This window comes from Duganella sp. GW821-FHT07F09 (assembly GCF_059418705.1).
On record NZ_JBWKQJ010000007.1, the window covers coordinates 113,315 to 169,028 of the forward strand.

At 63.3% G+C, this 55,714-nt stretch carries 56 protein-coding genes (2 of these 56 cut by a window edge); 36 read left to right on the forward strand and 20 right to left on the reverse strand.

The window, feature by feature from the left end; translation table 11 throughout:
• The 3 genes in view from AC07P1_RS19380 to AC07P1_RS19390 are tightly spaced (at most 2 nt apart) and all read left to right on the forward strand, a layout consistent with a single transcriptional unit that may run on beyond the window.
• Positions 1-194 carry the final stretch of a Dps family protein gene (locus AC07P1_RS19380; RefSeq protein ID WP_363503156.1) on the forward strand. It extends 352 nt beyond the left edge of the window, so 194 of the gene's 546 nt are visible here — the last part of the coding sequence; its start codon lies beyond the left edge, outside the window; it ends in the stop codon at positions 192-194.
• 2 nt (positions 195-196) lie between these two features.
• The gene (locus tag AC07P1_RS19385) at positions 197-1,045 is read left to right on the forward strand and encodes a sensor histidine kinase (protein WP_494697346.1); all 849 of its coding nucleotides are present in this window, start codon (positions 197-199) and stop codon (positions 1,043-1,045) included.
• Positions 1,024-1,647, forward strand: a complete 624-nt coding sequence (locus AC07P1_RS19390; RefSeq protein ID WP_494697347.1) for a response regulator — start codon at positions 1,024-1,026, stop codon at positions 1,645-1,647. Before AC07P1_RS19385 ends, AC07P1_RS19390 begins: the two co-directional genes overlap by 22 nt.
• Positions 1,648-1,729: 82 nt before the next feature.
• On the opposite strand, the gene AC07P1_RS19395 is transcribed toward AC07P1_RS19390, so the two are convergent.
• The gene (locus AC07P1_RS19395) at positions 1,730-4,327 is read right to left on the reverse strand and encodes a TonB-dependent receptor (RefSeq protein ID WP_494697348.1); all 2,598 of its coding nucleotides are present in this window, start codon (positions 4,325-4,327) and stop codon (positions 1,730-1,732) included.
• Positions 4,328-4,859: 532 nt separating this feature from the next.
• The gene (locus AC07P1_RS19400) at positions 4,860-5,546 is read right to left on the reverse strand and encodes an isochorismatase family protein (protein ID WP_315217472.1); all 687 of its coding nucleotides are present in this window, start codon (positions 5,544-5,546) and stop codon (positions 4,860-4,862) included.
• Between the two features lie 136 nt (positions 5,547-5,682).
• On the opposite strand from AC07P1_RS19400, the gene AC07P1_RS19405 reads away from it, so the two are divergent.
• On the forward strand, positions 5,683-6,096 hold the full coding sequence (locus tag AC07P1_RS19405; protein WP_494697349.1) for a hypothetical protein: 414 nt from the start codon (positions 5,683-5,685) through the stop codon (positions 6,094-6,096).
• Between the two features lie 34 nt (positions 6,097-6,130).
• Here the strand turns inward: AC07P1_RS19405 and AC07P1_RS19410 are convergent, their stop codons facing one another.
• Positions 6,131-9,133 (reverse strand): sensor histidine kinase, encoded by a 3,003-nt coding sequence (locus AC07P1_RS19410; protein ID WP_494697350.1) that lies wholly within the window; start codon positions 9,131-9,133, stop codon positions 6,131-6,133.
• Between the two features lie 210 nt (positions 9,134-9,343).
• Here AC07P1_RS19410 and AC07P1_RS19415 point away from each other — a divergent pair, with 210 nt between their 5' ends.
• Together AC07P1_RS19415 and AC07P1_RS19420 are read left to right on the forward strand one after the other, a co-directional pair.
• On the forward strand, positions 9,344-9,727 hold the full coding sequence (locus tag AC07P1_RS19415; protein WP_494697351.1) for a hypothetical protein: 384 nt from the start codon (positions 9,344-9,346) through the stop codon (positions 9,725-9,727).
• Positions 9,728-10,059: 332 nt separating this feature from the next.
• Positions 10,060-10,953: a PAS domain-containing protein gene (locus AC07P1_RS19420; RefSeq protein WP_494697352.1), complete on the forward strand. Its 894-nt coding sequence runs from the start codon at positions 10,060-10,062 to the stop codon at positions 10,951-10,953.
• 251 nt (positions 10,954-11,204) lie between these two features.
• Here AC07P1_RS19420 and AC07P1_RS19425 read toward each other — a convergent pair whose 3' ends face one another.
• Complete coding sequence (locus tag AC07P1_RS19425; protein WP_494697353.1) at positions 11,205-11,432, reverse strand: hypothetical protein; 228 nt, start codon at positions 11,430-11,432, stop codon at positions 11,205-11,207.
• Between the two features lie 172 nt (positions 11,433-11,604).
• Between AC07P1_RS19425 and AC07P1_RS19430 the strand changes: the two genes are divergently transcribed.
• The gene (locus tag AC07P1_RS19430) at positions 11,605-12,183 is read left to right on the forward strand and encodes a chromate transporter (protein WP_494697354.1); all 579 of its coding nucleotides are present in this window, start codon (positions 11,605-11,607) and stop codon (positions 12,181-12,183) included.
• On the forward strand, positions 12,180-12,767 hold the full coding sequence (locus tag AC07P1_RS19435; protein WP_494697355.1) for a chromate transporter: 588 nt from the start codon (positions 12,180-12,182) through the stop codon (positions 12,765-12,767). Before AC07P1_RS19430 ends, AC07P1_RS19435 begins: the two co-directional genes overlap by 4 nt.
• 209 nt (positions 12,768-12,976) lie before the next feature.
• Here AC07P1_RS19435 and AC07P1_RS19440 read toward each other — a convergent pair whose 3' ends face one another.
• The 7 genes from AC07P1_RS19440 to ssuE form a co-directional block, all read right to left on the reverse strand.
• Positions 12,977-14,731 carry an amidohydrolase gene (locus AC07P1_RS19440; protein WP_494697356.1) on the reverse strand — a complete coding sequence of 585 codons (1,755 nt, stop codon included), beginning with the start codon at positions 14,729-14,731 and terminating at the stop codon, positions 12,977-12,979.
• Positions 14,732-14,843: 112 nt separating this feature from the next.
• Positions 14,844-15,410 (reverse strand): YceI family protein, encoded by a 567-nt coding sequence (locus AC07P1_RS19445; protein ID WP_494697357.1) that lies wholly within the window; start codon positions 15,408-15,410, stop codon positions 14,844-14,846.
• 332 nt (positions 15,411-15,742) lie between these two features.
• Positions 15,743-16,555, reverse strand: a complete 813-nt coding sequence (locus AC07P1_RS19450; RefSeq protein WP_494697358.1) for an ATP-binding cassette domain-containing protein — start codon at positions 16,553-16,555, stop codon at positions 15,743-15,745.
• 18 nt (positions 16,556-16,573) lie between these two features.
• Positions 16,574-17,410: an aliphatic sulfonate ABC transporter permease SsuC gene (ssuC, locus tag AC07P1_RS19455; protein ID WP_494697359.1), complete on the reverse strand. Its 837-nt coding sequence runs from the start codon at positions 17,408-17,410 to the stop codon at positions 16,574-16,576.
• Position 17,411: 1 nt separating this feature from the next.
• The gene (gene ssuD / locus AC07P1_RS19460; protein ID WP_471708907.1) at positions 17,412-18,554 is read right to left on the reverse strand and encodes an FMNH2-dependent alkanesulfonate monooxygenase; all 1,143 of its coding nucleotides are present in this window, start codon (positions 18,552-18,554) and stop codon (positions 17,412-17,414) included.
• A gap of 15 nt (positions 18,555-18,569) precedes the next feature.
• Complete coding sequence (locus tag AC07P1_RS19465) at positions 18,570-19,562, reverse strand: sulfonate ABC transporter substrate-binding protein (RefSeq protein WP_494697360.1); 993 nt, start codon at positions 19,560-19,562, stop codon at positions 18,570-18,572.
• Positions 19,563-19,582: 20 nt separating this feature from the next.
• Positions 19,583-20,170 carry an NADPH-dependent FMN reductase gene (gene ssuE, locus AC07P1_RS19470; protein ID WP_494697361.1) on the reverse strand — a complete coding sequence of 196 codons (588 nt, stop codon included), beginning with the start codon at positions 20,168-20,170 and terminating at the stop codon, positions 19,583-19,585.
• A 233-nt stretch (positions 20,171-20,403) separates the two neighbouring features.
• Here ssuE and AC07P1_RS19475 point away from each other — a divergent pair, with 233 nt between their 5' ends.
• The 6 genes from AC07P1_RS19475 to AC07P1_RS19500 all read left to right on the forward strand — a co-directional run bounded on the left by AC07P1_RS19475 (position 20,404) and on the right by AC07P1_RS19500 (position 26,027).
• Positions 20,404-20,835 (forward strand): prolyl-tRNA synthetase associated domain-containing protein, encoded by a 432-nt coding sequence (locus AC07P1_RS19475; protein ID WP_494697362.1) that lies wholly within the window; start codon positions 20,404-20,406, stop codon positions 20,833-20,835.
• 108 nt (positions 20,836-20,943) lie between these two features.
• A complete protein-coding gene (locus AC07P1_RS19480) occupies positions 20,944-22,152 on the forward strand; it encodes an acyl-CoA dehydrogenase family protein (protein ID WP_494697363.1) in 1,209 nt (402 codons plus the stop codon).
• A gap of 111 nt (positions 22,153-22,263) precedes the next feature.
• Positions 22,264-23,094, forward strand: coding sequence for a methionine ABC transporter ATP-binding protein (locus tag AC07P1_RS19485; protein ID WP_494697364.1), 831 nt, complete (start codon positions 22,264-22,266; stop codon positions 23,092-23,094).
• The gene (locus tag AC07P1_RS19490; protein ID WP_494697365.1) at positions 23,087-23,779 is read left to right on the forward strand and encodes a methionine ABC transporter permease; all 693 of its coding nucleotides are present in this window, start codon (positions 23,087-23,089) and stop codon (positions 23,777-23,779) included. Before AC07P1_RS19485 ends, AC07P1_RS19490 begins: the two co-directional genes overlap by 8 nt.
• 11 nt (positions 23,780-23,790) lie before the next feature.
• Positions 23,791-24,639: a MetQ/NlpA family ABC transporter substrate-binding protein gene (locus AC07P1_RS19495; RefSeq protein WP_494697366.1), complete on the forward strand. Its 849-nt coding sequence runs from the start codon at positions 23,791-23,793 to the stop codon at positions 24,637-24,639.
• On the forward strand, positions 24,639-26,027 hold the full coding sequence (locus AC07P1_RS19500) for an LLM class flavin-dependent oxidoreductase (protein WP_494697367.1): 1,389 nt from the start codon (positions 24,639-24,641) through the stop codon (positions 26,025-26,027). The genes AC07P1_RS19495 and AC07P1_RS19500 overlap by 1 nt, the downstream gene beginning before the upstream one ends.
• Here AC07P1_RS19500 and epsC read toward each other — a convergent pair.
• Positions 26,024-26,947, reverse strand: coding sequence for a serine O-acetyltransferase EpsC (gene epsC / locus AC07P1_RS19505; RefSeq protein ID WP_494697368.1), 924 nt, complete (start codon positions 26,945-26,947; stop codon positions 26,024-26,026). The two genes, AC07P1_RS19500 and epsC, sit on opposite strands and share 4 nt — an antisense overlap.
• Before the next feature lie 155 nt (positions 26,948-27,102).
• Here epsC and AC07P1_RS19510 point away from each other — a divergent pair, with 155 nt between their 5' ends.
• On the forward strand, positions 27,103-28,284 hold the full coding sequence (locus tag AC07P1_RS19510; protein ID WP_494697369.1) for a multidrug effflux MFS transporter: 1,182 nt from the start codon (positions 27,103-27,105) through the stop codon (positions 28,282-28,284).
• 102 nt (positions 28,285-28,386) lie between these two features.
• On the opposite strand, the gene AC07P1_RS19515 is transcribed toward AC07P1_RS19510, so the two are convergent.
• On the reverse strand, positions 28,387-28,638 hold the full coding sequence (locus AC07P1_RS19515) for a hypothetical protein (RefSeq protein ID WP_363500593.1): 252 nt from the start codon (positions 28,636-28,638) through the stop codon (positions 28,387-28,389).
• A 117-nt stretch (positions 28,639-28,755) separates the two neighbouring features.
• Between AC07P1_RS19515 and AC07P1_RS19520 the strand changes: the two genes are divergently transcribed.
• A complete protein-coding gene (locus AC07P1_RS19520; protein ID WP_363500590.1) occupies positions 28,756-29,217 on the forward strand; it encodes an RrF2 family transcriptional regulator in 462 nt (153 codons plus the stop codon).
• A gap of 16 nt (positions 29,218-29,233) precedes the next feature.
• Here AC07P1_RS19520 and AC07P1_RS19525 read toward each other — a convergent pair whose 3' ends face one another.
• Positions 29,234-29,896, reverse strand: coding sequence for a GntR family transcriptional regulator (locus AC07P1_RS19525; protein WP_494697370.1), 663 nt, complete (start codon positions 29,894-29,896; stop codon positions 29,234-29,236).
• 159 nt (positions 29,897-30,055) lie between these two features.
• Between AC07P1_RS19525 and AC07P1_RS19530 the strand changes: the two genes are divergently transcribed.
• Genes AC07P1_RS19530 through AC07P1_RS19575 form a run of 10 tightly spaced genes read left to right on the forward strand, consistent with a single transcriptional unit; the run spans position 30,056 to position 39,158 of the window.
• The gene (locus tag AC07P1_RS19530; protein WP_494697371.1) at positions 30,056-31,072 is read left to right on the forward strand and encodes a TRAP transporter substrate-binding protein; all 1,017 of its coding nucleotides are present in this window, start codon (positions 30,056-30,058) and stop codon (positions 31,070-31,072) included.
• Positions 31,069-31,632 (forward strand): TRAP transporter small permease, encoded by a 564-nt coding sequence (locus AC07P1_RS19535; RefSeq protein ID WP_494697372.1) that lies wholly within the window; start codon positions 31,069-31,071, stop codon positions 31,630-31,632. Before AC07P1_RS19530 ends, AC07P1_RS19535 begins: the two co-directional genes overlap by 4 nt.
• Positions 31,629-32,978: a TRAP transporter large permease gene (locus tag AC07P1_RS19540; RefSeq protein WP_494697373.1), complete on the forward strand. Its 1,350-nt coding sequence runs from the start codon at positions 31,629-31,631 to the stop codon at positions 32,976-32,978. The genes AC07P1_RS19535 and AC07P1_RS19540 overlap by 4 nt, the downstream gene beginning before the upstream one ends.
• Positions 32,979-34,640 (forward strand): malonate decarboxylase subunit alpha, encoded by a 1,662-nt coding sequence (mdcA, locus tag AC07P1_RS19545; protein WP_494697374.1) that lies wholly within the window; start codon positions 32,979-32,981, stop codon positions 34,638-34,640. It abuts the gene before it with no gap.
• Between the two features lie 10 nt (positions 34,641-34,650).
• Positions 34,651-34,965 carry a malonate decarboxylase acyl carrier protein gene (mdcC, locus tag AC07P1_RS19550; protein WP_494697375.1) on the forward strand — a complete coding sequence of 105 codons (315 nt, stop codon included), beginning with the start codon at positions 34,651-34,653 and terminating at the stop codon, positions 34,963-34,965.
• Positions 34,966-34,985: 20 nt separating this feature from the next.
• Complete coding sequence (locus tag AC07P1_RS19555; protein WP_494697628.1) at positions 34,986-35,894, forward strand: biotin-independent malonate decarboxylase subunit beta; 909 nt, start codon at positions 34,986-34,988, stop codon at positions 35,892-35,894.
• Between the two features lies 1 nt (position 35,895).
• Complete coding sequence (gene mdcE, locus AC07P1_RS19560; protein ID WP_494697376.1) at positions 35,896-36,612, forward strand: biotin-independent malonate decarboxylase subunit gamma; 717 nt, start codon at positions 35,896-35,898, stop codon at positions 36,610-36,612.
• A gap of 10 nt (positions 36,613-36,622) precedes the next feature.
• Complete coding sequence (mdcG, locus tag AC07P1_RS19565; RefSeq protein WP_494697377.1) at positions 36,623-37,300, forward strand: malonate decarboxylase holo-[acyl-carrier-protein] synthase; 678 nt, start codon at positions 36,623-36,625, stop codon at positions 37,298-37,300.
• Positions 37,300-38,232, forward strand: a complete 933-nt coding sequence (gene mdcB, locus AC07P1_RS19570; protein WP_494697378.1) for a triphosphoribosyl-dephospho-CoA synthase MdcB — start codon at positions 37,300-37,302, stop codon at positions 38,230-38,232. The genes mdcG and mdcB overlap by 1 nt, the downstream gene beginning before the upstream one ends.
• Before the next feature lie 2 nt (positions 38,233-38,234).
• The gene (locus AC07P1_RS19575; RefSeq protein WP_494697379.1) at positions 38,235-39,158 is read left to right on the forward strand and encodes an ACP S-malonyltransferase; all 924 of its coding nucleotides are present in this window, start codon (positions 38,235-38,237) and stop codon (positions 39,156-39,158) included.
• Positions 39,159-39,284: 126 nt separating this feature from the next.
• On the opposite strand, the gene trxC is transcribed toward AC07P1_RS19575, so the two are convergent.
• The 3 genes from trxC to AC07P1_RS19590 form a co-directional block, all read right to left on the reverse strand.
• A complete protein-coding gene (gene trxC / locus AC07P1_RS19580; RefSeq protein ID WP_494697380.1) occupies positions 39,285-39,746 on the reverse strand; it encodes a thioredoxin TrxC in 462 nt (153 codons plus the stop codon).
• 117 nt (positions 39,747-39,863) lie between these two features.
• The gene (locus tag AC07P1_RS19585; RefSeq protein WP_494697381.1) at positions 39,864-40,505 is read right to left on the reverse strand and encodes a phasin family protein; all 642 of its coding nucleotides are present in this window, start codon (positions 40,503-40,505) and stop codon (positions 39,864-39,866) included.
• 295 nt (positions 40,506-40,800) lie between these two features.
• Positions 40,801-42,432, reverse strand: coding sequence for an OFA family MFS transporter (locus tag AC07P1_RS19590; RefSeq protein WP_494697382.1), 1,632 nt, complete (start codon positions 42,430-42,432; stop codon positions 40,801-40,803).
• A 173-nt stretch (positions 42,433-42,605) separates the two neighbouring features.
• Between AC07P1_RS19590 and AC07P1_RS19595 the strand changes: the two genes are divergently transcribed.
• The 7 genes from AC07P1_RS19595 to AC07P1_RS19625 all read left to right on the forward strand — a co-directional run bounded on the left by AC07P1_RS19595 (position 42,606) and on the right by AC07P1_RS19625 (position 49,090).
• Positions 42,606-42,929: a flagellar basal body rod C-terminal domain-containing protein gene (locus AC07P1_RS19595; protein WP_494697383.1), complete on the forward strand. Its 324-nt coding sequence runs from the start codon at positions 42,606-42,608 to the stop codon at positions 42,927-42,929.
• Positions 42,930-43,011: 82 nt separating this feature from the next.
• The gene (locus AC07P1_RS19600) at positions 43,012-44,607 is read left to right on the forward strand and encodes a class I adenylate-forming enzyme family protein (protein ID WP_494697384.1); all 1,596 of its coding nucleotides are present in this window, start codon (positions 43,012-43,014) and stop codon (positions 44,605-44,607) included.
• 20 nt (positions 44,608-44,627) lie between these two features.
• The gene (locus AC07P1_RS19605) at positions 44,628-45,785 is read left to right on the forward strand and encodes an ABC transporter substrate-binding protein (RefSeq protein WP_494697385.1); all 1,158 of its coding nucleotides are present in this window, start codon (positions 44,628-44,630) and stop codon (positions 45,783-45,785) included.
• A 22-nt stretch (positions 45,786-45,807) separates the two neighbouring features.
• Positions 45,808-46,680 carry a branched-chain amino acid ABC transporter permease gene (locus AC07P1_RS19610; RefSeq protein ID WP_494697386.1) on the forward strand — a complete coding sequence of 291 codons (873 nt, stop codon included), beginning with the start codon at positions 45,808-45,810 and terminating at the stop codon, positions 46,678-46,680.
• Positions 46,677-47,678: a branched-chain amino acid ABC transporter permease gene (locus AC07P1_RS19615; RefSeq protein ID WP_494697387.1), complete on the forward strand. Its 1,002-nt coding sequence runs from the start codon at positions 46,677-46,679 to the stop codon at positions 47,676-47,678. Before AC07P1_RS19610 ends, AC07P1_RS19615 begins: the two co-directional genes overlap by 4 nt.
• Entirely contained in the window at positions 47,671-48,396 is a 726-nt protein-coding gene (locus tag AC07P1_RS19620) for an ABC transporter ATP-binding protein (protein ID WP_494697388.1), read from the forward strand. The genes AC07P1_RS19615 and AC07P1_RS19620 overlap by 8 nt, the downstream gene beginning before the upstream one ends.
• Complete coding sequence (locus AC07P1_RS19625) at positions 48,389-49,090, forward strand: ABC transporter ATP-binding protein (RefSeq protein WP_494697389.1); 702 nt, start codon at positions 48,389-48,391, stop codon at positions 49,088-49,090. Before AC07P1_RS19620 ends, AC07P1_RS19625 begins: the two co-directional genes overlap by 8 nt.
• A 155-nt stretch (positions 49,091-49,245) precedes the next feature.
• Here the strand turns inward: AC07P1_RS19625 and AC07P1_RS19630 are convergent, their stop codons facing one another.
• Positions 49,246-50,232, reverse strand: coding sequence for an Lnb N-terminal periplasmic domain-containing protein (locus AC07P1_RS19630; protein WP_494697390.1), 987 nt, complete (start codon positions 50,230-50,232; stop codon positions 49,246-49,248).
• A 230-nt stretch (positions 50,233-50,462) separates the two neighbouring features.
• Between AC07P1_RS19630 and AC07P1_RS19635 the strand changes: the two genes are divergently transcribed.
• Both AC07P1_RS19635 and AC07P1_RS19640 read left to right on the forward strand, forming a co-directional pair.
• Positions 50,463-51,374 (forward strand): LysR family transcriptional regulator, encoded by a 912-nt coding sequence (locus tag AC07P1_RS19635; protein ID WP_494697391.1) that lies wholly within the window; start codon positions 50,463-50,465, stop codon positions 51,372-51,374.
• Between the two features lie 66 nt (positions 51,375-51,440).
• Entirely contained in the window at positions 51,441-52,445 is a 1,005-nt protein-coding gene (locus AC07P1_RS19640; RefSeq protein ID WP_494697392.1) for a gamma-glutamyl-gamma-aminobutyrate hydrolase family protein, read from the forward strand.
• Positions 52,446-52,612: 167 nt separating this feature from the next.
• On the opposite strand, the gene AC07P1_RS19645 is transcribed toward AC07P1_RS19640, so the two are convergent.
• On the reverse strand, positions 52,613-53,731 hold the full coding sequence (locus AC07P1_RS19645; RefSeq protein WP_494697393.1) for a YbdK family carboxylate-amine ligase: 1,119 nt from the start codon (positions 53,729-53,731) through the stop codon (positions 52,613-52,615).
• The gene (locus tag AC07P1_RS19650) at positions 53,732-54,919 is read right to left on the reverse strand and encodes a cation:proton antiporter (protein ID WP_494697394.1); all 1,188 of its coding nucleotides are present in this window, start codon (positions 54,917-54,919) and stop codon (positions 53,732-53,734) included. It lies immediately after the preceding gene.
• Positions 54,920-55,005: 86 nt separating this feature from the next.
• Here AC07P1_RS19650 and fghA point away from each other — a divergent pair, with 86 nt between their 5' ends.
• Positions 55,006-55,714, forward strand: partial view of an S-formylglutathione hydrolase gene (fghA, locus tag AC07P1_RS19655; RefSeq protein ID WP_494697395.1) — the 5' portion only. It continues 161 nt past the right edge of the window; 709 of the gene's 870 nt are visible here — the first part of the coding sequence; its start codon is at positions 55,006-55,008; its stop codon lies beyond the right edge, outside the window.

The following is a 55,714-nucleotide window of genomic DNA, read 5'->3' on the forward strand; positions in this document are numbered from 1 at the left end:
AGGCCCAACTGAGCCGCCTGCTGGACTCGCACGAAACCATCCTGGTCGAAGCGCGTCCGCTGGCGCGCGCGGCCGCCGAGGCCGGCGACGACGGCACCAACGACCTGATCGTCAGCCAGGTGGTCCGCAGCAACGAGTTGCAAAGCTGGTTCATCGGCGAGCACCTGGCGGCGCAGACGCAGTCCGCCAAGTAGCGATGCCCAAGCCCATGGATAACGCGGCGGTATCGACGCTCGATAACGAGCAACTGTACCGCCGCCTGCAGCAAGAGAAGGCGCGCCGGCTGCAAGCGGAGGAAGCGCTGCAGCATGCCACGGAAGAACTGGCACGGCTGGCCCGCATCACCTCCATGGGCGAGTTCGCAGCATCGATCGCGCACGAGGTCAACCAGCCGCTGGCGGCGATGGTGTTGCACGCGGAAGTCGGCCTCAACGCCTTGGCGCAAGACCCGCCGCAGCCCGAACAGGCGCGCGACGCCCTGAAACTGATCAAGCACGTCGGCGCGACCGCCGGCGACGTCATCCGCAGCATCCGCGGCATGTCGAGCAAGACCAGCCCGGTGCCCGCCTTGTTCGCCGTCGACGACGCGCTGCGCGAAGTGCTGCGCCTGTTGCGCGCGGAGTTGTACAAGCACAGTATCGAAGTCTGCGACGGCCTGGCGCTGGGCGAGCATCAGTTGTATGCGGACCGAGTGCAGCTTCAGCAAGTGATGATGAATCTGGTGCTCAACGCCATCGAGGCGATGAAGGACGTGCACGACCGCCCCCGCAAGCTGGAGCTGCGCTCTGCGCTGGCCGACATTTCCGGCACCCTGCGCATCAGCGTGGAAGACAACGGCGTCGGCGTCTCCGCCAAACTGGCCGAGCGGCTGTTCGATCCGCTGTTCTCCACCAAGCCGGGCGGCACCGGCCTTGGGCTGTCGATCTGCCGCACGATCATCCAAGCGCACGGCGGGCGTATCTGGAGCACCTCGCGCCAGCCGCACGGCGCCGCTTTTCACATCAGCCTGAAGGGAAATCCGACATGGACACCATCTCCATCCTGATCGCCGACGATCATCCGCTCATCCTCGCCGGGCTTAGCGCCCTGATCAATTCGATGCCGGAGTTCCGGCTGGTGGCGCAGGCGGCCAACGGCTTACAAGCGGTGAACTTGTACCGGCAGCACCGGCCGGACGTCGTGATCATGGATTTGAGCATGCCCGAGATGCATGGTGTCGACGCCATCGGGCATATCCGCGCGTTCGATGCGGAGGCGCGGATTGTTATCCTGACGACGTATCAAGGGGATGAGGATGTGTATCGCGGCTTGCGCGCGGGCGCGATGGCTTATCTGTTGAAGGATAGCGGTTCGGAGCAGCTGGCCACGTGCATCAAGGCGGTGGCCGCGGGACAGAAGTTCCTGCCGGCGGAGGTGGCGGGCAAGCTGGCAGAGCGGGCCGAGACGACCAGGTTGTCGCGCAGGGAGCTGGAGATACTGGCGCATCTGGCCACCGGCAAGAGCAACAAGATGATCGCGCGCAGCGCGGCGATCGAGGTGGGGACGGTCAAATTCCACGTCAATAATATTCTGGCCAAGCTGAATGTTGCCAGCCGAACGGAGGCAGCGACCGTGGCGGCACGCCGTGGTCTGTTAAGCGTGTTCTGACCACAGCTTGCGCAGCGCCAGCCATGGAATTCGAGGGGGGGCACCCGCAAAGCCCCCCCGAATCAGATCAATTGCAATGAAGTTAGAAGGTGTACTTCAATTTCACTTGGCCGCTACGGCCAGGGATGGAACGCGCACGGACATAGACATTATTAAACGAGCCCGTGCCGCCGTTGACGGAACTGTCTTCGCCTTCGGTGATGCCCATTTTGTTGAACAGGTTGTTGAAGTCGACCGACACGCTCATGCGTTCAGAAATCCTGTATTCGGCGAACGCGTTGACGGTTTGATAGGAGGGCATCACGAGGATGTTCTCGTTGCGGAAGTAAGACTTCGTGGTTCCTACGATGCTGGCTCCGATCATATAGTTCTCGCCCGAATAAGTCGGCATGATCGAATATACCCAGTCCGCCTGGCGTTGCGGAACCTTGCCCACGTACACGGGATTCAAATCATATTTGAGTATCCTGGCCCGGGTGTAGGTCGCGTTCCCCGAGACGCTGAAACCGCCCCGGCGATAGCTGCCTTCGAATTCCACACCCTTGGCCTCATACTCGGCACTGGACAGGATGCCGGTGCCGCGGTCTTCACTCAGCAGCTCGGACGACCTGGCGCGGAAGAGCGTCACGTAGGCGGCCAGCGGCCCTTTCTTGTATTTGAAACCCGCCTCGCTCATGCGCACTTCGTTGACGATATCGGCATCGTTGGCATCGCCGACCCGTTGTCCATTGGCCGAGGTGGAAAAGATACGGGTCTCGATCAATCGCTCGGAATTGGCGCGCGCGCCTTTGGAGTCGCGCGCGAAAACGGCCATATCGCTGTTAATGATGTAGTTGACCGCTGCCGTGTATGACGTGGAGCCGGCCTCGAAGTTGACCGGGATCGTCTGGCTTGGATCGTTGACCGGAACGCGCGCTTCGGTCGGCTCGATAATGCCGTTTCCGTTCAGATCCCTGGCGATGAAACTCTGGCCGAAATTCCGTTGCCCGGTGGTGCGGGCATTGTCGCGACGAACCCCCAGATCATAGGTGAACTGACCGGTTTTATACGACGTGTCGAGATAAAAAGCCTCGGTCTTTGTCCTGATGTCGTAGTAGCGCCCCGAGCAGCAATTACCCCACTCCAGTGCGGCATAGGACAACAAACCACCGTTGCTAATCTTTGCGCCGTTGCTGTAGACGTCGACGTAAGCGGTGTCCTTGCCTTCGACCGAGGTCAGGTAGGTCGGCCAGCTTTGGTACTGCGCCATGCTTTGTTCGGAGTGGTACCAGCCGCCGTGCACGTCCAGCGTACCGTTGGCGATCTCGAATTTTTTCGAGAGGTCCATATTGTTGACCAGATAGTCCGCGTTGTTGATGTCCTCGTTGAAGGTGTGCGCGACCGCCAGGGAGGTACCGGCATCGAGCGCATTGCCCGCGCGGGGACCGGTCGCATATCTGTAGGTCAGCGCGCCGCTGGTGCCAAAATAGGAATTGAAATTATCCACGCCCCAGCCGCCGACATTGGCCTGGGTTCCGGCCGATGCGGGGAACGGAACACGGAAGGCGCCCGTCGTGCTGGCGACCTTGAAGCGGTTGCCCAGTGTCCAACCACCGCCGACAGCGAACTCCGTTTCCAGACCGACCTGCGCGACCTTGGCATGCTGACCGTCCGATAGATGGCGCTGGACGATATTGCCGTTGGCATCAGTAGTGCTGATTGTGTCGGTGTAGCGGCTTTGGAGGCTGTCACGGAAGGGGTTATAGCCCGGTATGGCCGAGAAGCTTGGATTGGAATTGGTCCCGCTGACAAACATCGGGGTGGGCATATAGCCGATGACATGGTCGTCCAGATACTTGAAGTTCACCCGGACGAAGCCGCCATCGAATTCATGCGTCAAATTGCCTTTGACCTGGCCGCCTTTTTCGGCGTCATAACCGGCCTTGCGCACGCCTTCGCCAACGCGGTAGAAGCCGCCGATATGTCCATACCATCCATTGCCGAAGTTGTGGCCAACTTCCGCGTCGACGCGCGTGTTATCGTAAGTCAGCCCCTTGCTCACGGCCATCGAGCCGCCGCCCTCCTTGCCAGTCTTGGAGATGAAGTTGATGACGCCACCAGGCGAGTTCGATGCCAGGATCGCGGAAGAACCGCCGCGGATCGATTGCACGTGGTCGATATTGCTGTCGGCGCGCATATAAATATCCGCGGTTGCGAACGCGAAGTCGCCGGCCTCGAACACGGGTAAGCCGTCTTCCCACAGTTGCAGATACTTGGCGCCGCCGGAAGTGATCGGCAAGCCGCGAATGGAGATGTTGGCGTTGCCGTCGCCGCCCGAACTTTCCGAGTGCAAGCCGGGGATGAATTTGATGATTTCCGCTACAGAGCGCGAAGTGGCGAGTATGGGACTGTCGCTCCCTATGTCCGAGGTCGAGACCGAGGCAGCCATCTTGGTCTTTTTACCGGAGTTGCCGGTGACGATAATTTTTTCTATATCGCGGCTGGGAGCCACTGTGGGTGGTGCCGCCTGGGCGCTGCCGGCCGGCGTCTCAGCGGACGCCTGTCCCGCCGGGTCCGGTTGCGCTTCACCTTGTGCGGCTTGCTGCGCATATCCATATCCTGTGTGCAACAACGCTCCTATCAGGACAACCAATGGCTTTTTTGCCAACCTTACATTCCATACCTTTATCGCGCGCTCCATCATTATTTCCTTCGAAATTGTCTCGGTTTTTAATCTCGGTGATTACGACGTCCAAATGCTTCCAGTCAGGATCAGGATCAGGATGCACTTGGCTGCGAAACCACTACGGAGTTGCTTTTTGTAGCCTGCAACTGATCGAATGTTAGCATCGTGAAAATTTCGATGCAATCGTTTGCATTGCCAATTTTTTCATGTCTCATAATGGCAACGATTGGATTTTTGCTTGGCTTTACGGTAAGGGAGACGAAATACTGCGGAGGGAAAGAGGTGGCGGGGTGCCCTGATTGATATTTTTATGGAATCGATTGCATTTCAGCGGATTTCATTACACAATCGTCTCAATTACGTGTTCCGACGACACTGGATCGTCCAAGGATTGCTGGGGTGGGAGTTCATGTATCCGGGCGGGCCGGCGGGCGGGTCAGGCGGGAACTATTTGGTCGGACGTGGCGGCGGATGACGGCTCGCTCCCGGATCCACCGGCAGGAGGAGGCTCCTTCGAGGCCGGTGAGATCCGTGGTCAACGCTTCGTTTATTTGGCCGGGATTGGCGCCAGCGTCTTGTGGTCGCTGGTGGTGCGCGGCGCCGCTTTATGGACCATCGTGTAGGCGTAATCGACGCCCATGCCGTACGCGCCCGAATGCTCGCGCACCACGGCCATCACCGCATCGTAGGTCTCGCGGTGCGCCCAATCGCGCTGCCACTCCAGCATCACTTGCTGCCAGGTCACCGGCACCACGCCGGCCTGGATCATGCGCTGCATCGCGAAGTCATGCGCTTCCTTCGTCGTGCCACCCGACGCATCGGCCACCATGTAGATCTCGTAGCCGCCTTCGAGCATCGCGCACAGCGCGAAGCTGTTGTTGCACACCTCGGTCCACAACCCCGAAACGATCACCTTCTTCTTGCCGTTGGCGGCCAGCGCGTCGCGCACTTTCTGGTCGTCCCACGAGTTCATCGACGTGCGTTCCAAGATGTCCTTGCCCGGGAAGACATCCAGCAGCTCCGGATACGTATGACCCGAGAACGATTCGGTTTCAACGGTGGTGAGGATGGTCGGAATGTTGAAGATCTTGGCCGCCTTGGCCAGCGCGACGGTATTGTTCTTCAGTACCTGGCGGTCCATCGACTGCACGCCGAAAGCCATCTGCGGCTGCTGGTCGATGAAGATCAGCTGGCAGTTGGTCGGGGTCAGGACTTCGAGTTTCGGATTCATCATGATGGCTTCCATAGTGTGTAAAGAGAACGATCATGTTAGGCGCCGGGCGGGGCCAGCACCACTATCTAAATGTAGGCTCCGGCGACGAGGCAAGTCTGCTAAGCTGGCCGCTGAACATCAACATATCGGACCTGACATGACCACACCGGACGACGCCGCGCAACGCGCGCAGCTGACCGCGCTGGCGCGCGGATTGCGCGACCTGCACAAGCAATTGCTGCACATTGAAACCCAGTACTTCGGCGCGGTCGGCAGCCCGCTCGAGCTGTTGCAGCTGGTGACCAACCATCCGCATTTCGCCTGGCTGCAAAAGCTGTCCGGCCTGATGGCGCAGATGGACGAGCGGCTCGACGAACCCGAACCCATCGCCGTCGCCGACGCGCTGGTGTTCCGCCGCGCGGTGGAGGCGCTGATCGGGCCGTCCGAGGAAGGCGACATGGCATTCCGCGCCAAGTACAACGCCTTGCTGCACGACGCGCCGGAAGTGGTGATGGCGCACGGCGCCGTGCGCAAGCTGCTGGCCGCGATCGGCCCGGCGCCGGCCGCTTAGCCTCCCTGCGCCCATAGCGCGCGGCAGCGCCTGGTCAGCCGCGCCGCTTCAAACGCCGCACGAGCCGCTTCCACCGCGACTGGCCGACATAGGCCAGCGCGGCGGGAATCGTCAGCCTCACGCGCGTGCCGATCAGTGGACTGTCGATCACCAGCGTGGCGCCAATGCGCGCGGCACGCTCCGCCATGCCCGGCAAGCCCCAATGGCCGGCGCGCCTGCCGTCGGCCAGAATCTCGGCGGGAATGCCCTTGCCGTCGTCGGCCACCTGCAGGACAAACTGGTCGGCACCGTAACTCAGGGTCGCCTGGATCGACTTCGCGCCGGCATGGCGGAAGGCGTTCATCAATGCCTCGCGGCCGATACTGTAGGCTTCGCAGCTGGCATCTTCCGTCAACGTCAACGCCTCGCCCTGCCGGCGCAGGCTGAACACGCCATGGTGACTCTCCTGCAGCACCTCGCCGACGATCGTCAGCCCGCGATCGAGGTCGCCGTCGCTCATCGCGCTCGAGCGCAGGTCCTGCACCTCGTCGCGTCCCTCTTCGATCACGCGATCGGCCAGCAGCAGCATGCGCTCCAGCCGCGCGCGGGTGCTCGAATCACCCGGCAAGGCGCTCATCGCGTTCTGGAAGCCCAGCACCAGCCCCTGCACGCTTTGCAGGAAGGTGTCGTGCAGGGTCCGCGCGATGCGCTCGCGTTCGGCCATGCGCTCGGCGATGCGCAACGTCGCTTGCCGCAGCCACAGCCGATACAACAGATACAGCAAGCCGGCCGCCGCCAGCGCGCACAGGCCGTAGAACAGCGGCGTTTGTCTAAACGTCGGCAGAATGGTCAACGCGACCGACGTGTCGCGCAGGTTCCACTGCCCCAGCTCGTTGACCGCGGCGAGGCGGAAGCGGTACTCGCCGGGGCCGACGTTGGTGTACGACACGGCGCGGCGGTTGCCGGGTTCCTGCCAGTCGGCATCGACGCCCTCGAGCTGATACCGGAAGCGCACCATCTCCGGCATGCTGTAGCTGAGGGCGGTGAACTCGATGCGGAACGAGGTCGTGCCCGGGTCCAGTCGCACGGCCTTCGAAAAGTCCAGGTAGCGCTTGTCCTTGGCCACCAGGGTCTCGACCAGCACCTCCGGCGCATGCGGAGGCGGATAGGATTTAGTGGTGTCCAGCCGGGCCATGCCGGTGGCGCCGACAAACCACAGCTGGCCGTCGACGTCGCCCAGCGCGGAGGGACGGCGGGTGCTGGTGTCGGCAAAACCGGGATAGCCGTCCAGCACGCCATACAGGATGTATTTCAGCGGCACTCCCGGCGCGGCCGTTGCGGCCTTCCAGTCCGCCGCCTTGATGTGGACCACGCCCTTGCTGCCGTTGAGCCAGCGGTCGCCGTTGGCGCCCACCACGGTGCCGGAGACGCCCGTCAGCACGTCGGGATCGGCGGCCGCCAGGCGATGGAAAGCGCCGTCGCGCAACACCGCCAGGCCGCCGAGGCCGCCCGCCACGACCTCGTCGCCGGCGACGTGCAGATGGGTCGCCGGGCCGATGTCGTGGTCCGGCGACGCCCGGTAGCGCGTGACGCGGCCATTATCGAAATACACGATATCTCCATCGTCATAGCCCAGCCACAGCGTTCCCTTGCGGGCGCCGGCCTCGCCCACGAATGTACCCGGCGGCAAACCCAGCGCGACTTGATTGCTCCATTTACCGTCCACCAGCCTGAACGAACCACGCCGCGCGATCGACACCCACAAGCCGACGCCGTCATCGAACACGCGCGTCACGTCCACCGGATCGGCCGTGTCGACCGGGTCGGGCGGATAGGCGATACGCTCGGAACGGTCCGGGTAGCGTCGTTCGATCGCATCCGGCCGGGCCAGCAGCAAGGCGCCGTCGCGGGCATTGCCGATGGCGCCGACGTTGCCCGGCGGGAATTGCTCCTCGATGGGGTGGGCGCCGTCGGCCCGCAGGCGCCACACCATTCCGGATGGCAGGCTCAGCGCCAGCACGTGACCGGAGAAGTCCCGCGCCAATTTGAAGGCGCGTCCGCCGCCGGCCAGCTTGACCGGCGCCAGGCGGTTGTGGCGGAACCTTTCCACGCCCGCCTGGGTGCCGATCCAGATACTGCCGTCGCGGTCCTCGAACAGGATGTTGCCGGTCAGGCTGCTGAGTTGCCAGGGCTGGTCCAGCCGATGGCCAGGCCGGGCGTTGGGCGTCATCTGGCGGCTGGGCATGGCGCCCACGCCATCGGTCCGGCAAACGCCGACCGGACAGGCCAGCGACCAGAAGTTGCCGTCCCGGTCGAACAGCCCGTTTTCCTGGCCCTGCGATTGCGCCAGCCAGGCCGGACGTGGTTTCAGCGGCCCCCGGTGCCGGGACGGCACCGGAATCAGCCTGTCGTGCAGGTCCTGCCACAACCGTCCATCGGGCGACTCGATCAGGTTGACCGTATGCACATCCTGGCGCTGCACTTGCCGGAAGCCTTTGGCGCCGGCGGGCATCACATACAGCGAATGGCCGACGGCGACCCAGACTTGCCCGTACTGGTCGGCGACCACGTTCGACACCTCGCCCACAGGCAAACCCAGCTCCGGTCCGACATTGTGCCAGGCGCCGCCACGCAGCTGCAGCAGCGCGCTGGTGGTGGCGACCCACAGCTCGCCGCGCTCATCGGTCGTTGCGCTCGTCACAGGCCCTATCGGCGCCTTGCCCACCATGCCCGGGTAATGGGTGATATGGCCGCGATGCAAGCGGCTGAGCCCACCGAACAGATAGCCGACCAGCAGATCGCCGTCGCGCAGCGCCGTCAGCGCGGTCACCGGACGCTTGGGCGCGGTCTCGCCGTTCAATGCCTCGAAGCGCCGGAAGCGCATGCCGTCGAAACGGTAAAAGCCGTCGACGCTGCCAACCCACAACCAGCCATCGGCGGTCTGCGCCATCGACGACACCTGGGCCGGGGCGCCATCCTTGCCGGTCCAGATATCGTGATGCAGCTCGTCCAGGGGAACTTTGCCATCGAGCGCCATCGCGTTTGCAGACACGAGCACAAGTAACACCATTAGCCGACGTAGCGACAGCAACATAAAAGTCATACAGCGAGAGAAAATTAACAACCCGCCATCATAGGCGATTTTCCCGGCAGCCACATGGGACAACATCGACGGCAATTGCTATCGGAATCATAGATACAATAAAATATACCAATGGACCATGACCCGGTATTCTGACAACTCCTCCCCAGTCAAACGAGTATGATCATGAAAAAGTCCACGCCAGCCAACCCGGTCCGCCCTGTTCCGCTCAGCGGCATTTTGCTGGTGCTTGCTTACGTCGTGGGCATGCTGGGCTTTGAAATGGCGGGGTGGGCCTTGTTCACGGTGGGCGCGCTGGCCTGGATGATGGCGGACGGCAGGACGGTGGTCCGGATGCTGACCAGGCGTACGCCCCAGCATGCCCGGCGCCTGATCGCCTACAGCACGCCACCGGCGATCGCGCTGCTGGCGTATATGACGCTGGCCGGCGGCGATGCCGACGTGGTCGTCGGCGGCGCCCTGGCGCTACATGCCGTTCTGGTCTGGGCGGTGTTGATGGGTGCGGCGTACGCTGTTTCTCAAGAAACAGCGGTAAGCCAGCGGATTTAAAGCGGATTTCGCAGATATCCACACCAACTGTGGATAAGGTTGTGAATAACCCCCACTTGACAGCCGATAACGCCTTTAACGGCGGGGGTTTTAATAAAATGCCCAATCCGAAGGCAGATTTTTTAACCAATAAAATCAATCACTTACAACATCAAATTTTTTGCCGGCCAAGCTTTTTGAGGCTGCTTGAAAAATATTTTTCTGTGCATAAGTAGGGGCGGAGACAACTATGTCACGTCGTACTGGGGAATCCTTTGACAAAAGTACGTGTGAGGAATAGTGTGGCTCTGGAGGTACGTATGGCCTTCTTAGACTCGCCTCGGGATCGATGCATGAACCAGAATGATGATGACACTGATTGGATGATAGAAGACGAGGTTGCACCCATCGGCGCGCCGCAGGCGGGAGCGTCGTCGGCGCCACCGCCATGGCGGGTGCTGATCGTGGACGACGACGTCGATGTCCACGTGGTCACCAAGTTCTCGCTCAGTAATGTGTGTTTCCTGGGACGGCGGCTGAGCTTCCTGCACGCCTACAGCGGCGAGGAAGCCCTGAATACCCTGCGCAACACGCCCGATATCGCGCTGGTGCTGCTGGACGTCATCATGGAAACCAGCGACGCCGGCCTCAACGTCGCCCGCCAGATCCGCGACGCGCTGCACAACCAGCTGGTGCGCATCGTGCTGCGTACCGGCCAGCCGGGACAGGCGCTGGAACACAGCATCATCCTCGACTATGACATCAACGATTTCTGGTGTAAGACCGACCTGACCACGCGCAAACTGTTCACAACGGTGATCTCTTCGCTGCGCGCCTACAACGGATTGGAAGAAGCGCACCGGCAGACGGTGGCGCTGCAGACGGAGCTGGACCATGCGCACCGGCTGCTGGCCGCCGTGGACCAGCACGCCATTATCATGACCCTGAACCGGCGCGGCAAAATCGCCACGGTCAACGACAAGTTCAGCAGCGTGTTGCAATTCACGCGAGACGAGCTGATCGGCGCCGATCTGCGCCTGCTGCATCCACCACCCTACCCGCAAGACCAGTTGGCCGACGCCTTGCGCGCCGTCAAAGAGGGAGAAAGCTGGACCGACGTCGTCACCGCCTGGCGGCGCGACGGCCAGGAGGTGCGTCTACGTGTGACGGTCAGCGCGCTCGAAGAGCCGGCCACGCCATACATTGTTGTGGCCAGCGTTTTGCAACCGCTCAAAAAGTCGTTCTAAGTTACGGATTGTTAAGCACTTTTTTGGATATCCACAGCCTCTGTGGATATCTATGTGGACAACACCCCATTGACAATGCGGGAAGCCTGTAACGACGCGGGTTTCTACAAACTGCCCATCCAAAAGGCAAAATTAAAGCCCTTGTAAATCAACGACTTACGGTTACATCGATTGTTACACGAAATTCTCTAAAAAAAATTCTTGTCAACATGATGTGTGCATAACTAAACACAAACTTGGTATATCCCCGGTCAGTGATGCTCTTTGCGACGTTGCTCAGGATGCAGCAACACCCGTTCGATCACTTGCGGGGCGACGTTGTGGGACTTCATATATTCGATCGCGCAAATGGTGTTGAAACTCGCTTGCACGATAATGCCACGTTCGACGACGGCGCTGCTTTGCTCGTCGTGCCGCTGCTGGTTGAAATCTGCTTTCGGAACGGATTCCAGGCGGGGGGATAGGAGTGCGTTCATCATGATCCTTTGCAAGAGGGTGAGGGATATTTGATCCCGATCAAAGCGACGTGCAACGAGAGTATGAGCGACAGCGACCCGAAGTCAATGTCAGGTTCCTATCATTCCGAAATTAAAATATTGCCCGTACTGAACGCAATAGACACAAGGCAATAACCGGGGCGATAATAAACGGATGACTCCAGAGACGCCGCGCCCCCGCCCCACTTCGCTATTCGATTTGTTCCTATCGTTCACCATTTTGGCCTTGCAGGGCTTCGGCGGCGTGCTGGCGGTCGTGCAGCGCGAGATGGTCGAGCGCAAGCGCTGGCTGACGCAGGAAGAGTTTGTCGAGGACTGGGCCGTCGCCCAGATCATGCCGGGTCCCAACGTCGTCAACCTGTCGCTGATGATCGGCAGCCGCTACTACGGCCTGCGTGGCGCCATGACGGCGCTGGCGGGCATGCTGACGGTGCCGCTGATGGTGGTGCTGTGCCTGGCGCTGCTGCACGCGCAATACGCCAACCATCCGGGCGTGGCCGGCGCGCTGCGGGGCATGGCGGCGGTGTCGGCCGGTATGATCGCCGCGACCGGCGTGAAGCTGGCCTCGGCGCTGCGCAAGCACCCGCTGCCGATGTGGCTGACCGGATTGATCGCCGTGCTGTGCGTCGGTTTTGTCGTGGTCATGCGCTTGCCGCTGGCCTACACCCTGCTGATCCTCGGCAGCATCGCCGTCACGCTGACCTACCGCACCATGAAAGCAAAGTTGCCATGAGCGCGGCGCCGATCCATATCGTTTTAAGCTTCACCGACTGGCTGAACCTGTTCGGCCACTACATGCTGTTGTCGCTGCTGTCGATCGGCGGGGCGATTTCGACCACATCGGAGATGCACCGGTTTCTGGTCGAGGAGCACCATTGGCTGACGCAATCGCAATTCAACGACTCGATCGCCATCGCCCAGGCCGCGCCGGGGCCGAACGTGCTGTTCGTCGCGTTGATGGGCTGGAACGTTGGTTTGAACGCCGGCAGCTATACGGCGGCGTTCGCCGGGGTGGTGGTGACGATGTTCGGCGTGCTGCTGCCCAGCACCACGTTGACGTATCTGGCGGCGCGCTGGGGCCATCGCAACCGCGAATTGCTGGGTGTGAGGGCGTTCAAGCAAGGCATGACGCCGGTGGTGGTGGGATTGATGGTGTCCGTGGGGATCATTCTGGGTAGCGCCAACAGCAACTGGACCACCGACTGGCCGTTGTGGCTGTTGTCGGTGGTGGCTGGCGTGATCATCTGGCGCACCAGGCTGCATTTGCTGTGGTTGCTGGGTGCGGGCGCCGCGCTGGGGTGGTACGGTTTGGTGTGACCAAGTGAGCGTTGCGCCGCAACGGTGCCACGTATGGCACGGTTTGTTATGAACCGATGGGCGTTGTGCCGCCACGAAGACACGTAGCGCGGATTAGGCGAAGCCGTAATCCGCTATCTGTGAGCCGCCGACGGAGCACGCATTGGCGGATTACGCTGCGCTAATCCGCCCTACGTGTCTCCGAGTGGTGCCAAGGCCAACGATTCCGCTTACTTGTTCTGGTAACCGCCGTAGTACTTGACGGGGCTCCACTCCGGTTGCACCTCGGGCACGGCCGGCGCCAATTGCTTGTACTCCGGCGCCGCGTACACCACCTTGCCGTTGACGATGGTCAGGCTGCTTTCCAGGTTCTTGATCTTCTCGACATCCATCGAGAAATAATCCTGCGGCAAAATCACCACGTCAGCGTACTGGCCTTTCGCCAAGGTACCCTTGAGTTTCTCTTCGCCACTCATCCACGCGCTGCCCTGCGTCATCAGCTTCAGCGCCTGATAGCGGCTCAGCACATCGCTAGGCTGCCACAGGCTCAGACCACCCGCCGTCTTGCCCGTCACCGCCCAGTAGATCGACGGCCACGGACCATAGCTGCTGACGCGCGTGCCATCCGTCCCCAAGCCAACCGGAATCTTCATCTCCAGCATCTTCTTGATCGGCGGCATCTGGCGGGTTTGCGCGCCGTACTGCTTCCAGTAAAGCTCGCCCTGGAAATACATGCGGTTCTGCACGGCGATGCCGCCGCCCAGCGCCTTCACACGGGCCAGTTGCTTGTCGCTGATGGTTTCGGCATGGTCGAAGAACCAGCGCAGTCCATTGAGCGGCGTATCCTTGTTGACCTTTTCGATCACGGCCAGATCGCGGTCGATGCTCTCGTCGTAGGTCGCGTGGATGCGGAACGGCCAGCGGTTCTTGATCAGCAGGCGCAGCACCGGCTCCAGTTCGCTCTCCATGTGCGCCGGCATCTCCGGACGCGGCTCCAGGAAGTTCTCGAAGTCGGCCGCGCTCCACACCAGGTTCTCGCCGCCCCCCTCGGTGTTGTAGCCATTGGCGTAGAACAAGTGGTCGTTCTTGTCCGGCTTGGTCTGAGTGAGCCAGCGCTGGTAGTCCTCCAGCTCCTTGCCCGGCTTTTGCGCGAACAGGTAATAGGAAGTGCGCACCGTCAACTTGCCGTTCTTGGCCAGCTCCAGGCTCACCGCATAATCGTCCGGATACGCTTGTCCGCCGCCGCCGGCATCGATGGCGCTGGTCACGCCAAGGCGGTTCAGTTCGTTGTAGTACTGCTGTGTGGAATTGATCTGCTGCTCGCGCGGCAGCACATTGGTCTTGGCCAGGGTCGTGTACAGGATCATCGCGTTCGGCTTGGCGATCAGCAGGCCGGTCGGCTTGCCGTCCGCGCCCAGTTCGACCACGCCGTCCTTGTACTTGGTGTCGGCGTTGTAGCCGAGGGTGGCGATGCCCTTCTGATTGAGGAAGCCCAGCCCGTACAGATACAGCAGGAACACCGGCTTGTCCGGCACCGCTTCGTTGATCTCCGCCAGGGTCGGCAGGCGCTTTTCCTCGAACTGGAATTCGTTCCAGCCGCCCACGACCTTGACCCAGGCACCGTCCGGCGTGCGCGCGGCCTGCTCCTTGAGCATTTGCAGCGCCTTCTTCAGCGACGTCACGCCATCCCAGCGCAGCTCGGCGTTGTAGTTCAAGCCCTCGCGGATGATATGCAGGTGGGAATCGTTAAGGCCGGGAATGACGGTCTTGCCGCCGGCGTCGATCAATTGGGTGTTGGCCGATTTGAGTTTAAGGATGTTGGCATTGCTGCCGACTGCCTCGATCTTGCCGTCCTTGATGGCGAGCGCCTGGGCGAAGGCGCCCTCTTTCGTCATCGTGGCGATCTTGCCGTTGGTGATGATCAGATCCGTGGCCGCCTGCGCCAGGGTGGACAGGCCGGCGGCGTGGATCAGGGTGACTGCCATAGCGAGCTGCTTCAATTTCATCGTACTACTCCTAAAAAATAATGGGCCGGCGCGGAACGAATACCGCGCCGGCCCACATCACAGGCCAACGAATCGAGCGAGCCCGGTTCGATTAGTCCTTGATGGCTTCGACCGCGAAGGTCAGGGTTACGTCGTCGCCGACGTTCGGTGCGTATTTGCCTGCGTTAAATTCGGTACGCTTGATGGTGGCGGTGGCGTTGGCGCCGCAAGCCAGTTTCTTCATCATCGGGTGGTCCATGCACTTGAAGCCGGTCACGGTCAGGGTGACTGGTTTGGTGACGCCTTTGACGGTCAGGTTGCCTTCGATGGTCGACGGCGCGTCGCCTTTGAAGTTGACCTTGGTCGACTTGTAGGTGATGGTCGGGAACTTGGCGGTGTCGAGGAAATCCTCGCCCTGGATGTGCTGGTCGAACAGTTTCGAGCCGGTATCGACCGATTTGGTGTCGATGGTCGCTTCCACCGAGCCGGTCTTGGCGGCGCGGTCGATCGTGATCTTGGCGCTGGTGTTGTTGAAGCGGCTCGTCTGCAGCGAGTAGCCGAAGTGGCTATACGTGAAGCTCGAGAAGGTGTGGTTGGCATCGGACGAGAACGTCTCCGGTGCGGCCACGGCGGACATCGAGATACCAGCGGCGACGAGCAGGGCAAAGATTTTTTTCATTGTAGAACTCCAGAATGTTGACATACGGATGAGAACGCGACGGGGCTGGTTTTGCCGACCCGCTAATGTTCTCGAGTGCGAACGATTATGCTCGCGACATCTAAAGTTGTAAAACGAAAAATTTACCGCGTTACTATCGATAAAATCGATCATAGCGGAGTTTGGAGGGATGCGAATCGGCCAAAAGGCGGAGGGAGGGACGGAAACACATGGAACCCGTGGAAACACGCAGGGCGGATTAGCGCAGCGTAATCCGCCATGCATGAGCCGCCAGCGACGCATACATGACCGATTACGGCGTTCCGCCTAATCCGCCCTACGTGTCTCCAGAATTACGCTGCGGCCGCCTGTGCCGCCGGATGATGCAGGATACTACTCAACAGCCGCTGCTCAAGCGCCGCGAAGGCCGCGTTTCCCCTCGCCCGTGGGCGCGGCAAATCCACCTTCAGATCCAGCGTGATGCGCCCGTCCTCGATCAGCACCACGCGATCGGCCAGGGCCAGCGCCTCCTGCACATCGTGCGTCACCAGCACCGCCGTGAACCCGCGCTGCAACCACAACGCCTCGATCAACTGCTGCATCTCGATACGCGTCAACGCATCCAGCGCCCCGAGCGGTTCATCGAGCAGCAGCAACTGCGGCTCATGCAGCAAAGCCCGCGCCAACGCCACGCGCTGCCGCTGGCCGCCCGACAGCTCCGCCGGCCAATCGTCGGCGCGTTCGGCCAGCCCCACCGTCGACAAGGTCGCCGCCGCCGCGTTCAACGATCGCGGCAACCCAAGCGCCACATTCTCCAGCACCGTCTTCCACGGCAGCAGACGCGCCTCCTGGAACATGATGCGGATGCTGGCCCCGATGGCGCCCTTGCCGATCGCGATGCTGCCCTCGTCGGCCGTCTCCAACCCGGCGATCGCCCGCAGCAAGGTGCTTTTACCGCAGCCGCTGCGCCCCACCACGGCGACAAACTCGCCCGGATGCAGCTCCAGCCGCACATCCTTCAACACCTCGCGCTCGCCGAAGGATTTGCTCAAGCCATCCAGCGCCAACGACACCCCCTGGCGCTTGGCCGGCACCGGTGGCGGCGTGCTTTGCTTGCTCGCCCTGGAAAGACCCGGGACGTCGAATAATGCGGTCGAAATGTTCATCTCATTTACTCCATCAAATCAACGGTAGGCGGGATTCCAGCGCAGAAAGCGCTTTTCCAGACCGCGCGACAGCAGGTCGGCCGCCTTGCCCAGCAACGCATATAACAGTATCCCGACCAGCACCACATCCGTTTGCAGGAACTCGCGGGCGTTCATCGTCATGTAACCGATGCCCGCTTGCGCCGAAATCGTCTCCGCCACGATCAGCAGCACCCACACGAGACCCAGCGAAAACCGCACGCCGACAAGGATCGACGGCAGCGCCGCCGGCAGGATCACGTCGCGGTACAGCGGCCAGCCGGACAGGCCATAGCTGCGCGCCATCTCGATCAGCCCCTGGTCGGCCGAGCGTATGCCGTGAAAGGTGTTCAGATACACGGGGAAGAACACGCCCACCGCCAGCAGGAACAGCTTCGCGGTTTCGTCGATGCCGAACCACAGGATCACCAGCGGTATCAGCGCCAGCGCCGGAATGTTGCGCACCATTTGCAGCGTGGTGTCGAGCAGCGTTTCGGCGCGGCGGAAGCTGCCCGTCAACAGGCCAAGGGCCAGACCCAGTCCTGCGCCGATGGCGAAGCCGCTGATGGCGCGCCACAAACTGGTGCGAAGGTGCACCCACAGTTCGCCCGATACCGCCAGCGTCCAGAAGGCCTTGGCGACAGCCCACGGCTCCGGCAGGATGCGGCTCGACAGCCAGCCCAGTTGCGAGGCGGCCTGCCAACCGGCGATCAGCAGCACCGGCAATATCCATGGCGCGAACGCGCTGCTCCGCGGCCGGCCACCAGCACCGCCGCTACTTTTACGCGCGGGTTTGCGGGTGCTCTTGACCAAAGGTTGTGGTAAGACGGCCGCCATCTCAAGCCGCCTTCTTCGGCACGATATCGCTGGCCATCACTTCGCCGAAAGGTCCGCTCAGCGACTGTTCACCCACGGCCTTGCCTTTGCCCAGCAACGGGAATACCAGCTCGGCGAAGCGGTACGACTCCTCCAGATGCGGGTAGCCGGAGAAGATGAAGGTGTCGATCCCCAGGTCGGCGTATTCCTGGATGCGCGCGACCACCGTCTCGGGATCGCCGACCAGCGCCGTGCCGGCGCCGCCGCGCACCAGGCCCACGCCGGCCCACAGGTTGGGCGAGACTTCCAGTTTGTCGCGGCGGCCGCCGTGCAGGGCGGCCATGCGCTGCTGCCCCACCGAATCCATTTTGCCGAACGCCGCCTGCGCCTTGGCGATGATGTCGTCGTCCAGATGGCTGATCAGTTCATCGGCGGCGCGCCACGCGGCTTCGTTGGTCTCGCGGACGATCACGTGCAGGCGGATGCCGAACTTCACGGTGCGGCCATGCTTGGCGGCGCGCGCGCGGATGTCGGCGATCTTCTCGGCGACGGCGGCCGGCGGTTCGCCCCAGGTCAGGTAGACGTCCATCTGTTCGGCCGCCAGTTCATGCGCCGGCTCGGACGAGCCGCCGAAGTACAGCGGCGGATACGGCTTCTGCACCGCCGGATACAGCGTCTTGGCGCCCTTTACCTTGATATGCTTGCCCTCGAAATCGTAGCCGGCGTCGCCGCCCTCGCCCGCCAGCGACGCGCGCCAGACGCGGATGAATTCATCCGATATCTCATAGCGCTTGGCATGGTCGGCGTACAGGCCGTCGGCCTCCAACTCACCCTGGTCGCCGCCGGTGACGACGTTGATCAGCAGCCGGCCGTTCGACAAACGGTCGAAGGTGGCGGCCATGCGCACAGCCAAGCCGGGCGTGGTGAGGCCGGGCCGGATGGCGACCAGGAACTTGAGCTTTTGCGTGACGCTGATCAGCGACGATGCGACCACCCACGCGTCCTCGCAGGAGCGGCCGGTCGGCAGCAGCACGCCGTCGTAACCCAACGTGTCGGCGGCGACCGCGCACTGTTTCAGATAGTCGGCATCGACCGGACGCGCGCCCTTCGAGGTGCCCAGATAGCGGCTGTCGCCGTGGGTCGGGATAAACCAGAATATATTCAGTGACATGATGTTCCTTTATTGCGCCGCCAGCTGTTTGGCCGGCAGTTGTGCGTCCTTGACCACGATCGGTTTCGGGATCAGTTTGAGACTGGAGAAGGCGTCCGCTAGCTTCTGCTGCTGTTGCAGCACGTCGGCGGTGATCGGTTTGACGCCGTAGGCGTAGCGGGAGGCCGCTAGCGCCACCACTTCCGTATCGAGACCGGTTTGCGCCGACAGGATGGTGGCGACTTCCTTCGGATTCTTCGCGCCCCACTCGTCGACCTTGGCGATTTCCTCGAGCACGATGCGGACCACTTCCTGGTTCTTTTCCGCATACGGACGTGCCGCCAGATAGAACTGGTGGTTGGCGACCAGGCCTTTGCCGTCGGCCAGAACGCGCGCGCCAAGCTGCTTCTCGGCGGCGGCCAGGAACGGGTCCCAGATCGCCCAGGCGTCGACGCTGCCACGCTCAAAGGCGGCGCGCGCGTCGGCCGGCGGCAGGAAGACGATATCGATCTCTTTGTAGCCGACACCTGCCTTCTCCAGCGCCTTGACCAGCAGGTAGTGCACGTTGGAGCCCTTGTTCAGCGCGACCTTCTTGCCTTTCAGCTCGGCCAGGCTACGGATCTTCGAATCCTTGGGCACTACGATCGCTTCGCTGGCGGGCGACGGCGGCTCGTTGCCGACATAAACCAGGTCTGCGCCGGCCGCCTGCGCGAAGATCGGCGGCGCTTCGCCGACGGTGCCGAAATCGACGCTGCCGACATTCAGGCCTTCCAGCAGCTGCGGCCCGGCGGGGAACTCGGTCCATTTAACGGTGATGTTCTTGGTCGCCAGGCGCTGCTCCAGGGTGCCGCGCCCTTTCAGCAGGGTCAAGGTGCCGTATTTTTGATAGCCGATGCGGAGGGTCTGCGCTTCAGGCTTGGCCTGCGCCGCCGCGCTGGTCGATGCTCCAGCAGCCAGCACGCCGGCGGCGAACAACAGACCCAATGTGTAGCGGCGCGCGGCGCGCTTTCGTTCGATACTCATGAATTCTTCCTTGAAGTGACTTAACTCGCCAGGCGCACGGGTTCGGCCTGCACAACATAGCTGTCGCCGATGCGGCCACTGAGGGCATTCAAGCCGGCGGCCAAGGCTTCGACGCCGGCTTGCACGCGCCACGAAATCGCCTGGTCCAGCGCCAGCCCGGAACCTTCGACCCATACCAGTTGCTGGGAGGTGGCGTAGACGCTGGTCAGCACGTGGCGCGCGTCCAGCGCGTGCAGCACGGGCCGCAGCGCATAGTCCAGCGCCAGCATGTGCGACTGGCTACCGCCGGTCGCCAGCGGCAACACCAATTTTCCGGCCAGGCCGTCCTGCGGCAGCAGATCGAGGAATGCCTTCAGAATGCCGGTGAACGAAGCTTTATAGACCGGGGTGGCGATCACCACGGCGTCGGCGGCGGCCACCGCCGCCAGCGCGCGCTTGATCGCCAGGTCCGACGTATCGGCGTGCAGCAGCGCCTGCGGCGGCAGGTCGCGCACCTGCAACTTGCTGTAGCGATGGCCGTGCAAGGCCAGCTTTTCACCGACATGATCCAGCAAACGGCCGGTGCTCGATGTCGCCGCAGGGCTGCCGCCTAGAAGAAGAATGCTCATGCTCTGGTCCCCATTGATGTTGTGGCGACCAGAATAAATCCGCACCTTTGAAATCAAAACGAATAGTTTTACGCTTTCATATTCGGATTACGTTCCATGATTTTTCCAAATAAGGTAAATTGAATTTCTTCCACCCCATCCACACCATAGTTTCAGGATCTGAAATGGAAAGAACACTACTTCACTGGCTGGACCAAACCGATCTCGCATATCACCTGGCCGAACATCCGCCTGTGCACACAATCGAAGAGGCGCTCGCCGCCGCCCCCTCGATGCCTGGCTTGATGACCAAGAATATCTTCTCGCGCGATGGCGGCGGAAAAAGGCACTTCCTGATCATCGTGCCATTCAATAAGCGTATCGACCTGTCCGAGCTGGCGCGCGTGCTGCCATCGACGAAACTCGGCATGGCTTCGCCGGAGCGGCTAATGAAGCACCTGGGCGTCGCGCCTGGTTCGGTCAGCATCCTCGCGCTGATCAACGACAGCGAAGGCGCCGTGGAAACGGTGATCGACAAGGCGGTGTGGGACGCTCCCGCCGTCCAGGCGCATCCGCTGCGGAACACGGCCACGGTCTCCATGAGCCACGAGACACTGGAGCGGTTCCTGGAGTACACCGGTCATCTGCCGCGCATACTGGAGGTTCCAGGGCAGCTCACCTACTGAGTCGACTCATAAACAATTTTCCGCATAAGGAAAGCCGGATTTCTTCGTGTACGGCTTAAGGGCGCGGGTGCAATACTGACGGCACCGATACCCTTAAACGGACATACCATGTCTAAAGCTTTACTCAAAACGGCGGCGCATCCGGCACAGGACGCGGCACCGGACCCGCTGGACGTCGCCACCGATCTGGCGAAGCGCCTGGCGGAAACTGCCAACGCCCGCGACCAAGCCGGCGGCCATGCGGCGCAGGAGCGCGAATGGATACGCGAATCCGGCCTGCTCACGCTGTCGATCCCCACCGCCTTCGGGGGCCAAGGCGCGGATTGGCCGACGGTCTACCAGGTGATACGCATCGTGGCCCGTGCCGACAGCGCGCTGGCGCACGTCCTCGGCTTCCACTATCTGCAACTGGCGGGCGTCGATTTATACGGCACGCCGCAGCAGCAGCGCCGCTTCCTCACCCAAACCGTGGAGCAGAATCTGTTCTGGGGCAACGCGCTCAATCCGTTGGACCGCCGAACCACGGCGGTGGAAGCCGACTATGGCTACGTGCTCGATGGCGTCAAAAGCTTTTCGTCCGGCTCCGTGGGCTCCGACTGGCTCACCATCTCGGCCTGGCATGCGGAGACCGAAACCGCCTTGATCGGCGTGCTGCCGACGCGCCAGGAAGGCGTGTCCGTGCAAGCCGACTGGGATGCCTTCGGCCAGCGCCAGACCGACAGCGGCAATGTCCACTTCAAGCAGGTCGCGCTACCATCGACACAAGTGCTGCAGGCGCCGGGCCATACGCCCACAGCGCGGGCGACGTTGCGCTCGCAGATCGCGCAGCTGATCATGGCCAATCTCTATCTCGGCATCGGCGAAGGCGCCTTCGAGGCTGCACGCGCCTACACGTTGAGCGAGGCGCGGCCATGGTTCGCCTCCGGCGCGGAGTCGGCCGCCGCCGATCCGCTGATACAGCACCGCTTCGGCCAGTTGTGGCTCAAGCTGCGCCCCGCCGCTGTACTGGCCGACCATGCGGCGCGGGAATTGGACCGCTTGTTCCGGCTGGGCAGCGCGGTCACCGCCCGCCAGCGCGGCGAGCTGGCGGTCGCCGTGGCCGAGGCCAAGGTGCTGGCCCACACCGCCGGTATCGACGTCTCCAATCAGATGTTCGAGCTGACGGGCGCGCGCTCGACTTCGGCCCGCTATGGGTACGACAGATTCTGGCGCAACGTGCGTGTGCATACATTGCACGATCCGGTCGACTATAAGATCCGCGATCTCGGACGCTACGCGTTGGATGGCGCCGTGCCCGAACCAACCGCCTATTCCTGATACCGCGCAGCGTAATCGGCCATCTATGAGCCACCGGCGACGCATGCATTGGCCGATTACGGCGTTCCGCCTAATCCGCCCTACGTGATTCCTACTCACTATTGACTACCCATGACTGCTCCACTAATCAATATTACACACGCGAGCAAAACCTTCGCGCTGCCCGACGGCGGCGAGTTCCACGCCGTGCGCGACGTCTCGCTATCGGTCGACCAGGGCGACATCTTTGGCCTGATCGGCAAGAGCGGCGCCGGCAAGTCCACGCTGCTACGCCTTATCAACCTGCTTGAGCGCCCGGACCAGGGCCTGATCGAAGTCGATGGCCGCGAACTGACGTCCTTGAACAAACGCGATCTGCGCGACGCCCGCCGCAACATCGGCATGATCTTCCAGCAGTTTAATCTGCTGCAAAACGCCAGCGTGTTCGACAACGTCGCCTTCCCCTTGCGCATCCACGGCGGTCTGACGGCCGATCGCATCACCGCCCGCGTCAACCAATGCCTGGAGCTGGTCGAATTGGGCGGCAAGTCCGCCAGCTATCCGGCGCAGCTTTCCGGCGGCCAGAAACAACGCGTCGCCATCGCCCGCGCGCTGGCCAGCGGACCGGCAGTGCTGCTGTGCGACGAGCCGACTTCCGCGCTGGACGCCGAAACCACGCGCGCCCTGCTCGCCACGCTGCGCGACATCAACCACCGGCTCGGCGTCACTATCGTGATCGTTAGCCATGAGCTGTCGGTGATCGGCGAAATCTGCAACCGCGTCGCCGTCATCGAAGACGGCGCCATCGCGGAACAATTTGCGCTGGACGACGCGGCCAGCCTGACGGTTCCCCGCAAAACGGCGCTGGGACGCGAGCTTGCGCAGCATGGCGCGGCCACACTGGGCATCGCCGATGCGGCCGGCCGCAGCTTCGCCGCCCACCGGGAGGGCGCCCATGTTTGAGTCCCTCAGCTCCCTCAGCGTTTCGGCGGTCAACATCATCGCCATGCTGCCCGAAATGTGGACCGCCCTGGGCCAGACCCTGACGATGCTGGGCATCGGCCTGACGGCGGCCGTGTTGATCGGCGGTCCGCTCGGCATCCTGCTGTTCCTGGTCGCCGACGGTCAATCGCTGCAAAACCGTCCGGCCGCGCTGATGCTTGGATGGTTCGTCAACACGGTGCGCTCCTTCCCCTTCATCATCCTGCTGGTGGCGCTGGTGCCGTTCACCCGCATCATCGCCGGCACGTCGATCGGGCCGCTGGCGGCCGCCGTGCCGCTGTCGTTCGCAGCCATCCCCTACTTCGCCCGCATGGTGGAGCAGAACCTGCGCGAAGTGCCGCGTGGCGTCGTCGAAGCGGCGCACGCCATGGGCGCATCCGAACTGCAGATCGTACTGCGGGTGCTGCTGGTCGAAGCGCGCTCCGGGCTCGTTCTGGCGCTGACAGTACTGTCGATCAGCTTCCTGTCCTATTCCGCCGTGGCCGGCGTGGTGGGCGGCGGCGGTATCGGCGACCTGGCGATCCGCTATGGCTACTACCGCTTCGAGACCGACATCATGGTCGCCACCGTCGCCATCCTGATCGTCATGGTGCAGCTGATCCAGTTCACCGGCAACCGCATCGCCAAACGTATCGATAAACGCTAGAGGAAAACAATATGAAAACCCCGAATCGCCGTCAACTGCTGCTGGCAGCCCTGCTCATCGCCACCGGCGCCAATACCATCGCCAACGCCAGGGACCCGAAGGAACTGGTCATCGGCACCAGCGCGGGTCCGTACGCGGACCAGGTCAAGCTGGGCATCAAGCCTATCCTGGAAAAACAGGGCTACAAGGTCAAGCTGGTGGAGTTCAACGACTACATCCAGCCCAACTTCGCACTGGCCGAGGGTTCGCTGGACGCCAACATCTTCCAGCACATTATCTACCTGACCAAGTTCTCGACGGAGCACAAGCTGCAACTGAGCGAATTGGTGAAGGTGCCCACCGCCCCCATCGCCATCTACAGCAAAAAACACAAGACGCTCAACGATGTGAAGGAAGGCACCACCGTGGCCCTGCCGAACGACCCGACCAACCAGGCGCGCGCGCTGGTGCTGCTGGATCAACTGGGCTGGATCAAGCTGCGCGACAAATACGATCCGGTGCGCGCGTCGGAAAAGGACATCGCCACCAATATCAAGAAAATCAAGCTGATACCGTTGGAAGCTGCGCAGTTGCCGCGCTCGCTGCAAGACACCGACTATTCCTTCGTCAACGGGAACTACGCGCTGGCGTCCGGCCTGAAGCTGAAGGACGCGCTGACGACCGAGAAAATCTCGCCCAACTACGCCAATCTGGTGGCGGTGCGCACCGCCGACAAGGACAAGCAGTTCGCCAGAGACATCGCGGCCGCCTACCGCTCGCGCGAGTTCCTGGAGGTGACCAAGAAGCACTTCGCCGACTACGCCAAGACCGACTACCAACTGGCGCTGGAAGCTGGCGGCAAGCCCGCCTCCGGAAAATAATGGGCAAGCCGATACGCTTCAACGCCTTCCAGATGCACACGGTGAGCCACCAGTCGCCGGGGCTGTGGACACATCCGCGCGACAACGGCCACCGCTACACCGATCCAGACCACTGGACCGAACTGGCGCGGTTGCTGGAGGCTGGCCGCTTCGATGCGGTCTTCCTGGCCGATGTGCTGGGCGCCTACGACGTCTACCAAGGCAGCGCGGAAGCGGCCCTGCGCCACGGCGTGCAGGCGCCGCTGAACGATCCGCTGGCGCTGGTGCCGCTGATGGCGCAGGCCACCACGCACCTGGGCTTCGGCGTGACGTGCGCGCTGACGTACGAGCATCCCTACACCTTTGCGCGCCGCATCTCGACGCTCGACCACCTGACGCGCGGCCGTATCGGCTGGAACATCGTCACCGGCTACCTGGATAGCGCGGCACGCAACCTGGGGCTGAACCAGCAATTGGGCCATGACGAGCGTTACGACCTGGCGGACGAGTATATGGATGTCGTCTACAAGCTGTGGGAGAAGAGCTGGGACGACGACGCGGTGGTCAACGACAAGCAACGCGGCGTGTACGCGGAGCCGTCGCGTGTGCACCCGATCAACCACGCGGGACGGCACTACCAGGTACCGGGGTTTCATCTGTGCGAGCCATCTCCGCAGCGCACGCCGCTGCTGTACCAGGCCGGCACTTCGCCGCGCGGGACGGCGTTCGCGGCCAAGCACGCAGAGTGCACCTTCGTCAGTGGTCCCAGCAAGCAAGTGGTGAAAAAGTATGCCGACGATCTGCGGGCGGCCGTGCGCGCTGCGGGCCGCGATGGCGATGAGCTGAAAATCTACGCGCAAGCGCTGATCGTCACCGCGCCAACCGAAGCGCAGGCGCGGGCCAAGCACGAAGAGTACCGCAGGCATATCGATATCGAGGCGGCGTTGGCGCTGCTGTCCGGCTGGACCGGCGTGGATTTCGGCCGCTATCCGCTCGACGCGACCATCGAATATATCGACTCGAACGCCGGACGCTCGGCGCTGGCATCATTCAGCCAGGCGGACCCGGACCGCCAGTGGACGGTGCGCGAGGCGGCGGAGTTCATCGGCCTGGGCGGGCGGGGGCCGGTGCTGGTCGGCGATCCTGCGCAGGTGGCCGATCAACTGGAAGCATGGCAGGACGCGACGGGAATCGACGGCTTCAATCTGGCGTTCGCGGTCGCCCACGAAAGCATGCGCGACGTGGTGGAGCTGATCGTGCCGGAATTACAGCGGCGCGGGCGCTATCGCAAGGAGTACTCACCGGGCACGCTGCGCGAACAGGTGCTCGGACAAGGGGCACGACTGGCGCCAACACACGCCGGCCGGCAAGTGCGGATCGACGCGGCGCCGTTGAAATCGGCGGCCTAATCGTTGCGCATCTGCGCCTGCGAGACATTGCTGCCCGCCGGGACGCTCTGGGTGAGCCACACATTGCCGCCGATGGTGGAACCGGCGCCTATGGTGATGCGGCCCAAGATCGTCGCGCCGGCGTAGATGACCACGTCGTCCTCCACCACGGGATGGCGCGGCACGCCCTTGATCAGCATGCCCTTGTCGTCGGCCGGGAAGCGCTTGGCGCCCAGGGTCACGTGCTGATACAGACGCACGCGCTGGCCGATGATGGCCGTCTCGCCGATCACCACGCCGGTGCCGTGGTCGATGAAGAAGCTGCCGCCGATCTGCGCGCCCGGGTGGATGTCGATGCCGGTCAGCGAATGGCCGATATCCGAGATCAGGCGCGCCAGGAACGGCGATCCGAGGCGATGCAGGCTATGCGCCAGGCGGTAGTACAGGATCGCGATCGTGCCCGGATAGCACAACATGATCTCCGCCACCGACGTCGCCGCAGGGTCGCCGGAAAACGCCGCCTGCACGTCGGAGACCACCAGCGCGCGGATGGCCGGCAGGCCGGCCGCGAACTCGCGCGTGATGGCGTGCGCGCAACGCGTCAGCTTCTCCTCGTCGACGACCGCCTCCTCGCACGAAAACTGCAGACCGCGCCTAACCTGCTCGGTCAGGCGGTTCAAGGTGGTGTTGAGCGTATCGCCGACAAAATAGTCGATGCTTTCGTCGGTCAGGTTCGGCCGGCCGTAGTGCGTGGGGAATAACACCGCCGACAGGCCATTGACGATGATCGTCAACGCCTCGCGCGACGGCAGTTCCCTGACCTTGCCGTGATGGCGGATATTGTGCGTCGCCTCCCGCGAAATGCGCAGCTGCTCGACGACGCTGTCCAAGTTCCAGTGCGACGGCTTCACGCCGGTTCCGTCAAAAGTATCGATGGTCATGATGTCTCAAATATAGGAATACAAAACGAGGGCGTAATAAGCCATCTCATAGCATAGCCGCCGCGCCTTCAAATAAGAACGAAGCTTTTTGCCCTTCAATATGCGGTAATCGCATATCGCGTAAAATACCGGGTCTGACGAACAATACGCCTTTCATGAATATTTTGCTGACACTGCTGCTGGCGGGGCTGACCATGGTCGGTCCGCTGGCCATCGACACCTACCTGCCGTCCTTCCCGGCCATCGCCCAGACCTTCGACGCCAGTCCGCTGGTCATCCAGCAGACCCTGAGCATGTTCCTGTTCTGCTTCGCCTTCATGATGCTGTTCTACGGCACCCTGTCGGACTCCTTCGGCCGTCGTCCGGTGATCCTGATTTCGCTGGTGCTGTATATCGCCGCCTCGATCGGCGCGGCGATGGCGCCATCGATCGGCGTCCTGCTGGCATGCCGTGTGGTGCAGGGCCTGGCCGCCGGCGCCGGCTCGGTCGTGGGCCGCGCCATCGTCATGGATCGATTCTCCGGAGCCGAGGCGCAGAAGATCTTGGCACATATTATGATGGTGTTCGGTTTGGCCCCGGCTATCGCGCCGGTGCTGGGTGGCTGGCTGCAGGTCGGTTTCGGCTGGCGCTCGGTGTTCTGGTTCCTCGCCGCCTTCGGCATCCTGATGTTCGCCGCCGTGCAGCGCGCGCTGCCGGAAAGCCTGGCCGTCAAGGACCGCCACCCGTTCCACCTTGCACCGATCGCAAAAAACTACTGGAAGGTGCTGTGTCACCACCACTTCCTGCTGCTGTCGATCGCGGTGGGCATGTGCTTTGCCGGCGTGGCGCTGTATATCGGCTCGGCCGCCTACTTCGTCATGAACATTTTGCATTTGCCGGAAACGGCGTTCGCGTGGATGTTCGTGCCGCTGATCGGCGGCATGGTGGTGGGGTCGGCGTTGTCAGGAAAATTCGCGCATAAGTTCGCGCGCAAGACACAGGCGTGGATGGGGTTTGCCGTCATGATCGCGGCGGGCGTGATCAATGTCGCCTACAACTACTATTATGTGGCGGCGGTGCCCTGGGCGGTCATGCCGCTGTTTATCTACTCGTTCGGACTGGCGCTGGCCATGACGCCGTTGTCGATGATCGCGCTGGACTATTTCCCCAACAACAGCGGGCTGGCGTCGTCGATGCAGTCGTTTATCCAGATGCTGTTGTTCGCGCTGGTGTCGGGATTGGTGGCGCCGCTGCTGTTCGACAGCGCCTTGAAGCTGGCGTGGGGCGTGCTTGCCAGTTTGGTAGTGAGCGTGATCGCGTGGCTGCTGGCGCAAACCGGCAAACCGGTGACGCATTAGACAGGTACGCACCGCTGGACGGCAACGCATGAAACACATGGAAACACGTAGGGCGGATTAGCGAAGCGTAATCCGCCATGCACGCACGCCACGGTCACCTGATCAAGGCCACGGCGCCGGATTCAAATTCACATACTGCGCCCCGCCCTGCTCCGGCTCCCGGTCCGCCGGCAGCCCGCCCGGCGCCTGCGCCGGATTGCGCAAACCCAGTATCTCCTTGCGCGACTCGACGAAATCGGCGCTGGTCAGCGGATTTTCCTTATCCGGCCAATTCTCTTCCGCCCACCGCTGCAGTTCCTCAAATCGCTGCCAAAGTTCGTTGACGAACTGGCGGCGCGTATCTTCGTTGACCATGATTTCTCCTTGATTAAGCCTAAGTCTGCGTTCCCTGCAAGCTATCGTCGGTGCGCCCACGCACGAATATACATCCGCGGGTAGAATAGCGCCTTAAACTGCTTTAACGACCCATCAATGCGACTGACCTCTTTTACCGACTATTCGCTGCGAACGCTGCTCTTCCTCAGCGCGAACCGGGATCGCCTGGTCACCATCCAGGATATCGCCGACCTGCACGTGATCTCGAAAAACCATTTGATGAAAGTGGTCTATCAGCTGGGACAATCCGGGCTGGTTGAGACGGTCCGCGGCCGCAATGGGGGCCTGCGCCTCGGCAAGGAGCCGAAGGACATCAACATCGGCGCGCTGGTGCGGGCCACCGAGACGGATTTCTTCATGGCGGAGTGCTTCGACCGCGCCAACGATACCTGTCCGCTGACGCCCGACTGCCGCCTCAAACATACGCTCAACGACGCCACCAAGGCCTTCCTCGACGTCCTGGATAAACAGACCTTGGCCGACATGCTGCCGGCCGATCCGGCCAGCTCCAACATCAAACCGGTGCGCATCATGCGCGGCGCGGCCAGCCAGGAGTAAATCCAGCGCGGCGAAATCAAGCCGCGTCCTGCGTCAACTGCGGCAGGGACGCCATCAGATCCGAAAAACGCTGCCCCTGTATCATCACGTGATCGCGCAGCAGCCGCGCCGCCAGCTCGCCGTCGCCGGACACGATAGCCTGCACCACCCCGTCATGCTCGCGATAGGAATTGGCCAGCCGGTCTCGCACGCGCAGCTGCAGACGGCGGTAAGGCCGCAGGCGCCGGTACAGATTACGCGTCTGCTCGATCAAAAACTGGTTATGGCTGCCGGCGTAGATCGCCTCGTGGAACACTTCGTTCTTGTAGTAGTAATCATCCGGCTCGTGCGCCTGCATCGCCGCCTGGCAGGCCTCGTGGGCCGCCAGCAAAGCCTTCTGCTCCTCCGGTGTCATGCGCCGCGCCGCCAGCCGGCCGCAGGTCGACTCCAGTTCCGACATCACCTCGAACATCTCCACCAGCTGCCGCGGCCCCAATTCGGCGACGATGGCGCCGCGCCGTGGCCGGATCACCACCAGCCCCATTGAGGCCAGTTGTATCAGCGTTTCGCGGATCGGCGTACGCGAGACGCCGAAGCGCGTCGCCAGTTCGGTTTCGTCCAGATGCTGGCCGGGCTTGAACACGCCGACCGCGATCATTTCTTCTATTTGTTCACGCAGGCTTGCGGAATGGTTAGTCATGGGTTTGCGATGCCTTCCGAAATACAGGCTTCATTATAAATGCGATTTTGACCTTGACAATGTATCCACGGTGAACGATCTTGTATACATAAAAAAGAAGATTGCATATCGTATGCAATAAAGATAATATTTCTAGACATCAATTTCTTGGAGGAATGTATGACCACTTTTACCCGCAGGGCCGTACTCGCCGCACTGGCCACAAGCCCGTTGTTGTTTCAACCAGCATGGGCGCAGACGAAGACGCTCAAAATCTCCCACCAGTTCCCGGGCGGGACGATCAACGAAGGCGACTTCCGCGACCGCATGACCCGCATGTTCGCGGCAGAAGTGGAAAAACGCTCCAAGGGCGGCCTGAAATTCGAGATCTATCCGGGTTCCTCGCTGATGAAGACCAACGCCCAGTTCTCGGCCATGCGCAAGGGCGCGCTCGATCTGTCGCTGGTGCCGCTGTCGTACGCCGGCGGCGAAGTCCCGGAGGTGAACATCGGCCTGATGCCGGGGCTGGTGACGTCGTACGAACAGGCGTACAGCTGGAAGAACGCCGAAGTGGGCAAGGAACTCAGTCGCATCCTCTATGAAAAAGGCATCGTGCTGGTGAGCTGGATCTGGCAGGCCGGCGGCGTCGCCTCGCGCACCAAGCCGGTGGTCGATCCGGACGACGCCAAGGGCATGAAGATACGCGGCGGCTCGCGCGAAATGGACCTGATCCTCAAGGCCGCCGGCGCCGCCGTGGTGTCGCTGCCGTCCAACGAAATCTACGCCGCCATGCAGACCGGCGCGATGGAAGCGGCGCTGACCTCCTCCACCTCGCTGATCTCGTTCCGCCTCGAAGAAGTGTCGAAGGCACTGACCACGGGCCGCAACGGCGCCTACTGGTTCATGTTCGAGCCGCTGATGATGTCGCGCGCGATCTTCGACAAGCTGCCGAAGGACCAGCAGCAACTGATCCTGACCGTCGGCGCCGAGCTGGAAGCGTTCGCCCTGAAATCGGCCAAGGCCGACGACATCCAGGTGGCCGCCGTGTACCAGAAGGTCGGCGCCAAGGTGGTCGACCTGAATCCGGCCGTGGTGAAAAAATGGCAGGCCATCGCCCGCACCACCGCCTGGAAGGACTATGGAGAGAAGAACGATAACTGCGCCAAACTGCTGAAACTGGCGGAGCAGACGCTATGAGCCATGGGGTTGAACTGGAGCCGGGGCGCGGCCCCGCGCCACCCGACAACGCCGTCGTAGCGGCGGCAACCGCGCTGCTCGACCGGGTCAATCGCGCGCTGCTGTTCGTGTCGATGATCGCGCTGGTGCTCACCGCCTTCGTGCTGACCTATTCGGTGGTGTCGCGTTACTTCTTCAACTCGCCCACCGACTGGCAGGACGAGGCCTCGGTGTTCATGCTGGTCGGCGTGACGTTCTTCTGCACGGCCTTCGTGCAGTCGCATCGCGGCCATATCGGCATCGAGGCGGTGGCCTCGCTGCTGCCGCGAGGCGTCAACGCGGCGCGCCTGCTGTTCGTCGACCTGGTCTCGGCGCTGTTCTGTGCCTTCTTCTCGTGGAAATCGTGGGCGCTGTTCCACGAAGCCTGGGTCGATGGCCAGACCACGTCGTCGACCTTCGCGCCGCCGCTGTGGATACCGTACTCGATGATGGCGGCCGGCATGACCCTGCTGACCCTCCAGATCGTGCTGCAAACGCTGGCAAGAATGACCAATAAACCAACAGTGGAGCGTGCGGCATGAGCGAACTGACTCTGGGCGCGCTGTATGGCGCCGTCACCCTGGTGGTGATGTTTTCGGGGATGCCGATCGCCTTCGCCCTCGGCGTGGTGGCGACGGGCTTCATGTACTTCTTCATGCCCTCCTCCTCGCTCGACACGATCACGCAGAACGTCTACGAGGAGATGGCGTCGATCACGCTGCTGTCGATCCCCCTGTTCATCCTGAAGGGCGCGGCCATCGGCAAATCACCGGCCGGCAAGGACCTGTACTCCGCCATCCACACGTGGATGCACAAGGTTCCCGGCGGCCTGGGTATCGCCAACGTGTTCGCCTGCGCGCTGTTCGCCGCCATGGCCGGTTCGTCGCCGGCCACCTGCTCGGCCATCGGCTCGGCGGGCATACCGGAGATGCGCAAGCGCGGCTACTCGCCCGGTTTCGCGGCCGGCATCATCGCCGCCGGCGGCACGCTGGGCATCCTGCTGCCGCCGTCGATCACGATGATCCTGTACGCGGTCGCCGCCGAGCAGTCGCTGGGCCGCCTGTTCCTGGCCGGTATCGGCCCCGGCATCCTGCTGGTCGCGCTGTTCGCCGGCTATGCCGTCTACCGCGCGCAGAAGGAATACAAGATGGCGCTGGCCATCTACCAGAACGGCGGCGAAAAGTCGCCCTACCTGGAGGACGAGCACTTCACGTTGAAGCAAAAAGTGGAAATGCTGCCGCGCGTGCTGCCGTTCATCGTGCTGCTGATCGGCGTGATGGTCGCGCTCTACGGCGGCTTCGCCACCCCGTCCGAGACGGCGGGCCTGGGCGCGCTGCTGGCGCTGGTGCTGCTGGCCGTGATCTACGGCGTCTGGAAGCCCAAGGACCTGTCGCCCATCCTCAGCTCATCGATCAAGGAATCGACGATGCTATTGCTGATCATCGGGATGTCGCTGCTGTACTCCTACGTGATGAGCTATCTGCATATCAGCCAGTCGGCAGCCAACTGGGTGGTCAGCCTGCACCTGTCGAAATGGCTGCTGCTGACGGTGATTTTGCTGATGGTGGTCGTATTCGGCTTCTTCCTGCCGCCGGTTTCGATTATCCTGATGACCGCGCCGATCATCCTGCCGCCGTTGAAGGACGCCGGTTTCGACCTGATCTGGTTTGGCGTGGTGATGACCGTGGTGATGGAAATGGGCTTGATCCATCCGCCGGTGGGGCTCAATATATTCGTTATCAAGAACATCGCCCCGGACATACCGCTCAAGGATGTGATCTGGGGCGTGTTCCCCTTCCTGGTGCTGATGTTCGTGGCGGTGATCTTGTTATGCCTGTTCCCGTCCATCGCCACAGGCCTGCCAGACATGATTATGGGAGCAAAGTAAATGACAGTCGCCGCATGGAACACCCTGCAGCAAAACCGCGCCGCACGACTCAAGCGCGCCGGCACGGCACTGGGCACCGACCTGACGGGCAAAAGCCTGCCGGCCGCGCGCATCGCCGATCTGCTGCACGCGGTGATCGAATGCGGCGACCGCGTTTGCCTTGAAGGGAATAACCAGAAACAGGCCGACTTCCTCGGCCACGCGCTCGCGAACCTGAATCCGGAAAGGGTCAACGACCTGCACATGCTGCAGTCGGTGCTGGCGCTGCCGGAGCATCTGGATGTGTTCGAGCGCGGCGTCGCCTCCAAGCTGGACTTTTCGTTCTCCGGCCCGCAGGCGGCGCGCGTGGCGCGGCTGGCGTCGGCCGGCAAACTCAATATCGGCGCCATCCACACTTATCTGGAGCTGTTCAGCCGCTACTTCATCGACCTGCCGCCGCGCGTCTGCCTGATCGCAGCGGAGGCGGCCGACCGCCACGGCAACCTGTACACCGGTCCGAACACCGAGGACACGCCGGCCATCGTCGAGGCGACCGCCTTCAAGCAGGGCATCGTCATCGTCCAGGTCAACCGCATCGTCGACAGCGTGCCGCGGGTCGACGTGCCGGGCGACTGGGTCGATTTCGTCGTGCAGTCGCCGCGTCCCTACTATATCGAACCGCTGTTCACGCGCGATCCGGCGCAAATCTCGGAAATCCAGGTGCTGATGGCGATGATGGCCATCAAAGGCATCTACGCCGAATACGGCGTGCAGCGCCTGAACCACGGCATCGGCTTCGACACCGCCGCCATCGAACTGCTGCTGCCCACCTACGCCGAGTCGCTCGGACTGCGCGGCAAGATCGGCAAGCACTGGGCGCTCAACCCGCACCCGGCGCTGATTCCGGCGATCGAGGCGGGCTTCGTGCAATCGGTGCACTCGTTCGGCTCGGAGCTGGGCATGGAGGACTACATCCACGCGCGGCCCGACGTCTTCGCCATCGGCCCGGACGGCACCATGCGCAGCAACCGCGCCATGTGCCAGGCCGCCGGCCACTACGCCTGCGACATGTTCATCGGCTCGACGCTGCAAATCGATTTGCAGGGCAATTCGTCGACGGCGACGGCGGGCCGCATCTCCGGCTTCGGCGGCGCCTCCAACATGGGCGCGGACGCGCGCGGACGGCGCCACGCCAGTCCGGCGTGGCTGAAGGCGGGCCAGCAGGCCCGTGAAGGCCGCAACACCATACCGCGCGGCCAGAAGCTGGTGGTGCAGATGGTGGAGACCTTCCGCGAACATATGCAGCCGGCCTTCGTCGAAAAGCTCGACGCCTGGGAGTTGATGGAACAAGCCAAAATGGCGATTCCGCCTGTGATGATCTACGGCGACGACGTCACCCACATCCTGACCGAGGAAGGCATCGCCAACCTGCTGCTGTGCCGCACCGACGAGGAACGCGAGCAGGCGATACGCGGCGTGGCCGGCTACACACCGGTCGGACTGGGACGCGACGCGCGCATGGTGGAAAACCTGCGCGATCGTGGCATCATCCAGCGTGCGGAGGACCTCGGCGTCGACAAGCGCCTGGCCACGCGCGACCTGCTGGCCGCCCGCAATATGAAAGACCTGGTGCGCGCATCGGGCGGTTTGTACCAGCCGCCCAAGCGTTTCCGCAACTGGTAGAGGAGCAGATATGGAAACCCTGAACTACCGATTCGAGCAAGGAACCCGCCGCCTCAAGACCGACCCGCAAGTGGTCGGCGTGGTCGGTTCCGGCAATCTGGAAGTGCTGATCGAGCCTGCGGCGCTCGATGGCGCCTGCACCATCGAAATCACCACGGCGGCGGTTGGCTTCGGCCCGATCTGGCAGGCCGTGATGAACGACTTCCACGCGCGCTGGCTGCTGGCCGATACCCGCATTTCGATCAACGACATGGGCGCGACGCCGGCCGTCGTCAGCCTGCGGCTCGACCAGGCCGTGCAAACCATGCTGGGAGACGCATCGTGACCACCGCCTCGACCCCCGACATGAATCCAATCCGCGCCGTCAGCTATCAGGAAGCGACCGCGCGCGAGCGCCTCCACCAGTTGTTCGATCCGGGCAGCTTCGAGGAATTCCTGCCGCCGTCCAAACGCGTCATCAGCCCGCACCTGGGTCAGCTCAACGCGCCGGTGGCCTTCGACGACGGCGTTGCCGTCGGCCGCGCCTCGCTGGGCGGCGTGCCGGTCTACACGGCCGCGCAGGAAGGTGGCTTCATGGGCGGCGCCGTGGGCGAGGTCCATGGCGCCAAACTGGTCGGTTTGCTGCGCCGGGCCGTCGCCGACAAGGTCGCGGCGGTTGTGCTGCTGGTGGAATCGGGCGGCGTGCGCCTGCACGAGGCCAACGCCGGCCTGATCGCGGTGTCGGAAGTGATGCGCGCCCTGCTCGACGCGCGCGCCGCCGGCGTGCCGGTGATCGTGCTGGTGGGCGGCTCCAACGGCGCCTTCGGCGGCATGGGCATCGTCTCGCGCTGCGCCAACGTGGTGGTGATGTCGGAGGAAGGCCGGCTGGCGATGTCCGGTCCGGAAGTGATCGAAACCGCCAACGGTGTCGAGGAATTCGATTCGCGCGACCGCGCGCTGGTCTGGCGCAGCACCGGCGGCAAACACCGCTACTTGATGGGCGACTGCCAGCGCATCGTCGCCGATGACATCGCGGCCTTCCGCGCCGCCGCGCGGGAAGCGTTGGCGGAATATGCGAGCCAGCCGGCGGAATTGTCGCTGGAAGCGCTGGAAGCGGAGCAGCACATGCTGACCGAGCGCATCGCCAGCTTCGGCGCCCTGCCCGATCCGGTCGACATCTGGACCGCGATGCGGATACCCGACGCGGCCAACGTGCCGATGCTGGAGGTGGACAGTTTTATCGCGGTGGCCGCAACGCACCGCATGGGAGCCTGATATGGACTGGAAAAAACTGGCGGATACGCTGTTCCCGCAAGGTCACTCGATCATCGAGAAAGACGATTTCCTCTGCGGCAGCGGCCAAGTCGATGGTGAGATGGTGAAGGTGATCGGCACCACCGGCCACACGCCCATCGGCGTGGAGATCGCGCTGGCGCAGGCGCGCGGAATTTTGCACACCGTGCGTGAATTCCCCGGCAAGCCGATCCTGATGCTGATCGATACGCAGGGCCAGCGTTTGCGTCATCGGGACGAAATGTTGGGCATCAACAGCTATATGGCCCACCTGGGCAAGTGCGTGGACCTGGCGCGGCGCAAGGGCCACAAGATCATCGGTTTGGTCTACGACCAAGCCTTATCGGGTGGTTTCATCACCAGCGGCCTGATGGCCGACTCCTGCTACGCCCTGCCCGACGCCACCATCCGCGTCATGGGGCTGCCGGCGATGGCGCGCATCACCAAGGTGCCGGAGGAACGCCTGACGGAACTTGCGCAAAGCAATCCCGTGTTCGCCCCCGGGCCGGAAAACTATCTGCGCATGGGCGGCTTGCAGGCGATCTGGGAAGGCGATCTCGCGGCGCAACTGAGGGCGGCGTTGGCGGAACCCACCACCGGCGACCAGCGCAGCGCGCTGGGACTCGAACGCGGTGGACGACGGCTGGCGCAGCCGGTGATCGAAGCCGTCATGACGGACAGCGATGTACGCGCCACCTGAGAAAAAAGGCATGACCGCGACAGCCGTTCCTGGCCTGGAAAGGCATATGCTGGTCTGGCTTGACGAAGCCGGCTGGAACGCCGCACAGGCGACCACGGAGCCGCAGCCGAAGATGGCCTTCCGGCTGTGGCAAAGCCAGTCCTGGCCGGTCATCGTGCGGCGTGCCGACACCAACGCGGCATCGGACGAGATCTGTCTTGGATTACCTTTACCACCCGACGAAGACAGTGGCGAGAAGGTACGCATTTCTCTGCGCGCGCTTGCGGCGCATATCATCAAAGCGACGTCCGCGATTGAACTGGTTTCCGTCGTACGCTCCTTATCAGGTCCCCTGCGCGCACCGCTCGCCGCGTTACAACAAGATGCGGCGGGCATGCATTTGCGCGTCTACGGTTCGCTGGCGATGGAGGCCATCACCGGCCTACCCTATGTATCGTCGACATCGGATGTCGACATCCTGTTTCACCCGACCAGCCGGCGACAGCTGGAGAACGGCGTGGCGGTACTGTCCCGCCACGCCGCGCTGCTGCCGCTCGACGGCGAGATCGTTTTTCCCGGCGGCGCTGCCGTATCGTGGAAGGAGTGGCAGATGGCGATCGACCATCCGGCCAAGGTGATCGTCAAGGAGCTGCATGCGGCGCGCCTGGCCGATACCGCGTCGCTACTGGCGTTACTGGAGCCGTCTTGATGCGTGCCGCCAGCCTCGCATCCGTTCCGCGCGCGCGCATTCCCCACGCGGCGCCACGACAGCTAAACGCTCCGACGCGACAACGCTTCGCCCGGGAGATCGCGCGGCTTGCCGTCGGCAGCCTGTACACCGAACTATGCCTCTACCCGAAACCGGGACTGGTGTCGCTGGTCGATTCGGGCAGCCATAGCGACATGAACGCGGCCACCTTCATGCGCAGCCTGTTCTCGCTGCGCCACTATTTCAGGAACATCTGCCTGGCGGGATTGGACGACGCGCCTTTCTCTCAATTGAAGCAACTTGGCATCGCGGCGGAAAAGGCGATGTTGAAGGCGACGCGAGGCGTCAACACCCATCGCGGCGCCATCTTCAGCCTTGGTCTGCTGTGCGCGGCGGCGGGCCGCGCGCGCGCGCAAGGCACACCGATGACGCCGGCCGCACTGCGCGCCACCATGCTGATACGCTGGGGCGAGGAACTGGCGATGCACGCCAGCGCGCCATCCACACGGGCAGCGGCGACCAGCAACGGCCTGCGCGTGGCGGTGCAATACGCGGCAAGCGGCGCGCGGGAGGAAGGCGCGCTTGGCCTGCCGTCGGTATTCGAGATCGGCGTGCCTGCCTTGCAGGCCACGCGCGCACGCGGCGCCACGATGACGATGGCCCGCATCGACGCGCTGTTCGCGTTGATGGCGCACATCAGCGACAGCAACGTCTATCACCGCGCCGGTCCGCAAGGCGCGCAGACGGTACGAACACACGCGCAGCGATTCCTTGACGCCGGCGGCACCGCGAACGCCGACTGGCTCGGACAGGCGCTGGCCAGCCATCAGGTATTTGTGCAGCGGCGCCTGTCGCCAGGCGGCGCCGCCGACTTGCTGGCGGCAAGCTGCCTTGTGCAATCCATCGCCGCGCTGGACGCGGACAGGCGGTAGCGATGTCATACGGCGCCCAATCACGTCTGCTGCTGCTCTGCCCCGGCCAGGGCGGGCAGCATGCGCAAATGTTCGACCTGGCGCGCACCAGCGCCAGCGCGGCCGCCCTGCTCGACGGCCTGTCCGCCGCAATGCCGCAGGTTTTCAATGGAGCGGACATTTACGCCAACAGCAACGCGCAGCCGCTGATCGTGGCCGCGACCCTGGGCATGTGGGAAGCGGTCCGGGAGTTCGCGCCGCCGCCAGCGCTGGTGGCCGGGTACAGCATCGGCGAATTGTCGGCGTATGGCGTGGCCGGCGCATTCACCGCCGCGACGGCGGCCGGGCTGGCGGCACAACGCGCGCAACTGATGGACGCGTGCCTGGCGGCGCATCCGGGCCAGGCGTTGCTGGCACTATCTGGTCTGAGCTCAAAACGGCTCGAAGAACTGGCGACGTCGCACGCTTTTCACATCAGCATAGAAACCGGCGACGACGCCTGTATCGCCGGCGGTTCGCTTCAAACAGCGCAGGCGCTGGAGGCGGCCGTCATCGCGGCGGGCGGACGGTGCACGCGGCTGCCGGTCGAAGTGGCATCGCACACGCCGTTCTTGCGCGAAGCCGTGCGGCCGTTCTCGGAACTGTTGCGGCAAGCCGAATTCGGACCGATGACCGCGCCCGTGCTGGCCGGGATCAGTGCGACGGCTGTCGATAGCAAAGAGCAGGCGGTGGACCTGCTATCGCGCCAGATGGCCGAAAAAATCCGCTGGCTCGCGTGCATGGACGCCTGCGCCGAAGCCGGCATCACCTACGCGCTGGAATTGGGACCCGGATCGGCGCTGACGAAAATGCTGCAAGCGCGGCACCCACACATCAACACCCGATCGATCGCCGATTTCCGCACCCTGGACGGCATCCGGAAATGGCTGGGCCGCGCTGCCGACTAACCGTTAAAACACGTAGGGCGGATTAGCGAAGCGTAATCGGCCATGCATGCGCCGTCGGCGACTCAAACATGGCCGATTACGGCGTTCCGCCTAATCCGCCCTACGTGTATCCGTGGTCACTCGTAATTACCGGCGATTGTTCTGCGTCGCCCACGCGACGATGTTGGACGCGTCCATCGCGCCCGGCTGGCGCGCGATTTCCCGCCCGCCCCTGAACAACGCCAGCGTCGGAATGCTGCGGATCGCGTAGCGCGCCGACAAATCCTGCGCCTCTTCGGTATTCACCTTGACGACACGGAATTGCGGCTCCAGCCGCTGGGTCGCCTGCGCGTAGAACGGCGCCATCGTGCGGCATGGACCGCACCACGGCGCCCAGAAGTCCACCAGCACCGGAATATCGCTGCGTTCGATATGCTTGACGAAGCGCGCACTCGACAGATCGACCGGCTGGCCCGTGAACAGCGCGCGCTGGCACTTGCCGCACACGGGCTCGCCCGACAGCCTGGCGGCGGGCACGCGGTTGACCGCGTCGCAATGTGGGCAAACAATATGCAGCGATTCCGGCTGCGCGGTGGTGGAAGTCGTCATACCCTATCTCCAGACAGCATAAGCTGGCCATGATAAAGCATGAGCGAAAAAAATGCCGCGCGCGGCGATCCCGATCCCGCACACGGCAAATCTCGTCTTATTTTGGTGCAACCGGTATCAAGTTTCCTTGCGGGCTCCGGCTTGCTTGCTACCCTGGGCGGCCGCATGCGCCGCCGTTTGTGCTTGTGATGCGTGACCGCCTTGCATGCTGCCCGCCGGGCCTTCGGCGCCGTTCTGGCCGGCGCTCTGCAGCGACTGGCTGCCACGCACTTCGGTGCCGCGCGACTGGCGCGAACCGTCATACTGGCTCATGAATGGATCGGTGAACTTGCTGACCGCGTCCTGCTGGTTGCGCAGCGTTTTTTCCGTCTCCTCGGACGTCACACGCGCCACCTCATCGGCCAGGGCCCGCGCGGTGCGGCTGGTTTCCTGTACGTGCTCTTCGGCCACTTTGGACAGGTCAACCTGGGTGTCGGCGGCGATACGCGACAGGTGCTGCTGGTAGGCGCGCAGCTTTTCGGCCGCCGGCTGGGCGTGCGCCGCGGCTGCGGCCATCGCCTCGGTCGGGCGATTCGCGGTGATGAATTTCTGGCCGCTCATCGTGCTTTCCTCCAGCATGGTTTGCGCCAGTTGGATATTGAGGTCGCTGTATTGTTGAACGGTACGGAACAAGGATTTCGACATGTCGTTGAAGAACGACAACTGCGCTTCCAGATGGGTTCTGGCGGCTGGGGTGACTGACTGGGAAAATGGATACATAAGTATGCCTCGAAAAGAAAATAAAAGGTGGCCTTGAAGTCTAGCGATGGTGTCGATCCGGTCTTCGACGACGCGTCTGCAGCGCGAATGCCAAGGCTACGTCAGCCCGACCCGCGCTATATGATCTAGATCAAAGGTGCACCGATCCGCGTTCTCGACAAACGGACCGCCTGTTTTGCTCTCGGTCAGCAAAAATGCTACCGGCCAATGACAAGCCGCAACCTCCGGGCGATAAAAAAAGGGCCGGCCCAGCACAAGCTGAACCGGCCCCGTCGGCCGCTATGAGGCTACAGCCTTACTTGAACAATACCGATGCCTTCTGCACCGTGATCGAGATACCGATGGCCATCGGGATGCCCACGGCCAGCCAGCCGAAAGCGACCGCGATCGGGCTGGTGGTGCCGCCCGCCGCCGCGGCCGCGCCGGTCGATGCGGCCGCGTCGCGCTCGTGCGCCAGCTTCTTCTCGGCCGCCAGTTCGGCGTCGGTCATGAAGTGCTTGTCGGCGATCGGACGCACCAGCAGGTTGCACACCAGGCCGACCAGCAGCAGGCCCGCCAGCACATACATGGTGAAGTCGTAGGCTTGGGCCTTCGGCACGCCGTTGGCGATCTGGTACTCGCGCACGTAGTTGACCAGGATCGGGCCGAACACGCCGGCGGCGGCCCACGCCGTCAGCAGTCGGCCGTGGATGGCGCCGACCATCTGCGTGCCGAACAAGTCGGCCAGGTAGGCCGGCACGGTGGCGAAGCCGCCGCCGTACATCGACAGGATGATGCAGAAGAAGCCGACGAACAGGGCCAGATGGCCGCCGTGCGCCATCGACGGGATCGACGCGTACAGCGTGAAGCCCAGCACGAAGAAGATACCGTAGGTGACTTTACGGCCCAGGAAGTCCGAGCACGACGCCCACACGAAACGGCCGCCGATATTAAACAGCGACAGAAGACCGGTGAAGCCGGCGGCGATGGCGGCGATCTGGCCTTTCTGCGCCAGCGTCAACTCGTTGAACGCGGTCGTCACGCCCAGCAGTTGGCCGCCGAAGATCTCCTGCAGCAGCGGCGAGGCCATGCCGAGGATGCCGATACCGGCCGTCACGTTCAGGCACAGCACCAGCCACACCAGCCAGAATTGCGGGATGCCCCACACCTTGCTGGCGTGGACGTGGCGGGTGGTGATCATGGCGTTGGCGTTGGTCGCCGGCGGCGTCCAGCCGGCCGGTTTCCAGCCGGTGGCCGGCACGCGGTACGACAGCGCGCCCGCCATCATGAAGACGAAGTAAATCGCCGCCATGGCCAGGAAGGTTTGCCAGACGCCGACGCCGCCGGCGGTGGCGAAGTGCTTCATCAGCATGTCGGCCAGCGGTGCGCCGATCATCGCGCCGCCGCCGAAGCCCATGATGGCCATGCCGGTCGCCATGCCGCGACGGTCCGGGAACCATTTGATCAGGGTCGACACCGGCGAGATGTAGCCGAGACCCAGGCCGATACCGCCGATCACGCCGGAACCGATCCACATCAGCCAGATCTGGTGGTGGTAGACGCCCAGCGCCGAAATCACCAAACCGCCGCACCAGCACAGCGCCGACACCACGCCCGCTTTACGCGGACCGGCGTGTTCCAGCCAGCCGCCGAACAGCCACGCGGACAGGCCGAGGAAGACGAAGAACATCGTGTACATCCAGCCGAGCATCGAGATCTGCCAGTCGCAGGTCGACGACAGGATGCGGGCCATCAGATCCATCTCGGCCGCGCAGGCCAGCGGCTCGGTGACGCCGACGGCGCGCGACAGCGGCAGCCAGAACACCGAGAAACCGTAGGCCATGCCGATGCAAAGGTGGATCGCCAAGGCCGCCGGCGGAACCAGCCAGCGGTTGAAGCCGGAACCGGCTATCGTGCGGTCCTTTTCCAGAAAATCAAAAAACGCCATGTTTACTACTCCCCTGATTATTTCTTAAAACCAACTAAAGGGCGCAGAGTAGCATAGAAACAGCGGTTTCTAAACCAGTATCTTGTCTAACGGTCCAGTAAACGTACATCTCGGCAATAAATCAGCTAAACTGGAGGCTATTTCCTCAAGGTAATAATAAACCGCCAACTACCATGTCGATATCCGCACTCCACACCGCTGCCTCGGGCCTGCAGGCCAGCGTCGGCGCCTTGGCCAACAGCGCCCACTCGGTCGCCAACATGGGCACCGCCGGCTTCCAACCCGCGCGCGCCACGTTCCAGGAGGCCTCTCCGGCCGGCGGCGGGGTCACGCTATCGGTCCAGGGACGGCAAATGCAATCGTCGGAAGCCAGCGGCACCGACTTCGCCACCGAAACCACCAACTCGCTGGTCTACAAGGCGCAGTTCGACCTGTCGGCCAAAGTGATACAGGCCGCCGACGAAAACCTCGGCACGCTGATCGACATCAAAGCTTGACAGGGTCTGGCCGAATCGGCACATTGGGGACTTCCGAGAGGGAGACCATGACAAGAGACCAGAAAACCCCGGCGCGGGCCGGATGAACAGGATAGGCGCCAACGCCGATATCGACGTCGAGCAGGTGCTGACATCGCTGCCGGACCGCATCAGCGGCATTCCGCGCCGCTGGGCCGCGCGCGCGCCGGACGCGCCGGCGCTGCACGACGGCCGGCGGCAATGGAGCTACGCGCAACTGGCGGCGGCGGTCGACCAAACTTCCGCGCTGCTGCGCCGGCTCGATGTGCGCGCCGGCGACCGCCTGATGGTGGTTGGCGAGAATTGCGTCGCGCAAGTGGTGCTGACCTTCGCCGCCGCCGACATCGACGCCTGGATCGTCCACGTCAACAGCCGCCTCTCCGCGCCCGAGGTGGACCAGATCCTCGACCACAGCGGCGCGCGGCGCGTGATCTACACATCGATACCCGCCTCCCCTGAAACAACGGCCCACGGCCGGCGCCACGGCGCCGAACCGGCGCAGCCGCCCTTCGACGACGTACCCTGGATGATAGGCGCGCTCAATACAGGCGCAGCGCGGGAAGCGCGGCATGCCTCGTCCGACCGCCAGGTGGCGGCGCTGATCTACACCACCGGCACCACCGGCAATCCCAAGGGCGTGATGCTCACGCACCGCAACCTCTTGTTCATCGCCGCCATTTCGAGTACGCTGCGCGGCCTGACGCCGGACGACCGCGCCTACGGGGTGCTGCCGATCACGCACGTCTACGGACTGGCCTCGGTGATGCTGGGAACCCTGTACGCGGGCGCCTGCCTGTATCTGTGCCCGCGCTTCACGCCCGACGCGCTGATCGCGGCGATCCGCGACGACGGCCTGACCATCCTGCAGGGCGTGCCGGCGATGTATGCGCGCCTGCTGGAAAAGCTGGGGACCGGCGACGGCCGGCCGCGCCGATTGAATAACCGGCTGCGTTTCGCCTATGCCGGCGGCTCGCCGCTGTCGCCCAGCCTGAAAACGCAGGTCGAGGATCTGCTGGGCGTCGCGCTTCACAACGGCTACGGCATGACAGAAACCTCGCCGACGGTGAGCCAGACGCGCCTGGACGCGCCGCGCGGCGACGCCTCGGTCGGCACCGCGATTCCGGGCGTGGAGGTGCGCGTGGTCGACCAGGCGGGCGCCGATGTGGCATCGGGCGCGGACGGCGAGCTATGGGTGCGCGGCCCGAACGTCATGCTGGGCTACTACCGCGAGCCGGAGATGACGGCGGCGGCGATGCGGCCGGACGGCTGGATCAACACCGGCGACATGGCGCGCCGGGACGCCGACGGCGCGCTGTTCATCGTCGGCCGCACCAAGGAGCTGATCATCCGCTCCGGCTTCAACGTCTATCCGCTGGAAGTGGAGACGGTGTTGAACGCCCATCCGGCGGTGACGCAATCGGCGGTGGTGGGCCGCGACGCCGGTGCCGGCGACGGCAACGAGGAGGTGGTCGCCTTCGTCGAACTCGATCCGCGCCACAGCGGTTCGACCGCGGAGTTGACCATGGAGTTACAGCAGTACCTGGCGGGCCGGCTGTCGCCTTACAAATGCCCGTCGGAGATCATCGCGATGCAAACACTGCCAGCGGCAACGACCGGCAAGATCCTGAAAGGACGGCTGCGGCAACTGGCACAAAAATAACTCGAAAGGTGGAGACAGTCATGGAAAAACTAATAATGGCCGCGTCACTGATGTTGGCGATGGTGGCGGTCCGCGCCAACGCGGAGGAATTCATCGTCGGCGCGCAGCTGCCGCTGACCGGGACCCTGGCGCGGGTGGGCGCGGGCATGCAGGAAGGCGTGATGGTCGCCGCCGATGTTTTCAACAAGGGCAACGGCAAACACAAAATCAAGATCGTCACCATCGACGACGAATCGGCGCCGGCCAAGGCGGTGGCGGCGGTCGAGAAGCTGGCCAGCGAGGGCGCGATCGCCATCACCGGCGGCTACGGCTCCAACAACATCTCCCCCGCCTCCGACGCGGCCAATAAACTGGGGCTGCCCTACATCACCTCCGGTGGCGTCGACGATAACCTCGTCAACAGCGGCCGCAAGAATTTTTTCCGCATCAATAACACCGCCGGCTATGAAAAAGCCGTCCTGGGCACGCTGGCCGACATGGGCGCGAAGAGCGTGTCCATCGTCTTCTCCACCAAGGAAGCCACCTCCGACCTGGCCAACTCGGTGCAAAAGGCGCTGGCGGCGAAGGGTGTAAAAGCGACGGCGCATTCGTTCGACCCGGCCATCACCGACTTCAAGCCGATCGTCAACAAGATCCGGCTGCAGGACAAGTCCGAAGTGATACTGATGGTCGGCTACGAGAACGACTACGTCGGCATCCTGCGCGCGGCGCGCGTGCTCAAGCCGCCCGTCAAGGCGCTGATCGGCGTGTGGTCGCTGGCGACGCCCAAGATGGCGGCCGAATTCCCCGACCTGATGCCCAATGTGTACGGCACCGCGCTGCTGCCCTTCCCCGCCACCTTCGACACGGCCGATGGCAAGGCTTTCGCCGCCGCCTACAAGGCCTTGTACAAGAAGGAGCCGGACTACCTGGGCCAGTTCGGCTACGTGCAATCGATGCTGCTGTTCGAGGCCATCGCCCGCGCCGCCGACAAGGGCACGGTCAAGAAAGGCGGCGTCGCCGAGGAGCTGCGCAAGACCGACCGCGAAACGCTGATCGGCCGCGTGCAGTTCGGCGCCAACGGCGACAACCTGAACTTCGTCCACCGCATGGCCCAGCACCAGGGCAAGAACATCGTCATTGTCTGGCCGGCGTCCACCGCCACCGGCAAGATGATCTATCCGGGCAAGCCGTGGTAAACGCGCACCTGGATCGCGGCCCATGACCGACCTGATACTGCAGGCGCTGTATTCCGGCCTGCTCCAGGGCGGCTCCTACGCGCTGATCGCGCTGGGACTGGCGCTGGTGTTCGGCACCATGCGGGTGATCAACCTCGCCCACGGGGAGCTGGTGCTGCTGGCGGCCTACATCGCCTACACGGTGGAATCGGCCCTGGGACTCAATCCCGCGTGGGCGATTCCGATCGCCGTGGTCGTCGTCAGCCTGACGTCGGCCGGCGTGTACGGCATCGTCAGCCGCATCCGCAAGGACCGCGAGATCAATTCGCTGCTGCTCACCTTCGGCATCGGCGTGATCATGACCAACCTGATCCTGCTGGTCTGGAAGGCGGATGTGCGCTCCACCAGTTCCAGCTGGCTGCAGGAGGCGTTTGTCGTCGGGCCGCTGTACAGCATGCGCGGCGAGGCGGTGTTCTTCGTCGTCAGCCTGCTGCTGATGGGCGGCTTGTGGTGGTGGCTGTCGCGCAGCTGGTATGGCCGCGCGCTGCGCGCCGTCTCCAGCAACCGCGAGGCGGCCAAGTTGATGGGCATTGCGCCGGCGCGCACGGAGCTGGTGTCCTTCATCGTCGCCGGCATGCTGGCCGGATTCGCCGGCGTCGCGCTGTACAGCTATGGCGTGATCCAGCCGGCGTACGGCGGCGCGCTGACCGTCAAGGCCTTCATCATCACCGTGCTGGCCGGCGTGGGCTCGATCCCCGGCGTGCTGCTCGGCGCCGTGCTGCTTGGCGTGGCCGAAGCGCTGACCGTCACCCTGGCCAGTTCCGCCCTGCAGGAGCTGGCCGGCATGATGCTGTTCCTGCTGGTGCTTTTCGTAATGCCGAATGGCCTGATGGGCGCGAGCCGGAGGCGCGGATGAACGGCCGCCTCGCGCCGTCACGCGGCTGGCCGCTGTTCGTCGCGCTGCTGGCCGTCGGCTACGGCGCCGTTCCGCTGCTGTTCGGCGCCAACCAATACATTATGAGTATGGTCGTCGCGGCGCTGGTGATCGGCTGCGTGGCGCTGTCGTGGGCCTTGCTGGGCAATCTGGGCGGCATGGTCAGCTTCGGCCACAGCGCCTTCTTCGGCGTCGGCGCCTATGTCTCGGCCATTATCACGCTCAAGGCCGGACTGCCGGTGCCGGCCGGGATGGCGCTGGGCGGCGCCGGCGCGGTGGTCGCCTCGCTGGCGATGCTACCGGTATTGCGCCTGCGCGGCCCCTACTTCGCGCTGGCGATCCTGGCGTACGCCCATATCTTCCGCATCGTCGCCACCGAATGGACGTCGGTCACTGGCGGCTCCGGCGGTATCGGCAACATCCCGGTACTACCCACGCCGCTACCGAACATGTTCGGCGTCGACATGGGTGGCAAGACCGGCGCCTATCTGGTCATCCTCACCATCGTACTGCTGTTCGCGCTGGCCTATCGCGCCATCCGCGCCAGCCATTACGGGCTCGCCCTGCGCGCCATGCACGACAGCGAGGACGCCACCCGCGTGGTTGGCGTCAACAGCACGCTGCTCAAGGGCCTGATGTTGATGGTGTCGGCCTTCATGGCCGGCGTGGCGGGCGCTTTCAACGCCCACTACCTGAATTTCCTCGAACCGGATTACGCCTTCAACGGCGTCTGGGTGACGTTGCCCATCGTCGCCGCCATCTTCGGCGGCTACCGCACCATCGCCGGACCGGTGATCGGCGCGCTAGTGGTGTATCTGCTCGATCAACTGGTATTCAAGGCGCTAATCCCCACCGGGCATCAACTGGTGCTGGGCGGCCTGCTCGTCGCGATGATCATCTTCAGTCCCACCGGCCTGCTGCCGCTGCTATCGTCACCGCGCAAGCCCGCTTCCAAGCCAGGAAGGAACGACCATGCTTGAACTGAACAACCTCTCGGTGCGCTTCGGCGGCCTGACGGCGGTCAACAACGTGACACTCAATGTCGGCACCGGAGACGTGGTCGGACTGGTCGGCCCCAACGGCGCCGGCAAGACCACACTCTTCAACGCCATCTCGGGACTGGTGCGCACGACCGGCGGCAGCATTCGTTTCGACCGTCATGACGTGCTGCGCACGCCCATGTACCGGCGCGCGCGGCTGGGCATCGGCCGCACCTTCCAGGTGCCGCAGCCGATGCATGAACTGACGGTGCGCGAGAACCTGGTCGTGGCCCAGCGCTTTGGCGCCGACAAGATCGACACGCGGCAGATCGACGAAATCCTGGAGTTCACCAGCCTGACCGACAAGGCCGCCCGCGACGCCTCCACCGAATTGTCGCTGACGGAATTGAAAGCGCTGGAAGTGGCCAAGGCGCTGGCGACGTCGCCCAAGCTGCTGCTGCTCGACGAAGTGCTGGCCGGACTGGAGACCACCGGCAAGCGCCGCTTCATGGAGATGCTCAGGGAGATGCACACGCGTTTTGGCGTCGGCATCGTCATGATCGAGCACGATATCGAGACCATCAGCGCCCTGTGCGCGCGGGTGGTGGTGCTCAATTTCGGCCAGTTGATCGCCGATGGCGCGCCGGATGCCGTCTTCCGCGATCCCGAGGTGATGCGCAGCTACACGGGGACCACAGCTGGAGCCAGCAATGCTTGAACTGGACCGGGTGCGCGCCGGTTATGGCGCCATCAACGTGTTGTGGGATGTGTCGATGCGCGCGCGGGCCGGCGAGCTGACGGCCATCATCGGTCCGAATGGCGCCGGCAAGACCACCTTGCTGCGCACGATCATGGGACTGCTGCCGGCGAACGGCGGCGAGATCCGCCTCGATGGCGGGCGTTTGAACGGCACGCCGACCTGGCATATGGCCAACCATGGCGTGGCGCTGATCACCGAGGACCGTTTGACCTTCCGCGACATGAGCGTGGAGGAGAATCTGATCATGGGGGCTTATCATCCGTCGCATCGGGCGCATGTCAAGGCGCGGCTGGAGAAGTCGTACCTGATGTTTCCGCGCCTGCGGGAACGGCGCGCGCAGTTGGCCGGTTCACTGTCGGGTGGCGAGGCGCAGATGCTGGCGATGGCGCGGGCGTTGATGTCCGAGCCGCGTTTGCTGATTGTCGACGAGCCGTCGCTGGGACTGGCGCCGGTGATCGTCAACGAGGTGTTCGAGACGCTGGAGCGGCTCAAGGCTGGCGGACGTACCATTATCCTGGTCGAGCAGAACACGGAACGGGCGATTGGCATTGCCGATCATGTTTATCTGATGCAGAGCGGGAAGGTCGTGCTGTCGCAGCGCGCGGCCGAGGTGAGCCTCGATCGGGTGAACGAGCTGTATTTCGCGCGGTGAAATAAGCTTCGCTCCAGAGACACGTAGGGCGGATTAGGCGGAACGCCGTAATCCGCCATCTATGAGCCGCCGACTGTGCATGCATTGGCGGATTACGCTTCGCTAATCCGCCCTACGTGTTTCCGGTGTTTTTTTGTGGGTCCCGGGCCGACTTTTCATTGGGCGACGGCCCTTATACGTGCTGAAAAATCCTCGGCTTTATCGGCGGCGCGTGCGCGGTCGGTGACGTGCGCGTTGCGGCGCAGCGTCTCGAAGTCCTGCCCGCCCGCCAACGCGCCGATATCGAACAAATACCGGTCCAGATACCCCGACGCCAACAAACGCCAATCGAACGGCAGCCCCGGATCGATCCGGCGCGCCATCTCGAAAATGATGGTGGTGCAGTTGGCCGTCAGCGTATTGTAGAAACGCGGCTCGCGCTTGAGCTTTGCGCCTTCGTCCAGATACGCCAGGAACAAGGAGCGCATCGCCTCTGGCGGCATCTTCAACCGGTACAAATACATGTCCTCGTCGCGAACGTTGGTGCGCACGCGCAGGATGTCGCGCTCGTCGGCGGCGACCAGCACCGTCTCGAACCCCTTGAAGAACCCGGCGACCGCGTCGAAGCTCTCGCCGCGCTGCTTGCGGATCTCGATCGAAAAGGTCAGATAGCGGCCGTCCGCGAAGCCGAACGACACCAGCGTGTGCGCGATCGCGGGCCCCATCCAATAAGACATCGCCACATCGACCGAACGCAGTTGGTCCAGGTCGTAGCTGCGCGCCTCCCACCGCTGCGTGTAGTCGGTATCGCTACGCCAGTCGAAATTGCGCACCTGGTCCAGGGTGACGACGCCGCCTTGCACCCGGCCGGTGACCATGCGCGACACATCGTCGGCCCACACGCGGTCGTGCGTCGGCTGCAAGGTGCTCCACCACGCCATCAGCGCGATCATCGCGACCAGCCAGGGCAGCGCCACGCGCGCATCGCGCTTGCGCCACCACAGCACCAGCGTGACGACGGCGCAAACGCCCCACACCACCACCGCCGGCAAGCGCAGGGCCGGCAGCTGAAACCACAGCGCCAGGCCACCCCAGACGGCCAATATCGACAGCACGACCGACGCCAGCACGCGCGCGACCACAAGCAGATTATTTTTATTCATGCCCAATTATATGGGCTGCCGCTTCAATCCTCGCGTTCGTCTTTGCCGCTGCCGCAACCGATCTGGACGCATATCAGTTTTACTGCAATACTCAATACCACGCCGATTATTCCGATAAGCTCCAACATGGCGGTTCCGTAAATGAAGAAGAGACGCTTCACTTTAACGGCGCCGCCCCGTTCGGGCCAATATCAAATACGGCGGCCATCTATCTCGAAACGGCATACACGGTGATATCGCTTAAACAGTTCAAGTACTTCGTTGAGATCGTCGAGGCGGGAAGTTATTCGCGCGCCGCCGAAAAGCTGTACATCGCCCAATCGGCGCTGAGCCGCCAGATCAAGGAACTGGAAGACGAGCTGCAAACGCAACTGCTGACGCGCGACTCCCGCCATATCGAGCTGACGCCGGCCGGCCAGCTGTTCTTCGAACGCGGCAAGCGCATCCTCGACGACATCGACGACACGGTGGTGCAAGCGCGCCAGGTCGGCCTCGGCGCGCGCGGCGTGATCCGGCTGCAGCATTCGAGCTCGGTGATCCTGACGCCAACGCTGACCGGCGCCATCGCACGGCTGCTCGAGCTGTCCCCGGGCGTGACCCTGGAGGTATCGATGGCGCCGTCGGACAGCCAGACCCTCGATATCGAGGAAGGCCGCGCCGACATCGGCCTGATCCGCCTGCCCACCTTGCGCAAATATCCGCACATCCATGTGCGGCAAGTGTCGACCGAGCGGCTGATGGTGGCCGTGTCGCACAACTCGCCGCTGGCCGCGCTCGACAACGTCGAACTGGCCAGCCTGAGCAAGGAAAAATTCATTTCGATACCGCACAAGGACCGGGGCGGCCTGAGCTACCTGGTCGCCAACCTGTGCCTGGAACAGGGTTTCTTTCCGATACCGGCCCGGGCGCTGTCGCGCAAATCGTCGCAGCTGAGCCTGATCGCGGCCGGCCTGGGCATCGCCATCGTGCCGGAGTGTATGCGGTTGATGGCGCCGGACGGCGTGTGTTTCGTGCCACTGGCAAACGGCAAGCTGCTGTCGTCGGTCGGCCTGGTTTGCCTGCGCGAGGCCGATCCCCTGGTGGCCCGGTTCGCCGACGGCCTGCTCGACCTCGTGACAACCGACAGTTGTAAGGATTTGTGAACCGGGCGACCGTCGACGCCGGTGTATGGCACACTGGCATCATGCCAACAGTAAATGAGGGACAGCATGAGTGCCGGGCCGGACGATAAGGACATCATAGACGTACCGCCAGAAGACGTGCACGTGCAGGAAACGCCGCATCGCCGCGCCAGCGACCACGAGCGCCGCTCCACGCGTCCCGAGGTTGGCACGCCCCGCTATCTCGACCCGGGCGACAACGTCTTCAGCCTGTGGGGCCGGGTCATCATGGCGCGCTACCGCCGGGTTGCCGCCTCGGTCACGCGCCACATCATTCAACGGCCGCTGCACATCGGCGTGTCGGCGCGGATTTTCCACCCGGAAGCCGGCGCCACCGGCCTGCGCAGCAAGAACCTGCAGTATCTGGAGGAATCGATCGCGCAATGGGTCATGTCGCGCGACGTGCTGGTGTTCATGATCCCGACCGTCAATACCGACGGGCTGCTGCACCCTTCCAACATCCGCCTGCGCGACTACGCGCGCCACCTTGACGGCCTGGTGCTGCAGGGCGGCGCCGACGTCTCGCCGCAGAGTTACTCGGAAACGCCGACCCGGCCCGAATGGGGCGGCGACCGCGCGCGCGACATGTACGAGCTGGAGTTGTTGCACGAGTTCGTCGAGGCCGGCAAGCCGGTGCTGGGGATTTGCCGTGGATGCCAGCTGATCAATGTGGCCTTCGGCGGCACCTTGTATCAGGACATCGCCTCGGACGTGCCCGATTCGCTGGCGCACGTGAACGACGAGTATGACAGGAACCGGCATGAGATCAGTTTTCCGGCCGGGTCGTCGTTGAGCAAGCTGTTCAAGGGGCATCAGACCGGGTTGGTCAATTCCATCCACCATCAGGCCGTCAAGACCCTTGGCCGCGACATGGTGGTGGAGGCGTTGTCGGTGCCGGACAATATGGTGGAGGCGATCCGGTATCGCAAGGCGCCGTTTGTGATGGGCTTGCAGTGGCACCCGGAGTTTCACAGCGCCGGCGGCGTGGAGCTGCTCGATTGCACCGGCATCCTGGATAACTTCCTGCGCGTGGCGCGCGAGACGCGGTTTTAGCATCGAAATTGACGCCCGCTTGACCACGGAGACACGTAGGGCGGATTAGGCGGAACGCCGTAATCGGCCATGCATGCGCTGTCGGCGACGCATGCATGGCCGATTACGCTTCGCTAATCCGCCCTACGGGTTTCACGGGTTTCACGGGTGTAACGTGAACAGCACCGTTATCGGCCACGGAATCGGTGGATCGCCGCGTCGACCATCCCCTCGGCGCTACCGCTGCGATCGAACTGCTGCCGCAGATAATGCGCGTCGCTGCCCTCGTGCGTAACCTGCATCAGATGCTGCAAGCCCGCCGTGGCGCCCAGCTTGGCGCCATACGGCTCCATCTTGCGCAGCGTGGTCAAAATATCCTCGCGCAGCGACAAACTGTCGTAACTCTTCGGATGCACCAACGTGCCATCCAAACCGAAACGGCAAGCCTGGAAGCGGTTGTAGTTATACACCAGATAGTCATCCTCGGCCGGCGCCTCTTCCCGGCGCTCCAGCAGATAGCTGCACAGCGATTGTAGATACACCGCCAGCGCCGCCGCCCGCTCCACCGTCAGCGGCGTGTCGCACACGCGCAGCTCGATGGTGCCGAATTCCGGCTTGGGACGAATGTCCCAGTAAAAGTCCTTCATGCTCTTGATCACGCCAGTGTGTTCCATCTTGGCGAAGTACTCGTTCTCGAAGGCGGCCCAGTTCTGCACGAACGGCGCGCGTCCACTCATCGGAAACGCGAACACCGAATTCAGACGCGCGGAATTGAACAAGGTGTCGTTCCCCTGCACATACGGCGACGATGACGACAACGCGATAAAGTGCGGCACGTAGCGGCTGAGCGAATGCAGCAGGAACAGCGCGTCGTCGCCGTTGGCGCAGCCGATGTGCACGTGCTGGCCGAAGATCGTGAACTGCTTGGCCAGATAGCCGTACAACTCCGACACTTCCTTGAAGCGCGGCTTGGAGAAGATCTTCCGGTCCGACCATTTCTGGAACGGGTGCGTGCCGCCGCCGCAGATGCCGATGTTCAGCTGCTCGCCGGCGGTGACCAGGGTATCGCGGATCAGCTGCAACTGCGCCACCAGTTCGGTGTGATTGGTGTGCACGTCGCTGTTAATCTCGATCATGCTCTCGGTGATCTCCGGCGTGACGTTGCCGGGGAACGGCTTGCGTCCCAACAGGTGCAACAGATCCGGGCTGGACGCCGTCAAGTCGTAATCCGAAAGGCTGATCAGCTGAAGCTCGAGCTCCACCCCCATCGTCAGTGGTTGCGATGTGTTGAATGGTTCTAATGGCATTTACTTTTCCTCCTTGACCTGGGTCTCATTGGCCCAGATCAGCGCACGTTGCGTGACGATCGGTCCGACCACTTCCAGCAGCAGCGTCATCGCCGCCAGCGCCGCCAGTTCGTCGACCAGCACGATCCCCATGTATTTGGTTTGTTCGAGCAGCAGCGTGACGAACACCGACATCGGCGCCAGCGCGACGCCGGTCAGCACGCCCTTGCGCCACGAGATGCCGCCCACCTTGGCGAACAGCGCCACGCTGGCCGTCTTGACCAGGAAGCGCGCCAGCAGCAGCACGATGCCGAGGCCGGCGCCGTCGACCACGCGCTCCCACTCCAGCGTGGAGACGGCGAACACGAACAGCAGCACCGTCAACAATTCGCCGATGCCGCCGAAATTGCGTTCGGTGCGGCTGAAGGCGACGCGGCTATGGCGCGCGGCCAGGCCGAAGGTCAACGTGGCCAGCACCGGCGATACATCGAAGGCGCCGGCGCCGGCGACCAGCAGCACCACGCCAAGCGCGAAGGCGACGGTGCCGTCCTGCGCCAGCGCGCCGAGGCGGCGCAGCAAGGCCGGCACCATAAAGCCCATCACCGCGCCCATGACAGCCGACACCACCAGTTCGATCAGGCTGTGCGAGATCGCCTGCGGCAGGCTGCCCGAGGTCTGGAACACCCAGAAGCCCACCACCACTTTGAACACGAACACCGCCAGCACGCAATTGATCGCGACCAGGTGGAGCACGCGCTCGGTGACCTGGCCGGAGCTGTTCTGCTCATTGATCACGCGCAGCACGCCGGCCGGCGATGTGGACATGGCCAAGGACGCGAGCAGCAGCGACGTCAGCGACGGCATGCCGGTGAGATAAGCGATGAAATAGACGACGGCGAAAGTGGCCGCCGATTCCGCCAGGCCGCTGACCGCGATCCAGGGATTAATCCTGAGCCAGCGCAGATTGATGCGATAACCGAATTCGAACAGTATCAGTCCGAAAGCCAGATTGGCCAAGGTGGTGATGGTGCTCGACGCGCCGCTGCTCAACGCGGCCGGGAAGGCCTGCGCCAGCAAAAATCCGACGATGCCGTAAACGCTGATGCGAGGCAGCTTAGTCCAGCGATGCAGGAATTCTCCCGACAGCCAAGCCAGCGCGATCGCGAACGGCCAGCCCAAATCGGCCATGATGACCTGAATATCCGGCATGTACTTCTCCTCTGTAAACCATACATCGATTATTATGGCCGATAAACCGCACCACGACTGTTCGCTAGGGAACATAGGAAAAACACATGCTTGAACTAATCAGTGAACACGCCTGCTTCGGCGGCACCCAGCGTTTCTACCGCCACGACTCGCGCGAGATCGGCCTGCCGATGCGCTTTTCCGTCTTCATTCCCGCGCGTGCCGATGGCGCCGGTAGTGCGGATCACGACCATGCCCGCATGCCGGCGCTGTTCTATCTCGCGGGACTGACCTGCAACGAAGAGACCTTCATGATCAAGGCCGGCGCGCAGCGCGCGGCGGCGCAGGCGGGGCTGATCCTCATCGCGCCCGACACCAGCCCGCGCGGCGCGGGTGTCGCCGGTGAAGCGGACAGCTGGGATTTCGGCGTCGGCGCCGGCTTCTATCTGGACGCCACGCGGGAGCCATGGTCGCGGCACTACCGGATGTACAGCTACATCCACGAACTGCGCGAACTGGTGGTAAAAGAGCTGCCGGTCGACGGCGCGCGCCTGGGCATCTTCGGCCATTCGATGGGTGGCCACGGCGCGCTGACGATGGCGCTGAAACGGCCGGACGTATTCCGCTCGGTGTCGGCGTTCGCGCCGATCGCGGCGCCGTCGAAGTGCCCGTGGGGCCACAAGGCATTCAGCGGCTACCTCGGCGACGACAAGTCCACGTGGGCGCAGTACGACGCCAGTCTATTGATGGCCGATCTGAAAACACCCTTCCCCGCCGGTATCCTGATCGACCAGGGATTGGGCGATAAATTCCTGG

Excerpts from the sequence above, each read along its gene's own strand:
- AC07P1_RS19595 (WP_494697383.1), top strand. The coding sequence starts at position 42,606 with ATGTCGATATCCGCACTCCACACCGCTGCCTCGGGCCTGCAGGCCAGC.
- AC07P1_RS19615 (WP_494697387.1), top strand. The coding sequence starts at position 46,677 with ATGAACGGCCGCCTCGCGCCGTCACGCGGCTGGCCGCTGTTCGTCGCG.
- mdcG (WP_494697377.1), top strand. The coding sequence starts at position 36,623 with ATGACCGCGACAGCCGTTCCTGGCCTGGAAAGGCATATGCTGGTCTGG.
- ssuE (WP_494697361.1), bottom strand. The coding sequence starts at position 20,170 with ATGAGCATTCTTCTTCTAGGCGGCAGCCCTGCGGCGACATCGAGCACC.
- AC07P1_RS19480 (WP_494697363.1), top strand. The coding sequence starts at position 20,944 with ATGTCTAAAGCTTTACTCAAAACGGCGGCGCATCCGGCACAGGACGCG.
- AC07P1_RS19390 (WP_494697347.1), top strand. The coding sequence starts at position 1,024 with ATGGACACCATCTCCATCCTGATCGCCGACGATCATCCGCTCATCCTC.
- AC07P1_RS19535 (WP_494697372.1), top strand. The coding sequence starts at position 31,069 with ATGAGCCATGGGGTTGAACTGGAGCCGGGGCGCGGCCCCGCGCCACCC.
- AC07P1_RS19605 (WP_494697385.1), top strand. The coding sequence starts at position 44,628 with ATGGAAAAACTAATAATGGCCGCGTCACTGATGTTGGCGATGGTGGCG.
- mdcE (WP_494697376.1), top strand. The coding sequence starts at position 35,896 with ATGGACTGGAAAAAACTGGCGGATACGCTGTTCCCGCAAGGTCACTCG.
- AC07P1_RS19445 (WP_494697357.1), bottom strand. The coding sequence starts at position 15,410 with ATGAAAAAAATCTTTGCCCTGCTCGTCGCCGCTGGTATCTCGATGTCC.
- AC07P1_RS19520 (WP_363500590.1), top strand. The coding sequence starts at position 28,756 with ATGCGACTGACCTCTTTTACCGACTATTCGCTGCGAACGCTGCTCTTC.
- trxC (WP_494697380.1), bottom strand. The coding sequence starts at position 39,746 with ATGACGACTTCCACCACCGCGCAGCCGGAATCGCTGCATATTGTTTGC.
- AC07P1_RS19620 (WP_494697388.1), top strand. The coding sequence starts at position 47,671 with ATGCTTGAACTGAACAACCTCTCGGTGCGCTTCGGCGGCCTGACGGCG.
- AC07P1_RS19500 (WP_494697367.1), top strand. The coding sequence starts at position 24,639 with ATGGGCAAGCCGATACGCTTCAACGCCTTCCAGATGCACACGGTGAGC.
- AC07P1_RS19645 (WP_494697393.1), bottom strand. The coding sequence starts at position 53,731 with ATGCCATTAGAACCATTCAACACATCGCAACCACTGACGATGGGGGTG.
- AC07P1_RS19485 (WP_494697364.1), top strand. The coding sequence starts at position 22,264 with ATGACTGCTCCACTAATCAATATTACACACGCGAGCAAAACCTTCGCG.
- AC07P1_RS19630 (WP_494697390.1), bottom strand. The coding sequence starts at position 50,232 with ATGAATAAAAATAATCTGCTTGTGGTCGCGCGCGTGCTGGCGTCGGTC.
- AC07P1_RS19490 (WP_494697365.1), top strand. The coding sequence starts at position 23,087 with ATGTTTGAGTCCCTCAGCTCCCTCAGCGTTTCGGCGGTCAACATCATC.
- AC07P1_RS19415 (WP_494697351.1), top strand. The coding sequence starts at position 9,344 with ATGAAAAAGTCCACGCCAGCCAACCCGGTCCGCCCTGTTCCGCTCAGC.
- mdcB (WP_494697378.1), top strand. The coding sequence starts at position 37,300 with ATGCGTGCCGCCAGCCTCGCATCCGTTCCGCGCGCGCGCATTCCCCAC.
- AC07P1_RS19640 (WP_494697392.1), top strand. The coding sequence starts at position 51,441 with ATGAGTGCCGGGCCGGACGATAAGGACATCATAGACGTACCGCCAGAA.
- AC07P1_RS19625 (WP_494697389.1), top strand. The coding sequence starts at position 48,389 with ATGCTTGAACTGGACCGGGTGCGCGCCGGTTATGGCGCCATCAACGTG.
- AC07P1_RS19430 (WP_494697354.1), top strand. The coding sequence starts at position 11,605 with ATGACTCCAGAGACGCCGCGCCCCCGCCCCACTTCGCTATTCGATTTG.
- AC07P1_RS19575 (WP_494697379.1), top strand. The coding sequence starts at position 38,235 with ATGTCATACGGCGCCCAATCACGTCTGCTGCTGCTCTGCCCCGGCCAG.
- AC07P1_RS19650 (WP_494697394.1), bottom strand. The coding sequence starts at position 54,919 with ATGCCGGATATTCAGGTCATCATGGCCGATTTGGGCTGGCCGTTCGCG.
- AC07P1_RS19435 (WP_494697355.1), top strand. The coding sequence starts at position 12,180 with ATGAGCGCGGCGCCGATCCATATCGTTTTAAGCTTCACCGACTGGCTG.
- AC07P1_RS19540 (WP_494697373.1), top strand. The coding sequence starts at position 31,629 with ATGAGCGAACTGACTCTGGGCGCGCTGTATGGCGCCGTCACCCTGGTG.
- AC07P1_RS19465 (WP_494697360.1), bottom strand. The coding sequence starts at position 19,562 with ATGAGTATCGAACGAAAGCGCGCCGCGCGCCGCTACACATTGGGTCTG.
- mdcA (WP_494697374.1), top strand. The coding sequence starts at position 32,979 with ATGACAGTCGCCGCATGGAACACCCTGCAGCAAAACCGCGCCGCACGA.
- AC07P1_RS19600 (WP_494697384.1), top strand. The coding sequence starts at position 43,012 with ATGAACAGGATAGGCGCCAACGCCGATATCGACGTCGAGCAGGTGCTG.
- AC07P1_RS19405 (WP_494697349.1), top strand. The coding sequence starts at position 5,683 with ATGACCACACCGGACGACGCCGCGCAACGCGCGCAGCTGACCGCGCTG.
- epsC (WP_494697368.1), bottom strand. The coding sequence starts at position 26,947 with ATGACCATCGATACTTTTGACGGAACCGGCGTGAAGCCGTCGCACTGG.
- AC07P1_RS19425 (WP_494697353.1), bottom strand. The coding sequence starts at position 11,432 with ATGATGAACGCACTCCTATCCCCCCGCCTGGAATCCGTTCCGAAAGCA.
- AC07P1_RS19510 (WP_494697369.1), top strand. The coding sequence starts at position 27,103 with ATGAATATTTTGCTGACACTGCTGCTGGCGGGGCTGACCATGGTCGGT.
- AC07P1_RS19555 (WP_494697628.1), top strand. The coding sequence starts at position 34,986 with ATGAATCCAATCCGCGCCGTCAGCTATCAGGAAGCGACCGCGCGCGAG.
- AC07P1_RS19450 (WP_494697358.1), bottom strand. The coding sequence starts at position 16,555 with ATGAACATTTCGACCGCATTATTCGACGTCCCGGGTCTTTCCAGGGCG.
- AC07P1_RS19400 (WP_315217472.1), bottom strand. The coding sequence starts at position 5,546 with ATGATGAATCCGAAACTCGAAGTCCTGACCCCGACCAACTGCCAGCTG.
- AC07P1_RS19395 (WP_494697348.1), bottom strand. The coding sequence starts at position 4,327 with ATGGAGCGCGCGATAAAGGTATGGAATGTAAGGTTGGCAAAAAAGCCA.
- AC07P1_RS19515 (WP_363500593.1), bottom strand. The coding sequence starts at position 28,638 with ATGGTCAACGAAGATACGCGCCGCCAGTTCGTCAACGAACTTTGGCAG.
- AC07P1_RS19610 (WP_494697386.1), top strand. The coding sequence starts at position 45,808 with ATGACCGACCTGATACTGCAGGCGCTGTATTCCGGCCTGCTCCAGGGC.
- AC07P1_RS19440 (WP_494697356.1), bottom strand. The coding sequence starts at position 14,731 with ATGGCAGTCACCCTGATCCACGCCGCCGGCCTGTCCACCCTGGCGCAG.
- AC07P1_RS19530 (WP_494697371.1), top strand. The coding sequence starts at position 30,056 with ATGACCACTTTTACCCGCAGGGCCGTACTCGCCGCACTGGCCACAAGC.
- AC07P1_RS19420 (WP_494697352.1), top strand. The coding sequence starts at position 10,060 with ATGAACCAGAATGATGATGACACTGATTGGATGATAGAAGACGAGGTT.
- AC07P1_RS19585 (WP_494697381.1), bottom strand. The coding sequence starts at position 40,505 with ATGTATCCATTTTCCCAGTCAGTCACCCCAGCCGCCAGAACCCATCTG.
- ssuC (WP_494697359.1), bottom strand. The coding sequence starts at position 17,410 with ATGGCGGCCGTCTTACCACAACCTTTGGTCAAGAGCACCCGCAAACCC.
- AC07P1_RS19525 (WP_494697370.1), bottom strand. The coding sequence starts at position 29,896 with ATGACTAACCATTCCGCAAGCCTGCGTGAACAAATAGAAGAAATGATC.
- mdcC (WP_494697375.1), top strand. The coding sequence starts at position 34,651 with ATGGAAACCCTGAACTACCGATTCGAGCAAGGAACCCGCCGCCTCAAG.
- AC07P1_RS19495 (WP_494697366.1), top strand. The coding sequence starts at position 23,791 with ATGAAAACCCCGAATCGCCGTCAACTGCTGCTGGCAGCCCTGCTCATC.
- AC07P1_RS19385 (WP_494697346.1), top strand. The coding sequence starts at position 197 with ATGCCCAAGCCCATGGATAACGCGGCGGTATCGACGCTCGATAACGAG.
- AC07P1_RS19590 (WP_494697382.1), bottom strand. The coding sequence starts at position 42,432 with ATGGCGTTTTTTGATTTTCTGGAAAAGGACCGCACGATAGCCGGTTCC.